This is a genomic window from Mechercharimyces mesophilus, from assembly GCF_059818345.1.
This window is the reverse complement of the sequence record NZ_JCBAPH010000001.1, coordinates 286,634-344,304: the sequence shown is the minus strand read 5'-3', so window position 1 is coordinate 344,304 and position 57,671 is coordinate 286,634. Positions and strand designations below refer to the sequence as shown.

The following is a 57,671-nucleotide window of genomic DNA, read 5'->3' as shown; positions in this document are numbered from 1 at the left end:
CAGAGACCACTACTTTTTCCGATGGGACAGAGAAGGACCTCTCCTGGTAGAGAACCTCTTCTGTTTGTAATTGAAAGCGAAGTCGGTCACCATCCACTGTAGGAGCATGATGGATCTTGCCGATAAGCACTGCTTGAAGGGGTCCTTCTTGTTGAAATACTTGTGACAGATAGGAACGGTTATCATCATCTACCACAGTAAAATAAGCGCCACCTAAACCCACAGCAAAGAGTAAGCAGGGAAGAAAGAACAAACGATGCCAGCGATAGAAGAGAAGACTACCTAGAGCGATCCCTCCACCCATAAGGATCAACCATAAGATAAGAGAGAGTGTATTAGCTAAGCTGATCCCCATAATCATACCAACAGCGAGTACAAACAAGGGTCGACGCATAAAACGTGCCTCCATCTATGCTTCATCTTGTAAAGATAAGGATATATGTAGAAAACATTTCGATGGATGGTGACCATTTCCCTATAATACAGAAACAAATATCGAAAAAATCTTACACAACGGAAAACAAATAAAAGATGCTCCCGCTATGTTCTGCGCCACAACGCTAGATCATCTCGGGTGCATCTTTTACAAAAAGGAAAATTCTTACTCGTTCACGAAACTTCTCTTTCACGCGGTCGTCGCAAATTTGAGCCCCATGACACCGATCACCACCATGGACAAAAATAAGATCCGCCACCCATCGCGCGACTCGTGAAAGAAGAGCATTCCCACGATAATACTGCCAGCGGCGCCGATCCCCGTCCAAATCGCGTAAGCCGTTCCGAGAGGCAAAGATTGCAGAGACCAAGAAAGCAGGAAAAAGCTGAGCGCCATTGCTATCATAAAAAGCAAAACGAAGCCTTTGCGTTTCAACCCATCGGAAAGCTTCAGCATCGTCACGGACGCCACTTCCATCAAACCGGCTACAAATAAGATAGCCCACACCATAACACTCCCTCCTCCATATTCAACGTACCCACTTCACTCCATTGTTTTACGCTTCATATCTCTCCTGCATCGGCTCTTCCTCGGTCTCATCACTAGACGACCATTTGAGTCCGACCACCCCAATAATGAGTATGAAAGCGAAGAAAATCCGTGTCCAAGTTGCTGGCTCTCCTAAAAATAAGATGCCCACGAACACCATAAAAAAAGAACCCAATCCGGTAAAGACGGCATAAACGGTACCAATCGGCAGTACCTTGATGGCGCTGGAAACAAAATAAAAGCTAAGCCCGATCAATGCCGCCGTTATTCCCCAAAAGAGCCAATGATCCGCATATTTGAGCCCCATGGCCCATCCCACTTCCAATACACCACCGAAAAAAACATAAAGCCAAGCTTTTTTCATCATGATGGTTTCCTCCTCCCGATGAACTAACGATCGTTCGTTTGTTAAATAGCAAAAATAATTTTCATCATCCATTAGGATACTTTTACCCCTGCCCAGAAAATTTTCCAAATCGAATCCATCCGCTTCTGAATCTGCGGTTCATCAAGGTACTGAATCTCAATCAAGAGACCATCCAATACGCAGCAGTAGGCGAGGGTCATCTCTTCCACATCCCCTTCTTTCATTTCCCCTGCATCAATCCCCTCTTGAAAGAGGTGATGAACAATATTAATGAATTTCTGATCGTACGTAGCAATTCGCTCTTGGATCTTCTCTTTCAGTGACGGACACGGAAAGAATACCGCACGCATCCAAAAGGACTGCTCCGTCTCATCACGGTACTGCTGACTAATCTCTTTGATCAGCTGATAGAGCCGTTTCTCGGATGATTCCTGCTTGGTTTTCTTCACAAACTCATTTAGCGAGAAAAGATCCTGATTGACTACATCTTCTAGCACCGCTAAAAAAAGTGCTTCTTTGTTTTCAAAGTGCGCATAGATGGAAGATTTCTTAATTCCCACCCCTTGTGCAATCTTCGCTAGCGAAGTTCCTTCGTATCCATGCCGAGCAAAGAGTGATTTTGAAACCTCTTTGATTGCATTGGCTGTCATGATCCTTCCTCCTGACTACCTACCGTTCGTTAGTTATATTATAAACTGCTGTTAAGAAGGCGTCAACCATGCTTTCCTCTCGAAGCTCCGACTGTAAATTATCCATACTGAGATGAATAATCAAGTATGACCTACCCGTTGCTCTCTATCGGGATATCACTACCTTAGTAAAAATGGTTCTTAATAAATTTTCTATCGCTGTAAATTGATGAGGTTCGCAGACATCCTATCGTGTGCCACTTCTCTAACCTATTCCATGTTAAACAGCCCGCTCAAGGTATATCACCTAAGCAGGCTGTTTCCAATCGTTTTGCCACCCCTAGCCATCCGCTTACTTCCTCAACTCCGCTCGCTTGCGCTTTGCTTCATCATAGTCCCCCTCATAGCGGGTACAGGCATGATTCTCCAACCAGTAGATGCGCTGAAACAACTTGTTGATGAAATAGCGATCGTGCGATATAGCAAAGATGGTTCCTGTGAAGTCTTGCAGTGCCTCTTCCAGCACCTCACGTGAATCAATATCCAAGTGATTGGTGGGTTCGTCCAAAACAAGCGTGTTCACTTCCTGATGCATCAACTGAGCCAGACGAAGCCGCATTCGCTCTCCACCGCTCAAATCCTTCACCTGACGGAAGACAGCATAACCATGGAAAAGGAAGCGCGCGAGCAATTGCCTTGCTTTCCCTTCATCCACCGGAACCTGATCGCGAAAAGCAGAGAGTACCGTCTCCTGATCGTATCCTTCCAATCCCATTTGAGAGAGGTAACCGATCTTCACTCCACTTCCCACATGAACCTTTCCCCTGTCTGGTTCTGCTTCGCCTAACATCATCTTTAACAAGGTCGACTTCCCTGCGCCATTCTCTCCCACCATCGCAATGCGCTCTTGAAATCGCACCTGTAAATTTACTTGTTGAAAAAGGGTACGTCCACCCATGCACTTCTCCACTTCTTCGAAGAGAAAGACGTCCTTTCCACTTCGTTCTTCCTTGCCAAAGGATAACCCCATCTTTTTCTTCTCCAAGACAGGCCGCTTTACTTTTTCCATGCGATTCAATGCTTTCTCCATGCTTTTGGCACGCCGATGCAAAGCATCATTGGGTGGATTGGCTTGGTTGGCCCACTCTCGTAAGCGCTTGATAGCCTCTTTCATCTTCTTGATTCTTTTCTGTTGCTCCTCATAGTTAGCAAATTGACGAAGCAACGCTTCTTCCTTCGCTTCCACAAAGGTGGAGTAATGGCCCTTGTAGGTCGTTAGCTCCCCTTCTTCCATATCCCATATTTGCGTAACGGTTCGGTCGAGGAAATAGCGATCATGCGAAACAATCACCACTGCCCCTGTAAATTGCTCGATAAACCCTTCAAGCCATTCGATCGCATGTAAATCCAAATGGTTGGTGGGTTCATCCAAGAGAAGTAACTTGGGTTGAGATAATAACACCGTCCCCAGACCCACCTTCGTCTTCTCTCCTCCACTCAGTTGGTGAAACGGCTGATCCAGTAAAGGTGTTAATCCCAAACCGTTGGCCACATTAGCGATCTCCGCCTCCATCTGGTAGCCGCCTTCTTCTTCAAATTGGTGCTGTAAGCGATCATATCGTGCAAGGAGCTTCTCCAGACGATCGGGGTTGCTGCTTCCCACTTCACTCATTTCTGCAGTTACCTGTTCAATCTGCTGTTCCACTTGTAATAAAGAATGGAAGGGAGCTCGTAATACCTGATGAACAGTTGCTTCCTTTTCCCCAATAGGTATTTGGGCAAGGTAGCCAACTACTGCCTCTTTCTGAAGAAAAACATCTCCTTCATCAGGGCGCTCCACACCAGACAAACATTTGAGTAAGGTGGTCTTCCCGCTTCCATTGGCACCTACGAGTCCAATACGCTCGCCCTCTTTAATTTCTGCGCTCAGTCCTTTGAGCACCCAGCTACCACCGTACATTTTTCCTAATTGATTCATCGCACAAACGATCATGTTTGCTTCTCCTTCCACATAAAAAAGCCGCGGACAAGGTCTTGAGATACAAGTACCTTGTCCGCGGCTTTGGGACGTATTCAAATTCACCCCACAAGAAGTCTTTTGCTTTTTTTAAAATAACCAAAAGCTCTTCTTTAGAAACAGACGATGGCTGGATCAGGATTCATGAGTGAGAGGCTTCTTTTGTCAACGGAAGAATCGAGCGACATAGCGTAAGAACGCCATCATATCGTTCATCCTATGCTAGAAGCTTCCCGTAAGCAAAGAGAATCCCTTCTCTCATTCATCTTCGTCCTTGATTCAAGGATAGCAAAGATTCCTGTTACCAACGTCCTACTTGCCGAGTGGTGAAAGGGTACTTGTATATCGGTTTGAACAGCGAAAAATGGGCAGACGTGTCCCGTTATTAGCAAATTCATGCGTTATGGTAACGATTTCCACCGTCCATGTCAGGTACTGTCCATTCATACCAATATACAATCCCTTTCACCTCCTTTATATAGATAATCTTATCGTAACTGAATAGGATGAACAAAGCAAGAGGGAAAAGAATCAATTCATGAAAAGAGAAGAGAACAGAAAGAGTCGACAGTGCTAACTTTTTTTCAGTTTTCTATTGACACCTCCTCGATTAGTACTATATAGTACTACTATGAACACGAAAAAATTAACCAATCGCGAACATGTTATTCAGGTCGCCGCCTTGCTCTTTTTCCAAAGAGGATACCACCTCACCAGCATGGATGAAGTAGTCAAAGCGAGCAATGTATCCAAGTCCAACATCTACTATCACTTTAAGACCAAAGAAGATTTAGCGATCGGTGTGCTTCAATGGAGAATCGCACAGTTTACAACTGGTTTAGAGACCATTCTAACTGATACGAATACATCGGCCGTCGCTAAACTGGCTCACTTGCACACTTTGATCACACAGGAGGAATGCCAAGAGGATGAGGATAATCCATATGGATGCCCTTTTATCTCCCTCTATCTCCAAGCGTCACAGCAATCAACTACCATACAGAAAGTAGTGAGTCAGTTTTTTACGGACCTCCTTCCCTTTCTGCAACAGTTGATTCGCACAGGAAGCGAGAAGAAAGAGTTCACCCACGAGATACACGAAGAGAAAACAGCCCGCTTCATACTCGCTTCTTTGGAAGGAGCCTTGATGATGGCTGAAATCACGGGTGATGCTCGCTATATTGAGGACTACACCCTCATGATTCCTTCCTTGTTTCATTAATTTTTTTTACCCTCAACTAGTACTACATAGTACTAAAAATAACTGGATAAAGGTGAGATGATGATGTCCACGATTTTATTAACCGGCTCAACTGGATTTATTGGTAAAGAAGTTCTCAAACACCTCCTGAAAAGTCAGCATACCGTGCTCCTTCTACTGCGCTCCAAAGAAAAATTCCTCCACCTACAAGAGGAACTCTCTCTAAAAGATAAGGACGTACACCCCATCTTCGGCGACCTCACTCAGAAGGAACTCGGATTAAATGCCGAAGGAAGAAAGCAAGTTCTAATGAGTGATACCATCATTCATGCCGGAGGACCCATGGATATTACTCTCGATCCACAGAGCGCCCAGAAGGTTTTTCTCGACTCCGCTCAAGAGTTAATGGAACTATGCAAAAAAATAAAACAAACCAATCCTTCTTTCAACCATTTCATCCATGTGGTTGGGTATCAAAGTCCCTATAATGAACAAAACGTGGACCTTACCCTTGATCCATACCATATTCCCTCCCTCTATCCTGAATTAGGAGCATATGAACAGATGAAATTTGCCGCTGACTTGCTTATTCGTCAGCAAACAAGAGAGATCAACCTTCCTTTATCTGTCGTTAATCCCTCCACAGTCATTGGGGATATCCACACAGGGGAGAATGAACAACTAAGTGCGCTTGGTCTCTTTGTCGACCTTATTCGCAGAGATCAAGTAAAAGCCTTGCCGAAAGAAGAAGATCATTGGTTACCACTCGTCAGCAAAAGTGATGTCGCCCGCCTCATTCATCGGCTAGTCGATCAGCCTGAACCCACAAGCGATACCTACTATATGCTGTCTGAAAAAAAGGATGCGCCTGATATTGAAGGCCTCTTTTATCATCTCTTTCATGAGTTGCGAGTGAACCTTCCACAAAAACATCATTCGATCACTCGTCTACGTGAAGAATGGTCCCTACTTGGTGAAGAGATGGGCTTTCCTAAAGAAACACTCCATTTTATTATTCACGACGACCGGCCAGGTGAGAGTGTACAGAAAGTGCTCCAAAAGCCACTCACCGTATCTTCTATCTTGCCACATGTGATCGCAGATGTAGATTATCGCTTATCCCATTACAATCAGTCCACACCACCTCTCATTCGAAATCGCCGTGGAAACCTTGCGACACTTGAGACGAAAGGCTCGGGTACACCTATCATTTTACTCCATGGTTTATGGGGAGCAGCAGACTCGCTCGTTCCATTGATCCAAGAGTGGGAACAAAAAAAGATCGGCCCCGTGATTGCTCCCGATCTCCCTGGATTTGGACGTTCTCCCTATCATCATGATTCCGATCCCCTTCGAGGAAGCATAAGAGCTGTAACCGAAATGGTCAACAGCTTTGACCAGCCTGTTGTTCTGGTCGGTCACTCTATCGGAGGATGGATTGCCGCACTTGCTAGCGAACAATTGCAAGATGCTGTACAACAATTGATTCTTCTTCACCCACAAAACAACCTGGATCATCTCTATCAGATGATCTCATCTTGGAGCGATACACAACACTTAAAGACATTCCTGATCGAAAGCGGATTTTTCACTCAGGAAGAGGGTATTCCAGCTCCTTTCCTGAACCACCTAGAAAATGATCTTCGATCCCCTCGTATCCAGAAAACGACAACCGACTTTCTCACCATACTCTATCAGGAAAGAAACGAGTCCTTTCTTTTAAATGATGATATGGAAGCAACAATAATTTTAGGAGAACGGACACCATCAAAGATGGATGAACTTGGTGCTGATAAACACCTTCTTCCGTATGCGTCCTCCTTCCCCATCACTCATCCAAGAGAGACAGCTGATCTTTTGGCAGGTATCTTACACAAAAGTCTTATAAAATAAGCTTGCTTATCGCCCCACTAACTAAACTCGACATCACTTTCTCGAAATCTCCTTTTATTCGACTGTTCTAAGGGTTGCCTCATTATACCTTTAGAACAGTCGCCTTCATGAAAGTCTTCATTTGCTAAAACGATGTTTTGCTAGATCGTTTGTTAATATAGAAGGTATCTTTCTCGTAGTAGAAGGGTGAAAGCTCTTCCTCTTCATGATGAAGGAGAGCGAATGAGTCTATTCGATCAAAAGTGCCAAGATCTCATTCATAGCTACTATCTGTCCAAATAACCCTTATAGAATTAACTCGAGTAAGCAAAGAAAAAGGACATCCCTATCTGGAAGGGCGAATGTCCCATTAACAACAGCTTCTCTATCACAAATGTGATTATTCCGTCATATTTCTTCAAATTGACTTAACTTTCACTCGGGACAGATGGCTCTGGACTAATCTCTTTAGGTACAGGAGCACCATGATGCGAAGCCGAACTTAGAACAATTAGTAAAACGGCTAAAATAATTGACGACTTAAATGATCTCATCAATTACTTCATCCTCCTTAATTTCTTTCTTTATCTCAAACATATTCACCAATTGCTCCCTAAATTCATGTTGGTCCGTTTGCTGTAGACATAAGGTCAGACGATAAAGAATGGCATGCTTTTTGCGATTCAAATCAATGCGATCTGAAATATTTAAGGCGTGACGATAGAAGACAATGGCATCTTCAAATTGCTTTTGATCCTTCTTCAGATCACCCATTACTACATAGGCATCGATAAGGTAGATATCCGCTTTCAATTCTTGACCTAGAGCGATTGCTTCCCCTAGTTTGGCCTCCGCTACTTCCCACATCCCTTTTCTCATGTACAAAATGCCGTATTTAGTCAGTGTAGAGACAAAGAAATAGTATTTTTCAACAATGGATTGTAGCGTTAATGCGTAATCAAGACAAACCTCAGCATTGTCTAAGTCATTCAACCGCAAATAGACACAACCGAGGGCATCCCACAAGTCGACCCTACGAGAGTATTCACTAGAAAGCTTCGCTCTCTCTACTCCTTCAATCCCCACTTGTATCGCTTCCTGATAGTGATCCGTTTTCCGCAACAAGTTTACTTTTAGATGATACAGATGCAGGAGGAGCTCCGGTCTTTTTATTTTTTCCTTATTGTCCCACAAATCATTTAAAAGGGAGAAGGATTCACCTAAGCGATTGAGCTTTTCAAGATATGCCAGCTTGTTCACCCTGAGCATATCGAATATATGAGCGTTCTTTCCTTCGGAATTAAAAGAAGATAAGCCTTTATCCGTATATGAGATCGCTTCATCCAAGTCATTCTGATAAAAAGATAATACCCCTAACATATTATACGCACTCGCCTCTAGATTCTCGAAGGGATTATTCTTAGCTAGCCGAACCGCATTTAAATACTCTTTCTTCGCCTTTCCCCACTGCCCCTTATTTCGATAACATCGACCCCTTAGGTGAAATACATAGGGAGCAATCGGGTGTTCCGTACTAATCGACTCATACTTTTGCAACTTCTCAAATGCCTGATCTCCTTGTCCAACATCAAACAAGGACTCAATCGCTGTCATTTCCAGTCGTAGCGATGCCAACTCCTCATTCACACCTACCCGCAGACTCTTCACTTCCGACTCTGTGGTTTCCAAGCGCTCCATCAAATATTTTATTTTTCCCGGTAGAACATGTGGCACCCCACGTTCAATGTTGGACACCGTGGCAGGGGATATATTCTCATCTGCTACATCCTCTAGTCGGAGTCCTTTTTCCTTCCTGATACGACGGAAAATCTCACCAACCTCACGTGTATGTAGCCCTTCCATTTTCAATCCTCCTTAGAATTACCTAGTACTTTTCTCTTATTATATATTAATTCAGAACAATGGCAATATAGTACTCACTACATACCTTTGCTTTTTGTCGTGATCGTTTTCCCTCCTCCGTTCATTTTTGATTCATCACCCCCATGATTCCTAATATCCACTATCCGCATTTCCAACATTTATAGAAGCACGCTAACAAACATCCAATCCAATGAGAGAGGTTGACAATATACTGATCCTGTACAACTTACCTTATAGAAAATGGTGATAAATCATGCGGATCGGTTACAAATGGAGGTATGAGAAAGCATTCCGTAAGGATGAGCAAATTAAAAAAAGGTTACCCGAAACCCACCTTTATTCCTATAATCAGCTACAATCTATGTTGAATCGCTATCCAGCTGTTGTGCTCAAACCTTCTGGGGGAACTGGGGGACAAGGGGTTCTGAAAATCGCAAAGAAGAATAGTCGATACTATGTGCACCACCATTCTAAAAGGTTGGACCTCAACGAGCACAAACTTAAAAATTATCTCCAATACATCGGTCAATCCTCGCGTTCTATGTACATGATCCAAAGATGGATTCCCCTCCTCACGGTGGGAGGCCAACCTTGTGATGTACGTGTGATTGTGCAAAGAAAGAATGTCCGCTCTCCGTGGACCGCCACCGCTACACTAGCCAAGGTAGCAGGGAAGAACTTCTTCATCACCAACTCTAGAAGTCGCGGGACGGTTTATCAATTAAAAGAGGCTTTGACACTTGCTGGACTAAACGCAAATCAACAAAAGTTGGCAGCAAGTAGGCTATACGATACGTGTCTTAAAGCAGGGATTGTCCTAGGGAATGCTGAACCCAGCATGAAAATATCTGGATTGGATGTAGGAATCGATAAAAATCTTAATGTTTGGATTATTGAAGCCAATCCTCAGCCTAACTTTAAGCGGTTTAAGAAAATGAAAGATCAGAGTCATTATCGGAGAATTGTCAGTTATTTATAAGAACCCTCGAAAACAAGCCTCCTTGTTGGTTCCATTCATAGAGGCTTGTTTTCAAAAGGTTTTCGTTTGAATAGCAGGATCATTAGAAGCTGTGTGTCGGCGATACGACAGGCGAGCCAAGCTTTCTACACCTTGGGTAACGTTATCCCTCTCTGCTCCTGGTATTTTCCTTTCTTTTCTTTATAAGAAACTTCGCAGACTTCGTCACTCTCTAAGAATAGAACTTGACACAAGCCTTCTTCCGCATAAATTTTTGCTGGTAGTGGAGTCGTGTTGGAGATCTCTAAGGTGACATGCCCTTCCCAGCCTGGCTCAAAGGGAGTCACATTGGTAATGATTCCACAGCGCGCGTACGTAGATTTACCAACACAGATGGCTAGCACGTTCTCAGGAATCCGAAAGTATTCCACCGAGCGGGCGAGCGCAAATGAATTAGGTGGAATAATGCAAACATCCCCCGTGAAATCTAGGAAGGAATCCGAATTGATTTCCTTGGGATCGATAACAGGCGTAAGGGCATTATGAAAAATTTTAAATTCGTTGGAAACCCGAAGGTCGTAACCATAACTACTTAGTCCGAAGCTAACCGCTTCGCCCTTGCCCACATTGCGATCGATGAAAGGTTCGATCATTCCTTGCTCCTCTGCCATCTTGCGAATCCATTTATCTGATTTAATCGTCATTTCGTCGTTACTCCTTTTCTCTTTCTTTCTCCCTATTGTACAAGAAAACAGGGACAAACGGAAAGCACCTGCAAAAGAGAGCTATGACAGATCCATACTTAAATTCACTCTCACCATGCCCTTTCCACAACATACTCTATCATAGAGAGAACCATCCGATTTCCGGCCAAACAAACGAGAGAAGTGGTCATCAAGGCAATTTTAGCCCCCAAAGGCTTCTCTAATGAAACTCCTGATGATACACTTATCGAGTGAAACCCTTCGTTTTCGCATAAACTAATGATAAAGATAAAGGAGGCGTAATGCGTCATGTCTCATAACCAAGCCATCATTGAGCGCACAGATCGCCACGGCGCACAAAACTATCATCCACTTCCTATCGTTATTGCCAAAGGAGAGGGGGTTTGGGTAGAAGATGCAGACGGCAAACGGTATATGGATATGCTAAGTGCTTACTCTGCTCTCAACCATGGACATCGTCATCCTCGTCTCATCGCAGCTTTAAAGGAACAAGCCGATCGGGTTACGCTTACTTCCCGCGCCTTTCATAACGACCAACTGGGTCCCTTTTATGAAAAAGTAGCAGCGCTAACGGGAAAAGATCTCGTGCTTCCGATGAATACGGGTGCAGAAGCCGTCGAAACAGCGATTAAAGCGGTTCGTCGCTGGGCGTATGATCGCAAAGGGGTTGCTGAAAACCAAGCAGAAATCATTGTGTTCGATCAAAATTTCCACGGACGGACCACAACCATCGTTTCCTTCTCCGCAGATGAAGGAGCTAGGCGTGGCTTTGGCCCTTATACCCCTGGGTTTGTCAAAGTACCTTACGGAGATATCCAAGCACTACAGCAAGCCATTACCCCCAACACTGCCGCTGTCCTCATGGAACCCATTCAAGGAGAAGCCGGTGTTATTCTTCCTCCTGAAGGGTTTATCAAAGAAACAGCCGCATTGTGTAAAAAAGAGAATGTCCTATTCGTAGCCGACGAAATACAAACCGGATTTGGCCGTACCGGAAAACGCTTCGCTTGCGATTGGGAAGGAGTCACCCCTGATATGTATATTATGGGGAAAGCCCTCGGAGGTGGTGTGCTTCCTATCTCCGGTGTAGCAGCAGATGAAGAGGTTCTAGGAGTTTTCGATCCAGGATCACACGGCTCCACCTTTGGTGGCAACCCATTGGCTTGCGCCGTTGCCGTCGCTGCATTAGAGGTACTGGAAGAAGAACAATTGCCTCAGCGTTCACAAGAACTGGGCTCGTATTTCAAAGAGGAATTAAAGAAAATTAATAACCCTGCCATAAAGGAGATCCGTGGAAAAGGGCTGTTTATCGGGGTTGAGTTAACGGTTCCTGCTCGCTCCTACTGCGAACAATTGATGGCAGCAGGGCTCTTATGTAAAGAAACGCACGAGAACACGATTCGCTTTGCGCCCCCATTAGTCATTTCCAAAGAGGAATTGGATTGGGCTTTAGAACACATCCGCAAAGTATTGTCGGTATAGATCGAGCAAAGCAGGTAATTCCTCATCCCATAGGGATTTCTATTTCATAAATGTTGGAGGCAGAAACAAGCGATCGTTTCCTGCCTCCTTTCTTTATTCGCTCACCATTTTAAGAGGATTTTCACCCTTCAATATCGAATCGAAAAGAAGATCTACTCATATAATGAGGTGACCATGATTGATCATCTCTAATCCAGGGGGCATCCCATGCGCACAGCAAGGCGCGATTTACAGTCAAAGACTCCACCTATACAAGACGACCCTTTTTCTTCCGATAATTATTTTCATCCTCCTTCTGCCGAAGATCTTGTCATCTTTACATGGAAAGGAATTCAAAAAGTTTTGACCCCTCTTGTTTACCAATGGGAGGCGGAAGATGCGATCCAAATTGGCTTATGTGTTGCTATCTATAATAAGTTATGGTCCGTCTTTTCCTCCCAGGATGGCCCCTATCCCCATGATCAGGAGGGCATGTGGCAATGGTTGTGGGCGCAGAACGAACAAGTCTCTCCTTTTCGTCCGGCACATGAAAATCAATATTGGGAAAAAACTTTGACGGAAATCAAACCCTTTTTGTTCAAACAAGATGCTCTTCCTTCTATTTAAAGTGAGAGAGATCATTACCGGGGTCTTGGACCCTTTTTCTTTTTGCCTTCCTCCTAGGTATTCTTTTTTTCACTCTACTACTACTTCTTCTCGAAAGAGGTCAACCGTTTTCTCTCCAATTCCAGAGACTTCAGCTAGTTCGTCAACCGAAGAGAAAGGCCCATTCTCTTCTCGGTATCGTACTATCGCAGAAGCTTTCGCCGGACCAATTCCCGTAATTGTCTCTAGCTGACTCGCATCGGCTTGATTCACATTTACCTTTCCTGCCACACTGTCTTGCACGTCCGAGTTCGCCCCCGTGCTGGAAGGGATGGTCGTAGGAATCTCTTCACCCGCTTCAGGAATGTAGACGACCATTCCATCACGAAGAAGCTGCGCTCGGTTAACCCGACTCATATCGGCCCCATCCGTCACTCCACCTGCTTGTTCAATGGCATCGGTTACCCGTGAGTTTTCGTTTAAAGTTACGACACCAGCGTGCTTTACCGCCCCTTTCACATCCACCATCATCCTACTATCGGAGGCCACTTTCTCCTTCTTCTCTGCTTCCTCTTCCTTTTGTTCCGATTGGATAGCAGGTTCATACAGAGGAAGCTCTGTTCGATCTATCTCTGCCTTCTCTTGCGCTTGCACCCAACCATAGCCGATTGCTACCAGCAAAAGCCCTCCCAAGACCCCAATAATCCATCCCATTCGTCTCTCTCGTAAGCTCCATTCGTCCCCCAGCATTCTTTTCTCTCCTCTCCTTCGACAAGTCATGATCATATTCAATGTCCATCGTGCGTAAGAATTACCAGACAGGAGCGTTTATCCATTAACGCTTGTAGTGAATTCGTCATAAGGAGGTTTTCTCCCATGTTAATAGGGTTTATTGGTACTGGTAGCATGGGCCGTACCCTAATCGAAGCTTTTATTGAGGCGGAAGCCCTCAGCCCCGAAGAAATCATGATCTACAACCGTACTCCAGACAAGGCCGAAGAATTGGCTGATGCTTTTCCGGGTATTCAGGTAGCCCAAAGCAACCGTGAGCTTGCACAGCAATGTGCCTGTATCTTCCTCTGTATTAAGCCCAAAGAATATCGATCTGTACTGGAGGAAATCCGTTCAATTATTCAGCCGGCACAGATGATTGTATCCATCACGAGTCCCGTTTTAATCGAAGATTTAGAACATTATTTGACTGCCAAAATCGCGAAGGTGATACCCAGCATCACCCATGCTGGCCTCAGTGGCGCATCGCTTTATATTCCTGGAACACGTCTTTCAGAAGCGGATCAGGTATTTTTGCGTAACTTGATGTCCAAAATCAGTATCCCTCTGCCGATCGAAGAGAATTATACTCGCATCGCCTCGGATTTGGCTTCATGCGCTCCCGCTTTCATCTCTAATATCTTAGAGCAATTAATTGATGCCGCTGTTGAAGAAACCGGACTCCCACGGGAAACAGCGACCCCGCTCGTCATTCACATGGCATCAGGAGTCGGTACGTTGCTCGCAAAAGGAAAGTTCTCTTTAAAGAGCTTACAAGAGCGTGTAGCTGTCCCTGGAGGCATTACGCGTGAAGGACTAAAGCGATTGGAATCGCAATTCGTCCCCGTTTTCCGTGACCTTTTTCACATTACTCACAAAAAATATGGTCAAGACATCACCGAAGTAAAAGCGATGTTTGACAAAATGAGCGTAGAACATCAGTAGACGTGGGTAGAAGGGGATTTTTAGAAGTTAGAAGCAAGTGGAGATTCCACCTGCTTCTTCTTTGTTTCTTCCTTCCTAATTCCTTCTAAACCTTTCTATATCCAAAGTTCGACACCTCTCCCGCTCCTCCTTTTTTAAGTTGCCGGTCGATTGGGCCCTTCTTGCTTCTTCTCTCGGTTTGCCTCTACGGCCTCACCCAGTGGATTCGCATGGTTAGCAAAGGCATCGTCCCTTTCCTTTGTCGCTCCCACGGGAGGCATCGGCTGTCCCTTTTGCCTCTTTTCGCTTTTCTTCATCTGTTCCGGCTCCTTTTTCTTTCTTTTTCTTATTAGACTGGTCTCTCTTGTACACCGTTATGTACGTTATGTATGAAAAAAGGGAAGCACCATTATACGACAGCTTAACCAACCCACCCTACCTGGGTATATAGCACCAATGAACTCTATACAGATACAAATATGGACTCTCCCTCTAGAGACCCTCTTACGGTTATACATATATCGAGACCCTGCCCTATACCTAAAAAAGGAGCGGACCTGTGTGTCCGCTCCTTCCTCGTTTTCAGCCTCTATTTCGCCACAATATTAACCAGCTTCCCTGGGATAACAATCACCTTCCGAACGGTCTTTCCATCCACTTGTGCTTGTACTCGTTCGTCCGCTAGGGCCAGCTTTTCAATCTCTTCTTGCGAGGCATCCTTATCCACGATCACTTTGCCACGCACCTTGCCGTTCACTTGTACCGCTAGCTCTACTTCGCTCTGTACCAATGCTGCTGGATTAAAAGTGGGCCAATCCTGTGCATGAATGCTCGTCTCATGTCCCAACTGACTCCACAATTCTTCCGTCACGTGCGGAACAAAAGGTGCTAACAGAAGCAATACATTTTCAATCGCATCTGCTAAGGTGCCACGATCGGCCTCAGACGGATAAGTGTAAATCGCATTCACCAATTCCATGATCGCGCTGACAGCGGTGTTAAATTGGTCACGCTCTTCAATATCCTCTGTTACACGCTTGATGGAATGGTGCATCAGGCGATGCAACTCTTTCGCCTCTCCAGCAGCCGGCTGTGCGGTAGGACGATCCGCAAACAAGGCTTGGTACTGCTCTACCATGCGCCAAACACGATTGATGAAGCGATAGCTTCCTTCCACACCGGAGTCGCTCCACTCCATATCCCGTTCCGGTGGAGCTGCAAAGAGGATAAAGAGGCGCGCGGTATCCGCTCCATAGCGCTCGATAATCTCCATCGGACTGACCACATTCCCTTTGGACTTGGACATCTTTGCCCCATCTTTATTTACCATCCCCTGCGGAAGCAGGCTATTAAATGGCTCATCATGAGCCACCAATTTGGCATCATAAAGCACCTTCATAAAGAATCGAGAGTAGAGCAAATGGAGCACCGCATGTTCGATCCCGCCAATATATTGATCCACACCCATCCAGCGATTCGCTTTGGCTGGGTCAAAGGGCATTTCCTCATTATGTGAGTCGGTGTAGCGCAGGAAATACCACGAGGAATCCATAAAGGTATCCATCGTATCAGTCTCACGCCGTGCCTTTCCTCCACAGGAAGGGCATGAGGTTTCCACAAACGAAGGGGAAGTAGTCAATGGATTGCTCTTGCCGTCAAAAACCACATCTTGTGGCAATTCGACTGGCAACTGCTCCTTCGGAACAGGAACGGTTCCGCAATCGTCACAGTAGACAAACGGAATGGGGCATCCCCAGTAGCGTTGACGAGAAACAAGCCAGTCACGTAACCGATAATCGGTATGCATTCCTCCCTGTTCATTTTCCGCTAAATGCTTGCCGATCGCCGTAATAGCGTCCTGGTTCTTCATACCGTTGAAAGATCCAGAGTTCATCATAATTCCTTCCTCTGTATACGCTGAGGAAAGGGGAGCACTTGCATCTTCTGCTTCCTCATTTGCTGGACGGATCACTTGCCGGATCGGAAGTTCGTACGCCTGCGCAAACTGGAAGTCCCTCTCATCATGAGCGGGAACACCCATAACCGCTCCAGTGCCATAGTCACCCAACACGTAGTTGGCTACCCACACCGGAATTTCTTCTCCTGTCAAAGGATGAACCGCAACCGCACCGGTATCATAACCCACTTTCTCACTGTCGCCAGAAGTGCGCTCGATATCGGAAGCACGTTTCATCTCATTCACAAAGGTGCGGATCTCTTCTTCATTGGGTTTACCGGCGATCAGCTTCTCCAAATTAGGATGCTCAGGAGCCAACACGACATAGGTTACTCCATATAAGGTGTCCGGACGTGTGCTAAAGACAGAAAGCGATTGACCTAACTCCGGGAGTTGAAAGGAAACCATCGCACCTTCGCTCTTCCCAATCCAGTTGCGCTGCATCGTCTTTACGCGCTCAGGCCATTTAGGAAGACGGTCTAACCCTTCCAAGAGACGTTCAGCATAGTCCGTAATTTTGAGGAACCACTGTTCCAACTCTTTCTTTGTCACCTCGCTATCACAGCGCCAGCACAAACCATTTTCCACCTGCTCATTCGCCAGCACCGTACTACAAGTGGGACACCAGTTAACCGCCGCTTTCTTCCGATAGGCCAGCCCCTGCTCATAAAAGAGGAGGAACAACCATTGCGTAAAGCGGTAATAGTCCGGTTCACAAGTCCCTACATAGCGGTCCCAGTCATAGGAAACACCCAGCATTTTTTGTTCTTTTTTGATCTTTTCCATGTTCGCCCGTGTCCACTCACCGGGATCGACACCCCGCGAGATGGCCGCATTCTCTGCCGGTAAGCCAAACGCATCCGCTCCCATTGGATGGAGCACATGATACCCCTTCATGCTTTTGAAACGGGCTACCACATCTCCGATGGAATAGACGCGCACGTGCCCCATATGTAATCCTTCGCCCGAAGGATAAGGGAACTGTTCCAAAGCATAATACTTTGGTTTGCTTCCATCTTCTTCTTTCGTCTGATAACGATTTTGTTCTTCCCAAATTTCTTGCCACTTGGGTTCTATTGTTTGTCCCTGATATTTCTGCATCGATATTCACCTCTAAAAATTAATAAAAACCTCCCGCCCCCAGCTCTATAGCTAGGGACGAGAGGTTGACTCACAACTCCCGCGGTACCACCCTGGTTACACCTATCCATATAGGTGTCCCTTAAGCATCGATAACGTAGATGAGACGCCGAAGGGTACTTCGCTTTCCCCTTCAGAGCGATGAGGCGAGTTCATGAAGACGGTCCGATCGGCTTGCACCTGTCGCCGACTCTCTAAGCGGACAATCCCTTCATTACTACTCCTCATCTTAGCTGTAAAACATAATGATTTTAATCAGTATTATATGAGATATGTCAGGAGAATGTCAACGTTTTTTTAAAACTTTTTGTTTCACTGCACCTGCACTTGATCAGCGTCGCCCCACAACCGTTCCAGATCATAGAAATCCCGCTCATCTCTGTGGAAAACATGTACAACGACATCACCGAGGTCGATCAGCACCCAACGCGCTTGGTCATATCCTTCTATTCCTTTAAATAAGATATTCTCTTCTTGTGCACATTTCTTAATTGCTGTCGCAATTGCTTGCACTTGAGTCTCCGAATTGCCATGACACACCACGAAATAATCAGCTATCACCGACAATCCACGAATATCCATAATAGCAATACGCTGAGCTTTCTTCTCCTCGGCAGCCGCGGCCACCTTCTTGGCTATTTCCACTAGATTCAATGAGATTCCTCCTTACGAATTTTTCGCTTGCGTCTGTTCATCCAATTGATCATAAAGGTCATTGTATGCCAGTAGAGTTAAGGGGTACACCTTCTGCCCCTGACTCAGTAGAAATTGAAGGGTGTTCTTTAATGCCTGTTTCATAGCTCGATCCAAACTATGCGTAGCCAATGAGCGTACCTCTTCTACCCCCGGAAAGCGGCGACCTGGCTCAATATAGTCTGCTAAAAAAATCACTTTTTCTAGTTTTGACATTCCCGCGCGTCCTGATGTATGGTAGCGAATGGCATGAAGCACATCCACATCCATTACGCCAAAGCGCTCGCGTGCTACTTCGGCACCTACAGGACCGTGCCACAATTCTTTGTGAAATTGACCCAATTCTTCTGGTAAGTGGTATCGCTTCATCCAATCCATCAGCTCATCCGAAGACCAAAACTTACAGTAGTCATGGAGAATTGCTGCCTGCTTCGCCTTATCCTCATCAACTCCTACCTGCTTCGCCAATGAGCATGCGGTTTCCTTTACACGCAAGGTGTGCTTCCACCGCTGTTCGGGCAATTCAGCCTGTACCGCTTGCAGCAATTCTTCATGTCTCATATAGTTTATGCTCCTTCATATACGATCTGACTCCGTCAGGAATCAAGTATCGTAGAGATCTTTTTTGTTTGATTTGAGAACGTACAAAAGTAGAAGAGAGCTGAATGGAAATGTCCATCGGCACATACGTCAGTTTTTCCTTAATCATCTCTGGCATGGTTCCCCAAGCAATTTCCACTCCTGGCCGACCAATTCCCAAAAGATGAACAGTGGTTACGATTTCTTTTATTTTATACCATCGCGGTAAATCATTCACCATGTCCGCCCCTACCATGAAAAAAAAATCATGTTCCGGATAGCGGGAGCCTAGCATTTGGACTGTCTTCACTGTATAAGATGGCCCCTCTTGCTCCATTTCCAACGGACAGACGACAAAATGATCATGATCCTCTATTGCCACCTCCACCATCTTCAGTCGATGGCGTGCTGGTGTCACCTGGCGTTCCTGTTTATGTGGAGGATCACCCGCTGGAATGAACCATACTTGATCCAGCTGCATCTGTTCACGCGTTTGTTCCGCTATCATCAGATGTCCGACATGAACCGGATCAAATGTTCCACCAAAAAGCCCAATCCGCAATCGATCCCCTCCCTTTTGGTCAATAAACATGGACAAACTCTCTCCGAGACCGGTTCAGCGTTGTACCGCTTGTTTCATGGTCGCAATGGGAGCCTCTTGGCCCGTCCACAGACGATAAGCAATCGCCGCCTGATGAACGAGCATCCCGATTCCGTGATGGAGAGTGGCTCCCCTCTTCGCCCCCTCCCGGAGGAGTGTCGTCGTATGGGGTTGGTATACCAAGTCACTAACAACAAGCTGACTATGTAGCAAGGCGGGGTCTAATGGACACGTGTCGATGTGAGGGTGCATCCCGACAGAAGTGGTTTGCACCAGCAGCGTTTGTGAGCGCATCAGGGTCGCATCAAGCTCAGATAATGCGCGCACTTGAACGGAAACATCATGTGCGTGGTAAAGCTGTTCCGCTAGTCTTTCTGCCTTGGCCAGTGTCCGATTAACGATGGTAAGCGATGCGACTCCATGCTCAATCAAAGCGTGTGCTACCGCGCGCGCCGCTCCACCTGCACCGATCAGAAGAACATGCTGTCCGGGAAGCGAGATCCCCGTCTCTTCGATCAGAGAACGAACATAGCCTTCTCCATCCGTGTTGTAACCGATCCACTTCCCTTCACTTCTTACGACCGTATTAACCGCACCCATCGCCTTCGCGGTGGGATCCAAATCATCTAGCCATTTCGCCATCTCCACTTTGTGTGGAATCGTCACATTCCAGCCACGTACGGACAAACTTTTCAACCCTGCAACCGCTCGTTCCAAGTGAGAGGGGTGAACATCAAAGGCAAGATAGCGAAAATTTAGCCCGTCCCTGTGAAAAGCTGCATTTAACATCTGGGGAGAACGTGAATGGCGGACTGGATGGCCCAAGAGAGCAATCAGTTCTGTGCTCCCATCTATCCCTTGCTTAAGTCCTCCCTTACTTTCATCCACCTTCTTCTCCTCCTTTTCTTTTCTATTTACTAAGGAGACTAAATCATAGCTGACCGCGTCAATGCAGGGATTCCTTCCGGTAACCACACATGAATCTCCGCCCGTTCTTTCCCGACAGCGATCCATCCGAGTCCCGGGATAACGATGTCTTCCTTCTCACGCCCATTGACGGTTAGTACATGCCGTTTTAGTGGGGGGAGAGAGTCGGGATCTTGTGGCGGTATAAGAAGCTGACCACGTTGTGTTTTCCATAATTCCTCGGCCTTTTCCAGCTTGGTACGATGAATATACAAATCATTGGAGACATAACAAGCAAAAGGTTGCTTTTCTCCTTTAACATAATCAACGCGCGCCAATCCACCTAGGAACAGCGTCTGTTGCGACTGGAGCTGAAATACACGAGGACGCACTTCTCCTCCGGGCGAAGTTACTTGCAAATCTGCGGGTGCTATCCACTCACTCAGGCGATCCGGGCGTACAATCCCGGGCGTATCCACCAATTCTGCGTCATCATCCAGCGGAATATGGATCGTGTCCAGGGTCGTACCCGGATAAGGTGAAGTGGTAATCACTTCATCGGTCTCATCGCTAAAGTGATTGATTAAACGGTTAATAAAAGTGGATTTACCCGTATTGGTTGTACCAACGACATAGAGGTTACGCCCCTGTCGATAATGATTCATGGCCTCCACGGCACGTTCGATGCCAACCCCTTTATCCGCACTGATGAGGATAACATCGATGGCTTGCACTCCCCACTCCTTCGCTGCCTGCTGTATCCATTCTTTTAAGCGGCCATACTTAACAGACTTAGGGAAGAGGTCCACTTTATTGGCCAGCAAAAGCAACGGATTGTTCCCTATGTGCCGATGGATACCAGGGATAAAGCTTCCCGCAAAATCAAACAGATCCACGACTTGGACTACCAGACTGTCTGTCTCGCGGATTTTTCCTAGAATGCGTAAATAGTCATCCGGATTTTGTTGAACCGGTGCCACTTCATTATAATGACGAATGCGAAAACACCGTTTGCACACCGGGTGCTCTCGCTTCAGAGCGGCTTCCGGTGCGTATCCCTTCGCATCAGGGTCGCTGGTCTGTAGAGGCGCTCCACACCCCTCACAGCGAATTACTTCTTGATTCATCTACTATTCCTCCCACCTCGTCAAACCTCGTCGGTGCATCCAACGAAAAACAGCCCTTTCCATCCGCCGGTTAAAGCGTGTAAAGAAAGCGTCCGTCTCCGAAATTGGCGCAACCAAAATGGTATATAAGTGCAGGCGATTCCCACCGAGAACATCGGTGAAAAGCTGATCCCCCACTACAGCTGTCTCTTCAGGAAGAGTCCCTAAGCCACGCATCGCTTTTCGAAAAGCGGGGGCTAATGGTTTGCGAGCCTGATGTATATAGGGGATACCTAAAGGAATCGCAAATTGGGAAACACGCGTCCGATTATTGTTGGACACAATGGCTACTTGAAAGCCCATCTCCTGAAGATGCTGAAGCCAGTCCATTAATTCCGGGGTTGCATCGGGGCGAGTCGTTTCTACCAATGTATTATCAAGATCAAAGATCAAGCCTTTGACCCCTTTTTGCCATAAGGCCCCGTAGTCAATACGATAAATGGACGGGGCGAATAAATCTGGAATGACCCATTTCACAACTATCTCCCTCATTCGCCTTAATCTCGGGCTTTACTATACCACATGATGGCAGGATGAATCCAGTCGCTATTCGTCTATAAAAAACGACTAGCCCCCTATCGCTGCTTTTGGAGGAACCCGTCGTTCATAAAAAAATAGAAATATTGCGATCAATTTCAATTCGTCTAAAAAACTCATCATGGTATCTTAATAAACAAACATAAGCCGATTAATACCAAACCAAAAAGGATCTGCTTCCTACCATAAATAATATATATTATGAATATTATATAAATAATGTCCATCTTCAGAGGCAGGATGCTGAAAATCGCTCTCAGCATCTCATCTTCAGCCTCTACAAGTGGAACGATCGCTGTTTACTTCAGACCTTTTGAGCCGCGTTTTCACGATGTTTCGTGAGGGGACACTTCTTAGATCATTTGCTGTTGGACATTCCGGCCAGCGAGCATGCTTTGAACGATTTCACGTTCTTTTTTTAGGTTGGTTTCATTTACGAGTCCATGAAGCAGGAACAGATCGACAAAGGTCCAGACTACTACAATTAATAAAGGAATCAAACCCAAACCGAATATCCATACGGTTAAAATCCCAACGATGGTAAGAATCAACTGGGCTGTTGCTGTGCCCAATTCCCCCACGTAAAATCGATGAATACCAAACCATCCACCCACAAAAATCAACAGCAAATAGGCAACTGTCATCGATTTTTTGTGATGCTCCAGTTCACTCTGCACCATCTGTAACTCCCGTGCATCCAACTGATTTTTCAGATCCATGTTGGTCATTCGCTATTCCCTCACAATCTTACACAAAATAATTTCCAATGAAATCAATCATATGAATCAATGCAATTATATAGGTATTCTCTTTCCTTGACAAGCTATTCTCACAAATAAGACCCGTATCGCAACCTTTTCGTTCGATACGGGTCAGTAGCTTGCTCCCTGCTCATTCGCTGCATCAACCGATGATAATCCGCTCTTTTGGATAACGGAACGGCGGACGTGCCGATTTGCCTTGTACCAGTAAGAGAATCGTCCCAAAGCCCACTCTTCCCGTCAACATCAGGAGAATAAGTATCCCTTTACCAGTAGAGCTAAACTGGTCAACAATTCCCACAGAGAGACCACAAGTCCCAAAAGCAGAAGCCGCTTCAAATATAAGCAGTCTCAACTCAAAGGGTTCGGTTATCGAAAGAGTGATCACTGCCATTGTCACCAACGCAACCCCAAAGACCGAAACAACAAATGCCTTCCGTACATCATAAAAGTCCAGCATCCGTCCAAAAGCATTCACATCTTGCGTTCCTTTGGCATAACTTTTTACCGCTAAAAAGACCGTACCAAAGGTTGTTGTACGAATTCCCCCACCACTGCTAGAGGGGGAGGCCCCAATAAACATGAGCAAAGAAAATATGAGCATAGTAGGCAATTGTAACGTACTGATGTCCAATGTCGAAAGCCCTCCACTTCGGGTGGTGAGAGATTGAAACATCGCTACCATCACCTTTTGGTACCAGGCGTCCGTTGCCAAACTCTTGTCATATTCCAGCACAAGAAAAAAGAAAAATCCCACACCCCACAGTAAGATATAAATCCAAAGTGAGAACTTACTATGCAAGGAGAGCGTACGGCGTGTCCGATAGGAAAAGAGTTCGATAATCACCGGAAACCCGATACCGCCAAAGAAGAGCAGCACCATGACAATGATATTCACTACGACATCATAACGAAATTGCATCAAGCTCGTGCCAAAAAGGTCAAAACCCGCATGCGTAAAGCTGGTAATAGAATGAAATATTCCTAAGTGATAAGCCGTCTCCCATGAATAAAAACGTAAAAAATAAGTGCCTAATAAGATCGCTCCAATACCTTCAAATAATAATGCGATCAAGATAATCTTTCGAATGAGAGCGACCAATCCCGATAGCGTAATCTGGTTCTGGTCCCACTGAATCAACATGCGATCTCTTAATCCAATTTTCTTCCCCAAAATGAGCCAGATCAAAGCGCCCAAGGTCATCATCCCAATCCCGCCCAATTGGATCGTGAACAGGAGCACAATTTCACCAACGAGATTAAATGTCTCGGATACATTTACCACCGTCAGACCCGTAACGCTCACCGCACTGGCTGCTACGAATAAGGCATCTAAAAAAGAAAGGGTTTGCCCAGGTTCATGGGCAAACGGTAACGAAAGAAGGGTAGCAGAAATAAGGGAAAGGAGAAAATACCCTAAAGCAATAAATTGAATAGGTTTAAGACGGTAGCGCAAGTTCAAATTCCTTCACCTCATTTCTCGACATCTGCCGTTTCTTTCCTTCAGGCATCACCTGTGTTCCTAATTTGAAACTAGGAGAAGTTTACAAATCATGTTCCGTCCGCATCGCTTCAAGCGAGGCAAGGGCTCGTTCTGCATACTTCTTGTTCCGCTCTTGTTTTGGTTTTACTTTGCGATCCAATGGAGGGAGGAGGCCAAAGTTCGCATTCATTGGTTGAAAGTTGTCTGGATTGGCCGTCGTAATATAATGCGCCAGACTTCCCAGCGTCGTGTCTTGCGGAAAGACGAGTGGTTCTTTCTCTTGAAAGCGACGTGCGGCATTGATCCCAGCAATCAAACCAGCAGCAGCTGATTCCACATAGCCCTCTACCCCTGTCATCTGTCCAGCAAAGAAGAGGGTATCCCGCTCTTTTAGTTGATAGGTTGGGTGTAAAAGCCGAGGGGAGTTGATAAACGTATTACGATGCATAACACCGTAGCGTACGATTTCCGCATTTTCTAATCCAGGAATCATACGGATCACCTTCTTTTGTTCTCCCCACTTCAGATGGGTTTGAAAACCTACAATATTATAGAGAGTACCCGATTGATTATCTTGTCGTAGCTGTACAACAGCATGAGGTTGTTTGCCTGTGCGAGGATCGACCAATCCCACTGGCTTCATCGGACCATACAGAATGGTTTGTGGTCCTCGCTTCGCCATCACTTCGATGGGCATACAGCCTTCGAAGTAAATTTCTTTTTCAAACTCCTTCAGAGGTGTCACTTCAGCAGAGATCAGCGCCTCGTAAAACCGAGCAAACTCTTCTTCCGTCATCGGACAGTTGATATAAGCTGCTTCGCCTTTATCATAACGAGAAGCCACAAACACTTTTTCTTGATCAATGCTATCTGTTTCTAAAATCGGAGCCGCTGCGTCGTAAAAATAAAGGTGTTCGCCTCCTGCAATCGACTGGATCTTCGCAGACAACGTTTCCGATGTCAACGGTCCCGTAGCAATCACAGCAATCCCTTCCGGAATGGATTCCATTTCTTTCGTCACAACATCAATCCGTTCATGCTGATGTAACTCTTCCGTTACCTGCTTAGCAAAGGCTTCGCGATCCACTGCAAGTGCCCCACCTGCTGGAACCGCATGCTTATCTGCGCATCGCAAAATGAGCGAATCCAGTTGCCGCATCTCTTCCTTAAGAACACCGACCGCATTGGACAATGTATTGCTACGCAACGAGTTACTACAAACCAACTCGGCAAAATCGGATGACCGATGCGCAGGTGTCCCTTTCTGTGGACGCATTTCAATCAAGCGGACCGGCACTCCTTGCTGCGCAATTTGCCAAGCCGCTTCACTACCAGCCAAGCCTGCACCAACTACTGTTACAAATTCGTTTAACATCTCTTTCCCTCCTTTTGGTTCTCCCCTTAAAGGGATGAACTTACCGCTCTATATGAATGGTAAGAATAGACGATACTCTACAGAAACACTATAAGGCTTGCATTCCATTGGTGCAACCCGCAAATTTTCTTTTATGTATAACCTTCGTCTCTCACGAGATTAAAAAAGAGGGGCACGCCATCCGCGCCCCCCTTGTAGATGCTTTGGTCTTGCTATCAGTTGCTATTTATCCTTACTCATTGTTGTCTAAGTAGCCATAACCTGCGCAGTTGGTTGCTGCACCATCTTCACAGCTAAGTGAAATATAGAAGTGACCGTCCATTTCTTTTTCAATGGAGACCGATTCGCCAGGTGTCAATGTTTTTTCATATTCCTTCGGATCTGCTCCCCAGATATCTTCCAAAACCGTCACGGTCATTTCTCCCTCACCAAAGTTGGCTGCTTCAATCGTTGCGCTTTCCGTGACATAAACATTGTCGCCCGAAACACTGGTTTCCCCATAAGAAAGAGTTGCAAAGCTGTAAGAAGCAGCCGCTGACCCTTCTCCAGCAAATCCTACCATCAATGCCATAACAGTGACTAATGCAATTACTACTTTTTTCATGTTCTCTCCACTCCCATTTAATAAGATTTGCACCCTCATCCATGGTTTGTTTTTTTCTATCTATCTATTGTGTAGGGTGCATAGAGGAATTTGATTCCTCTAGCATCATTATAACCCACGGTGATATTTTCCTTCAATAGATTAACCAAAACTCGACATTAATATAATCAATTCTACATAAATGTATAATTATTCATTTTTATTTGGCATAATTTTCACCTCTATCTTCTTATTCCCTCACCTACCTTCTGTCCAAACGATCCTCTCTACAAAAAATGAGTATAGACACCTTGCAATTAAACTATATAAATAGATTTAATAATGGGAATAATACTTCTTTTTTTATCTTGTATTTGCTCGCTTCTGATTCTCATTTTTTAACTCCATTTATTTCTCAAAGGAAATTGACTAACTAGTCATTGACAATGACCAACCGGTCATGATACCTTAGAAATACTTCGTGATACGAAAGGAGTACCCCTGATCCGTGAATGAAAAAAAACGGCAGATTCTTGAATCAGCAGTAGAATTGTTTGCAAATCAAGGATTCCATTCTACTTCTGTTCAAAAGATCGCCGATCAACTGGGAGTAGCCAAAGGAAGCTTATATCTTCACTTCAAATCGAAACAAGACCTTCTTTTGTCTATCTTCTCCTATCATCAACAAAAACTCTTGGATCGCCTGTCTTTGGTTGCAGATAATCCTACCCTCACTCCTCGAGAAAAGTTAGTTGAGCAGATTAATGTTCATTTTACTGCCTTTCAAAACAACCACAACTTCATGAAAATGTTTATGAAAGAGCAACTGAACCATGAGAGTGAGGTAGTAGGCGAGTACCTACTACAAATGAAAGCGCGCATTTTGCGCTGGTATAAAAACGCATTAATTGATGTATATGGAGATAAAATCACTCCCTTCATCTGGGATGTGGTTGTTTTTTATCATTCCGTCGTCAAAGGCTATGGCATGTTATTGGTCTTTGAAAAACGCACCATAGACATTCACCATTTGTCTCATTTTATTGTCGATCGTATGGAGGACATGATTGAGTCCATGTTAAGTAAACAACCTCAACCCGTACTCACTTCCGGGTTGATGTCCGATCTAGAAGAACAATATGCAACTGTACCCACAGCGGAAGAAGTACTGGATCAATCGATGGATCAGATGGTTGCCATCATCTCAAGCCTCACCTTGCCTCCACCAGAAAAAAAAGAGTACCATAGCGCTCTGCAATGTTTGCATCAAGAACTACGGGCACAGGAGCCACGGCTTTTTCTCATCAAAGCGATGATTTCTTTATTGTCCGCAGTAAAGGAGCTTCAACCGTTTTTGAAACCCTTACAGACCGCTCACATGAAGAAATAACACGGCTAATCGAGTAAGAATCCCTTCAAGCCAATGGGGATACGATACAAATAGATAGAAGAAGCCCTTTGAAGTAAAGAGCGTACAACCAATATCACAAAAAACCCTGATGGGTATAAGGAGGGATCCATGCGTGGAGCACTTAGAACAACGACAAAAGATCACCATTATGATTGCCATCATGGCAACTGTCTTTTTCTCTTCCATTAATATGACGATTGTTGGAACCTCATTGCCGAAAATTATCGCCCACATTGGCGGGATGGAGTATTTCGACTGGGTCTTTACCGCTTATATGCTCGCCGCTACCGTTACCGCCATGTTGGTAGGAAAGTTATCGGATATTTATGGGCGAAAAGTGTTTATCCTCGTCGGCATCGTGGTCTTTATGATCGGTGCTTTTTTGTGTGGAACATCAAACAACATTTATCAGTTGATTCTTTATCGCGGACTGCAAGGATTTGGCGGAGGGATGATTATGTCCTCTGCTTTCACCACAGTAGGTGATTTATTTTCTCCACGAGAAAGGGGACGCTGGCAAGGATTACTGGGGGCCATGTTTGGTCTCTCTAGTGTGTTTGGACCTACGTTAGGAGGATACATCGTCGATCACTTTGATTGGCACTGGGTATTTTGGATTTTCCTCCCGATTGGCTTCGTCGCTTTCACTCTGATTCTGCGCCTTTACCCTTCACCAGAAAAAGCGAAGAAAGAATCTATTGACTACCTTGGGTCCATTACCTTGACGACTTTTATTGTCTCACTCTTACTTGGCTTCACTTGGGCTGACAGCAAGTATGCATGGGATTCATTTCCGATCATCGGTCTTTTTTCACTGGCGGTCCTATCCCTTGTCATCTTTATCTTTATTGAAAAAAGAGCGAAAAATCCCGTCCTACCGTTGTTCCTATTTAACAATAGAACCTTTACCTTATCCAATATCGCTGGCTTCCTTGTCGGCATGGGCATGTTTACCGTGATCATGTATACTCCCTTCTTTGTACAAGGGGTTTTAGGTCGCTCTGCCACGGTTTCTGGATTGGTGGAACTCGTGATCACGCTCACCATGGTGATCTCTAGTATCACGACTGGTCAATTAATCACTAAGTTTGGCAGATACAAGATGATTGCTGTATTGGGAACGGGAGTAATGTCTGTCGGGTTATTTTTAAATTTCTACCTTACAGCAACCTCACCACTCAGCCAAATCACCATGAACCTTGTCATTGTAGGCTTTGGTTTGGGCATCACTATGCCCGTATTTACCATCTCCATCCAAAATGCCGTCAAGCATCGGTACTTGGGTGTGGCTACGTCCGCCATGCAAGTTTTTCGTCAGATTGGCGGAACCATCGGTGTTGCTTTGATGGGTATGGTGATGGGCAATCGTATGGAAGATAAACTACAGGAGACGGCTCCCACGGACAATGCATTAGCGGAGATTGGAGGAGGAACGGAGCTTAACAATCCCCAAATCCTGATGGATCCGGATCAGCTTGAGCAAATCCGCTCCAGTCTTCCTGCCGCTATGGAGCCGGCATTTGATTCATTTGTGACTCTCCTCAGGGAAGCCCTCAGTTACTCTTTAACGGGTGTTTTCCTTCTAGGAGCAAGTATTGTCGCATTATCCATGGTGGTCACTTTATTCATACGGGAAATTCCCTTACGTACTTCCAACCAAGAAGACGACACAGAAGAGATGACTGTCCAGATAGCCGAACAAAAATCCTAAAAAGACTTTAATCATAACAGAGCAAAGGAAATGAGCTCCTACCGTTTCTTCCCACAGAGACGGTAGGAGCTTTCATTTTAAGAAGGTTTATATTTTCATTCCCCTCACAGAGAGCAAAAAAAGCCGATTCTCTCTTCCTTTTCCTTATGAACCCTTCATACATACCATGAAGGTATTTGTTGGTTTATCGAACGGGTATGTTTCTACCCGTACAACAGAAAAAGCAAGATATCACTCCATTCAAAGAAAGTCATAGGAGCATATGATAATGAACAGGTAGATTTTGCTTTTATGCCTTCAAAATTAAAGGGTGAATAAAATGAATATTCCTATAAATCCCTTGATATGTCGACTATTTGGAGATATCTTAGGGGCCGACTCCAACCTGATTGATGATAGAAGTGCGTGTGTAGCCACTTTCCTGCGTGATCTCCCTGTTAGAGTTCTAGGAAGACCATCCACGATCTTAAATCTAGTCTCTGTATGCTTCGAATCGCTGGGTCGCGATGGGAGAGCTCTGAATGTGGGCACTATCCCTCTTTTGACCAATGAAGTCAACCCAGTAATCCGTTCTCTCAATCGCGAAGGTATCATGGTTTCCAGAACAGCTGTACGAGCTCAATTTGAAGTGCCTACTTTGACTAATATCTACTTTCAATCCGTAGAAAATCCCATTCTTTTCGCATTAAAAGTAGCGAGGGTGTTACGAGAAAATAAGATTACAAGGGGTTCAGTGGGGACTCATTCCTCCCCAGCTTTTCAGAGGTTATGTCAGCGTTTTGTTAATATTTTGGGTGGATTTGCTAATACGACGTTTCCAGGGGTTTGTATCTCCTTCCAATCAAGAGATATCTCGGTTCAAATTTCTGGGAAGCAAGTAGTAGACAACATTGTAAAACCGGTTGTCGCAGGATTTGAATCCCTTTCACCAGATGGAAGGGCACTCTGCTTGGCTGATGTGACATTGTTAACGGATGAGGTCGAGCCTTTTATCAGTAGGGTTCGTAGACAACAAGGAATCATGGTAGCTTCGGTAACGGACCGTTTTCTCTCGATAGAGCCCACATTATCCTACGTATTTTTACAGGCGATTGCTAACCCCATTGTGTTTGCCAATCAATTGGCACCTATTCTGCCTACACAAAATGCCCTAGTCCCAGCATCATTTTAATCGCTAGACGTTCAGTAAGGAGTCCAAATCAGGGAAGAAAGCTTTCCTCATAACCATAAATGATCGAGAATCGGTATTCATTTGGAGACGCAAAAAAGGAGAAGAAGATTGCTTCCTCTCCTTCGTGTGTGGAGAAACTCCGTATCTTTTTCTCCACACTCTTTTTTGTTTCGTCTATCCATCCTTCATTAATCCCGTTTCTTCACTCGTTCCATTAACTTGTTCACTGGCCTCCACTTTACATCTTTCCACTCCCAGAAAACGCCTTCCTGACCCAGGGTACCCGTGCGCTTTAAGTCTTGCTTGATCATCAGATATGTTTTTAACTCGTTAACAATGTGGTGTAATTCTGCCCGTGTTTCAAATTCCTCTCGATCTTGTGGCAGAGGTGATTCTTTAAAGCAAATCCTCAGCTGTTCAAGTTCTTCTAAATGCTGCTCAGCCGTGTTTTGTGGACCAATCGAATCAACTACATTCTCCAAGAAGTTCGCGATCTCATGCGCTTGTGGATAAAAGGTATTAATAAAAGACAATGAAGCCATTATTCGCTCCAGCACTTCAAATTGCTTTTCGCGCATCTCAAAGTAGCGATAATAATTGTATTCATCGTCATATGGATGGTTCTCCAAGTCTTTTAGTGCCAGTTCTTTTGCTTTCGTTAAACGTTCGTACGTACTTACTAATTCCTTCCCATCCCAGCTCGCATCGTTCGTTTTTAGGTAGTGGGCAAAGTGAAGGAGAATGGAGCGAAAATCCCGTTCAATTTCCGAACGGTATTGACGTAAATCCCGCTCTACACTCGGCATATACAAATTAAAAAACAGGGCTACCCCGATACCAATGAGAATCAGAGCCATCTCATTGAAAAACAACCCCAAGCTCACTTCTTGAACGATGTATAAATGCAAAACAATGACTAAGCTTGTCACTACACCTTCCAACGCATTCAAATGAATTGCCAGCGGGATGATAATAACGAGGAATGCGGTTACTGACCACGGATTGTACCCAATGGTTTCATAAAAACCAGTGGCTAAGAAAAGCGCAATCACACAGATGAACACACGTTGCCATGCACTCTCATAAGATCGTTTCTTTGTGGTCTTCACTGATAACATCGCCAATATACCCGCTGATGTGTAAAATTGAAGCCCAAACCATTGAGCGAGTGCAATAGCCAAACCGGTAGCAATCGCTGTTTTGATCGTTCGATAACCAAATCCCAAACTCATTTCTCTAACTCCTATCCTGCAAAGACAACAAACGTTTTCCCTTTTCATGTAATCGTTTCAACCAGGGTGCTTTGGCCTTGACCTTGGCAAATGCACTTTGATGACGCAATCTTCTCTGCCGTTTTAAATCCTGTTGAATCATTAAGTACGCAGTCAGTTCCTTTAATAGGTGATGCAATTCAGAGCGAGTCTCAAACTCCATCTCATTTTGCAGATGAAAGGAATGATTTAATTCTCTACGGAGGTCTCCTACTTCCTCTAATAATGATTCATCCATCTTCTCTGGGCTAACAGCTTCCTTTACTTTTTCTAGAAAGTGAGAAACGCTATCCATTTGCGGGTAATATGTAGGATCGATTGCTGACAGTGAGGTAATCATCCGTTCTAATATCTCGAATTGCTTCTCCCGCATCTCAAAATAACGATAGTAATTCATCTCTTCATCGTAGTCATGATTCTCCAAGTCCAGAAGGGCCATTGCTTTCGCTTTGGCGATGGTCTCTGTTATTTCCACCAGCTCTCTCCCATCCCATCCCGTGGACTTCGACTGTAAATAACCAATCAGATGCCTGAAAATAGTAGCAAAGTGGTCCTCGATTTGCCTACGATTGTGGGACAAATGCTTTTCCACACTTGGCATATGAAGGTTCAGGACAAGTGCTATCCCTACCCCAATAAGAACAAGCAGTATCTCATTGACAATAAAATCCCAAGTGATGGACTTGGTAGCAAAGAAATGCAAGTTGATTACCGTGCTAGTCACAATCCCTTCTACCGCCTTGAAGTGAACGGATAACGGGATCATTAAAAGAAGAAAAAGCGATATAACCCAACCATGATAGCCGATCAGCTCAAATAACCCTGCTGATAAGAGAATCGCTATCCCTGACGTTAGTAACCTTTCCCATGCTCCAAAATAGGAGCGTTTTTTAGTCGTTTTGATCGACATCAACGAAATGATACCTGCAGAAGTGTAAAATTGGAGTCCGAATCCATACGCAATCGAAACAGCTAATCCCACTCCGATTGCTGTCTTGATCGTGCGATATCCCAATCCTAACTTCATTCTTCTCCTCTTCCCCTCCGCCAATGCATTTTCTCTCTATCTCCCTATCTATAGTATATCGCTTTAAGCAAGTGTAAGAAGATCTTTTCTCTATCACAAAGACAATTCCTAAACGAAAGGCTCCCTCTAGTATGGGAATGCCCTACCGAGATTGTCCTTCTAACATTAGATGGTAAGTACGACGGAGATTACGGTCCTTATCTTTCGGGTATAGGTTAAAGAAGGTGATCATTTCCCTTATCAATAGATCTATTTTATAATTGAGGGGCAGAATAAGCACCAATCAAAGGAGCTGACACACAAATGGACACATTTACATTTTATAATCCCACCAAATTGATTTTTGGTAAAGATACACTGGAATCCTTACAAACAGAAGTGCCTCCATACGGCCAGAAAGTCTTGCTCGTTTATGGCGGAGGAAGTATTAAGCGCAACGGACTATACGACCGCACGCTTCAACATCTCAAAAAAATCGGAGCAGAAGTCACTGAACTTGCAGGAGTAGAGCCGAATCCTAGACTCTCTACCGTACATAAAGGGATTCAAATCTGTAAAGAAGAAGGAATTCAGTTTATCCTAGCCGTCGGCGGTGGAAGTGTCATTGATGCCACGAAAGCGATCGCTACAGGCGCTCATTACGATGGTGATATATGGGAAATAATCACCAAAAAGGAGACAGCAACCAGTGCTCTTCCATTCGGAACCGTATTAACATTAGCCGCCACCGGCTCCGAGATGAATGCTGGATCGGTTATTACCAATTGGGAAACAAATGAAAAGATCGGCTGGGGTGCACCTTGTGTCTTTCCACGCTTCTCCATCTTAGATCCTACTCATACCATGAGCGTTCCGCAAAACCAAACGATCTACGGCTTGGTGGACATGATGTCTCACGCATTGGAGCATTACTTTAGCGATTCCCCTAATACTCTCTACAATGAGCGCATGGTGGAATCACTTCTGACAACCGTAATCGAGATCGGACCTGCGCTCGTGGAAGACTTGGAGAACTACGAACTTCGCGAAACGGCTTTATTCTGCGGGACAATGGCTCTGAACGGGGTTATCAACCAAGGGATGAACGGGGACTGGTCCACCCATGGAATTGAACATGCCGTTTCTGCCGTCTATGATATCCCTCATGGTGGGGGATTGGCAATTATTTTCCCAAACTGGATTCGCTATAACTTAGACGTCTTGACACCTAAAATGAAGCAACTGGCCATTCGTGTCTTCGGAGTCGATCCAAATGGCAAAGATGATCGTCAAATTGCCGAGGAAGGCATTGATCAACTTCGTGCGTTCTGGAACAATATCGGTGCTCCCAATCGCTTAGCTGACTATGACATTGATGATTCTCAATTGGACACCATGGCTGCTAAATCTACCCCACGTGAAACCATCGGGCGATTTGCTCCATGCACAAAGAAAGATATCCGAGAAATCTTAAGCATGAGTTTGTAAACTAGGAAGATGAGCTTGAAAGCCAATCACAAAGTAGGTGCACCCACATCCAATGTGGGTGCATTTTAATATATAGTGAGTATTTAACCATAAATATATTTTTAATGTTCCGTCTAATGATAATAGCACTTACACAACTGAAGGTTCAGCATATTAATATTATGGAACAATAGAAGGAGGTTATTGTATGAGCGGATACAAAGGTTACGGAGGGCTTGGTTGTATAGGAATATTGGGTTTCTTGCTACTCATCTTCCTGATCATCATTTTTATCTGTTGCTTCTGTGTAGGTGGTTTCCCAGCGTTCGGATGCTGGTAGTCCCTCGTTGTAAAAGAATAGATGCGGTCGGTTACTCCGATTAGCTAATTGGACATTCCTCCATGTACGGTACAGCGGGTCACTTCTACTCCACCTAGAGGTGACCTTCTCCTTGAAGAGAGGTGTTTAACATCTTCTGATGAAAGAGAGTGGTCGCCATAAGGTGGCTTCTTTGGCTGATAACAGTCTTCTACTATACTCTTACGCTAGGTGCTCTTATCTCCTTGATAAGTCTACTGCCTTCAAATCAGTAAGAAGCATCCCTCTCGTGACCACAAGCGGGATGCTGATAAGTAGCAATCGCCATCATTTCAACGACGGAGGTCGAAAACCTGTGACGGGGGTTGACCACACCGCTTCTCTAAAATAATGCTTTTAGTCGTATCAATACCAGAATTTCTTTTATTAATAAAAAAGAGAGTAAAGAGTATTAGCCCTAACCTCTCTTCTCCATTCAGTAACATATAAAATTAGGTCCTCGCAAAACTATAAAGAATTCGATTAAATCGGTCTGGTATTTCAGCAAATATAGTGTGCCCTATTTCTCTGAAAAGGATCAGTGCCGAGTTAGGTGCTATTCGGTTTAGCCTAACAGATGATTGGAAATTGACTACTCGATCCGCTACACTATCTAAAATGAGGATAGGTGTCTGTACATTCGAAAATACCTCTTTGGCACTAAGGGGCTCATGGAGAAGTAAATTGCCTCTAATCTGCGATGGTACCAACGCTACATAAGAGAGAATTTCCTCTAAGTTATTTCTAGGAATCTCACAATTAAACAGTAAAGATATGAACCGACGAAGTCCAACCGAAGTGACTTGGAGGCATGGATTTGTTAACAATGGTATGTCATTTAAAAACTCTGGTCCAAGAAGTGAACTCGCAATCGGGGTATTGATATCAATTGGGGCTGCCACAAACATTATCCCCTTTATTCGTGCTGTACCGAACTTTCTAATATAGTCTGCAAACCATGTTCCCCCTATTGAATGAGCAACTACAATCGCATTGTTTATATTTAGCCTTTTCAATACATTGTTAATGTCTTCAGCATACAAAGATCCACTTATATAATCTTTGGCGTCTAGAGATTTAGGTTGAGACGCCCCTTGTCCTCTCATATCAATGGCGATCAGTCTAAAATTTTTTAATAGTAACGAGCTACTTAATTGGAAATTCCATATAAGCCAAGATTCACTATATCCATGAATAAATACAATCGGTCTTCCTTTTGGATTTCCAGTAACCTTTACTGATATTTTGAAGTTATTTGTACTGGGAACAGTTACTTTATCAATTTTATCTAAGTTTAAGATCGGTGATCGAGGACATGCTCTACATATATTAGGCATAGTATCTTCCCTTCTTTAAATATGTCTTAATATACTATGCTAGTAGCCTCCTCGGGGACTGTACTCATATTATTTTGGATTTATACCTCTGTTCCTCGCTAAACCTATGCTTATTACCCAATTCCTAATCCATAAAATTTACTTATCTGTAATTATAAGTACAGGCACATGCCAATAACACCCTACATATAGTAAGTAATACCTGACGTGTGGACGGAGTTGGAGGTGGTGGCGTGTCAGGTCTAATTTCAGCGATTGCCTTGATGCTGAAAGAATTCGTCGTCTTTGTCTCCTATATTAAGAATAATGCCTTTCCCCAACCTTTGAGCGAAAATGAAGAAAATCGTTATTTAAACGAAATGGCAACGGGTAATTCCGAAGCACGTAATGTGTTGATTGAGCACAACCTACGTTTAGTCGCTCATATTTGCAAAAAATTCGAAAATACCTCAGAAGAGACAGAGGACTTAATCTCCATAGGAACCATTGGGCTGATCAAAGCCATTGAATCCTACAGGCCCAATAAAGGAACTAAGTTAGCAACTTATGCAGCACGCTGTATCGAGAATGAAATCTTAATGCACCTTCGTTCACTTAAGAAGGCGCGCAAAGATGTCTCTCTACACGATCCCATCGGAAAAGACAAGGAAGGGAATGAGTTAACACTAACTCTTTGTCTGTGTAAGTAAGATGAGGAGTTGAGTACGTATGAAGATGCCGTCCACCATTTTCATCATCATAGCTGTTGTTTTTGTAGTATAAGGTTCTGGTTCAATTGGTGGGGTATACCGTGTGAAATCGGTGTTAGGCTAGATTCAGATAGTGTTCCAGCACACTTCAATCATTCCATACTACTTTTTTAAACGCTGTCCTTCACAAATTATGTAGCAATCCGCACCGATTTCTTTACAGAGTATTTCAACGGGGGACTTGCTAATATTGGTATCATTACACTCTCAGGCGACTCTACGAACCACAAATATATTCCACCGTATTTCTCCCGATTCATTCCGCGTGTGATAGCTGCGACGGTTCAACTCAATTTATGGATGGCCTATTTTCGATACTCTTTTATTTCCCCTCACTTTTCTCCTTTTATGAGACAACATATGTGCTCCGGTCCCTCCTATTTATTCTTACTTTACAATCTCCATAATTTCTAACTGTAAAGTCACGTTTATTTTTCGAAACAATGATATTACCACTTACACAAAATCTTTTTCTACATATTGTATTAATATGATACCAATATATCAAATCGTATTAAAAGAGGATGAGTATAATGGCAATTAGTCCTTCTATATGTAATGTTTTAGGTGAGATATTAGGAGCAGGTAGTTCGATACAGAATGGAGTTTGCGTCGCATTTAATCGCCGAACTTTCCGAGCAACCACCTTAAATAAACGAATTCATGGCCCCCTAGTAAATATATTCACTTTCGAGTCGACACCCGCCCCTGGAATTACATTAAATTTAGGTACAGTCACCCTGTTGGACCATGAAATCACTCCCTTTGTTAAACAGCTACAACGAGCTGGTAGAGTAAAAGTAAGCTCGATTTCTAACATAAGTATAGCAACTACCCCTTCATTAACTAACGTTTATTTCCAATCAGTAGGGAATCCCTTTTTATTCGCCCAAAGTGTCAGAGGGGCGCTTAATGTCTTAAACAATGTTGGGACCCTCCCCACTCCTAAACCTACACGAGCTTTTGAAAGTGTATGTGACCTCTTCTCGAAAATTGTAGGTGGAAGCCCCGTTGTCTCTTTTAGTGATACTTGCTTAGCTCTCAGCGGTCGCTCCATTCCCACGACCATTCAAGGCCATTTAGCCACCTCTTTTCTCGCTCTTCCACTCAATTTTCGTTTTGAATCCATCCAGCCAAATGCCAAAGCCATTTGTAACGGTACCGTTGGCTTATTAGAAAATGAAGTGAATCCTTTTATCGAAGCGATTAATCAGCAAACCCATCTTTTAGATTCGTCTTTATACTACCGTTGGCTTAATCAGAGCCCTCAAATCCGTATTTTTGAATATGTCGCTTGTGTGAACCCCATCTTATTTGCCCTGAAATCTGCGGCGGCATTACAGGTGTTAAACCGCTAATTGAGAGTATCCTAGTCACTAGACATCCAGGTCCAGTCAGATGCTCAACAATGTAAAATGGGCATCTTCTCGATCACCCATAAGAAAATTCGACTCTATTCGATGAAGACATCCATCCAAGTGCGCAAGAACCTCTTAAAGAGGGATTTCACCACAACGGGAATGAACCAGAAGTGGTTAACAAATCTGACCTATGTCCACACCTCTCAAGGTGGTCGTGCTATTTAGACTCAGTGATGGATCTCCACTTGAAGAATATTGTTGGCCACTCTTTTTCCCGTCGAATGACCACCGAGGTGATTAGGAGAGCCATTAAAAGTGCTTGTCTAGCGCAATCATCTGCTCCAGGACTCATCTTACATTCGGACTTAGGTTCCTTCCAAAAAAGGGCATAAGTACTCTCATTTTATATTAGATTCACTTGGTTTCGATTTGAATAATAGGATTAGATCCCTTTAGATATTATACTTATACTCACTTTTCGATATTGGAGGATAAGGAACTTGAAGAATATATCGAATAACTGGATTGATGGTTTTTGGGACTTTATAACTTATCCTCTACTACTCCTTACCGTCCCAATTACATGGATATATTTACGAAAAAGATATTTCAAAATATTTATACATATTCAATATAATATTCTTACTATTAACATTTCACTTGATCCATTGGACAGCATATGTAGGTGGATTTGACGATGGACTTAAAGCAGTGTCTTCTTTCTTAGGTAAAGGAAGCATCATTGCTTTAGACAACAGTATCCTCGAAGAATATTGATCAGCTCTTTCTTGAACCATCAAACTTCCCGGAGCCATCATCCTTTCCTAAACCAACTTCTTTTCCTGAACTATAACCTATTTATTCTTCCTCTCCACTCTCTGAGCAGTCTTACTCCAAATTTTATCGAATAAGACTGCTCCATTTCCTTCTTCCTATCCACTCTAATGTTGATCCTGTTTGCTACTCTCTACTACAATCCGCTCTCTCCTCCACTCATTCCACGCGGTCCCCTCGGTCCTCTCGGTCCGCGTCTTCCTTGTGGCCCTCGTGGACCCTGTGCTCCTGTTGCTCCTGTCGGACCAGTTATCCCTGGGGAGGTTAGCCCCACCTTCACAACATAAGCATCCGTATTCCCTCTATATTGAGTCTGAAAAGCATTAAATGTAACCGGAAAGTCAGATGAATTAGTCAGTCCAGTAAAGTAACCACTTCCTTGCGCGTCAACAGCCACCGCTCTTCCAAAATCTCCAGTCTGAATATTCCCACTCCCTCCTAAATAAGAAGAGAACGAAAGTCCTTGTCCAGAGTAGCTGAGTTGAGTAACGTAAGAATTACTAGAATTGTTTGAAATTCTCCTTTGAAAAGCATCTGAGGTAACGGGAAAGTTCGTAGAGGGCGTTCGGCCTGTCACCCAAGCCGCTCCAAAACCATCCACCGCAATTCCATTTCCTTCTACAGTCGCAGATGGCGTTATCCCTCCTAAATAAGTGGAATAGACGGGCATACTTCCTCCGATATTCAACTTGGTGACAAATGAAGATTGTATCGGAGGAAAAATTGTTTGAAAGGCATTGTTGGTCACCGGAAAATTGGTAGAGGTTGTTCTTCCGGTTACATAAGCATTTCTTCCGCCATCCAAATCAATAGCTCCACCAGAATCATCACCGTTCCCACCCAATAATGTGGAGTATGTAAGTGCCGAACCCGAGACATTCAATTTTGTCACATATGCCATGCTCGATCCCCTAAATATCGTTTGGAAAGCTCCTGGTGTCGTTGGAAAGTTAGTTGAAAGTGTTTGCCCTGTAACATAAGCTTGATTGTTTACATCAACGACAATCCCTGAACCTATTTCGCGATTTGTCCCCCCTAACAAGGTGGAGTAGACCAAAGCTGTGCCGGTTGGATTCAATTTGATTACAAACGCATCACTTATCCCACGAAGAATGGTTTGAAAGGCACCCGCTGTGGTGGGAAAATCGCTCGATTCCGTATTACCGACCGCATACGCATTATTCATTCCATCAACAGCAATGCCGTTTCCAAAGTCTTGTCCTCCTCTCCCACCCAGATACGTGGAATACAGAAGCGACGTCCCTGTAGCATTTAGTTTGGTAACAAACGCATCTAGGTTTCCTGAGTAAATTGTTTGGAAAGCCCCCGATGTCACGGGATAATTGGTTGATTGCGTATTCCCTACCACATAAGCGTGCGGAGTAGTATCTAAAGCAATGCCATTCCCACTATCAGCCGCAGTTCCTCCAATTAACGTGGAATAGACGAGCGCAGAACCATCTGGAGTTAATTTACTTACAAAAACATCGTTACTCCCCGCATTCATCGTCTGGAATGCACCCGATGTAGTAGGGAAATCGATGGAACTGGTTACCCCTGTTACGTATGCATTGCGGGAGGTATCAACGGCGATCCCATTACCATTATCTGTTCCTTCCCCTCCTAAGAAGGTAGAATAGAAAACCACCACCGGATCAATGACCAGCATCTGTTCAGGATGGTAGGCATCCTTCTCAACGACAAATCTGATAGAACCATCTGCCTTGCGTTGAAAATCGGTAGGAACGAACTTTTTTCCTTGCGATGTCTCTTGATAGCTTATGGGCTTTTCTTCACGGAGAATACCTGCGGATGTATACACCAATAAATCCCCTTGCTCATTTAAGCAGATGTTGTCTGCACCTTCGTATCTCAAACAAATGTGCTCGATACATGCCCCGGGATGAACAAACAGATCGTACTTTAACTCCCCCTCACCCCATGAAAACACCACATCAATTCCCTGCCACAAACCTTCATAGATGACCCGCTGGTATCCCTCTTCTTGTTGCACTACTTCCTTAGGGACCACTTCATCATATGCACCTACAAATCGCAACATTAAATCCGAAGAACGGCCCAGTGTAAACCGTACTCCCCCTGACAGAAACGTCCATTGAATACCTTGTTCCTTCGCTACCATGGCACCTCCTTCATTCTCCTTATTGAACAAAAAGGAGAATGTCCTAGCTTCAACATACTTCATGCCAATCACTCCCTCGAATCATGTTACGCTCATTACACCTCCTTAAAATATACGGCACATACCTTTGTACACATTACTAGTTATTTATAGATAACTGTGACTCACTCTAATTATACGATCATCTGTTTGCTTTTATTTGTGATCTATCGCTTTTTTCGATCATATTTTCTATAAAATCTCAAATAATAGCGTCCACTTGCCTTCCTAACGAAAACTCCGCTTACACGCTGAGGAACCTAAAGGCGGTTAAATAGACCAAATCAACTACATAGGTATTCCTTTCATCCCTCTACACGGGGATGTTTTTGTTTGCACTCAAAAACACCGCGCTGACAGCTCGGTGCTTGTTTTTAACCCTTATAGGTACATCACTATACTCCGAATCCCGTTGGCTGATCGCGAGGGGCCCTCAGCGGATTACTTCTTTTTTTCGACGCTATACACATAATAGCCGACAATAACAATCAGCATAAAAAGCATCATTGTTTTTCCAACTGTTATAGCGTCACCGACTTTCGAGGATTGGTCGCCACCTCAGACCTTAATCAATAGTACAAATTGAATTATAGCATAATTCCAAACTTAATAGAGAAATTTATGGTACAATGGAAATACGGTTAGTAGATTCGCCCGAGCGGATGGCGGTGAATCTCCTTGAAGGGAGGTGTTTGACATCTCCTGATGAAAGGGGGTGATCGCCATAGAATGGCTTCTTTGGCTGATGAAAGTCTTCTACTATGCGTTAGGAGCCCTTATCTCCTTGATAAGGATCTTACGTGATCGGAAGACAGCAAACAGTAAGAAGCATCCCGCTCGTGGCACCGAGCGGGATGCTAGCAAGTAGTAACCCGTAACACCGCCATGTAATCGGCGGGAATCGAAAACCGTGTGACGGGTGTTACAGCACCCGTCTCTTTTAATATAATGCTCTTGGCATCATCATATACCAATATACCCACGATTGCAATGAGCTAATCCTGAATTTTCTGTTCTATATTATTGAGCCATAGCCTCCATATCACTCGCTGAACTTCATCCATTCTCTCTCATCTTTCCTCTTCCGCGATATTCGATCTTATAATATTCATGTAGTTCCACCTACCTGGAATGTCATATCCTCACGCATAGCTTGTTACACTACTTCACTTCCGAATGATTGACCCGATGGATCGAGCTCAGCAAGTACCTCGTTGAACCCTCGCTTGTATTCCCCATCTCATCTTCCCTCTAGAGACTTAACCTTTTTGCGACACTTACTTCACACATCTCTAGAGCACAAATGAATCGAATACGAAAAAACCACAACCGAACCTATACCACTCTGCCCATGAAACCCTTTCATCAAACTACTATATCCTTATCTATTTATTTGTTTTTTATGCTGTAGTTATGTAGCTAAATCTACTAACTTGCATATATTAGTATTAGCTAGATTACTATTTAATCTAGTATGTGAGGTGAAAATATCATGGGGAAAATTAGCTCCTATTTTCTAGGTGCGATGATTGCATTAGCGGGAGTTGCAGTGGGGTTAGGTCTGAGTGCAAGCGGTTTAACCATTGCGGTCGCAAGCAACCCACTTTTGACAAATCAACTAATGAATCTGACTTTTTTTATCGGTATCCTTCCAAGTATTTTGATCTCAGTTATTGCTCTTGTCATTTTGTTCATTAAAGATTGATCAAGGGAAATTACTTTTTCAATTTCTTCTGAAAGAAGTAATCCGCTGAGGGCCACAAACCTTCTAGCGGATTACTCCTACCTCCTAAACTGAGTTTAATCGTTTGTCTAGACGACTAGCTATCCGATTGTCCCATATACCAAGACGATTTTTCGTGCATCCATCATATACTCTTGTCATCATCCTATACAAATAAGCCAACCATTCCCATGTACTAATCCTGGATTTTTTTCTCTATATCAAGCCATAGCCTCCATATCACTCGCTGGACTTCATTCAATCGCTCTTCCCTCTCCTCTTCCGTGATCTTCGGTGCTATAATATTAATAGTAGTTCCACCTACCTGTAACGTCATATCCTCACGCATGGGAACCACCTCAGTATATCCTATGTGGCACATATCGAAGGACTAGCCAATAAATTCAAGAGGTGTTTATGATGGAAAGGGTCTGTATCTACCTTCGGAAAAGTCGAGCAGACTTAGAAGCAGAAGCACGAGGTGAAGGGGAAACACTTGCCAAACATAGAAAAGCACTCATGCAGGTCGCTAAACAGAAAAAACTGAATATCATAAAAATTCGTGAAGAGATTACCTCCGGTGAAAGCCTCATTCATCGCCCTGAAATGATGGTGCTACTAAAAGAAGTAGAGGCAGGTATGTATGATGCTGTTCTTGTTATGGATATGGACCGTCTTGGTCGCGGTAAGATGCAAGAACAGGGAGCGATCCTGGAGACCTTTAGAGAGTCGAACACGAAGATCATTACCCCACGCAAAACCTATAACTTATCGGATGAATTTGATGAGGAATATAGTGAGTTTGAAGCGTTCATGGCACGGAAAGAACTGAAAATCATTACTCGTCGTCTCCAAGGAGGGCGTGTTCGATCCGTAGAAGAGGGCAACTATATCGGCACCCGTCCACCCTATGGTTACAACATCCAAAAAGATGAACGTGGTCGCTACCTTGTTCCACACCCTGAACAAGCACCCATCGTCAAGATGATTTTTGAGTGGTACATCCACGAAGACCCCAATCTACGAATGGGGACCAATAAGATCGCTAATGAGTTAAACCTCCTCGGCTATACCAACTATAGCGGAAACAAGTGGAACAACTCCTCTGTCCTCAATATCATCAAAAACGCCGTCTACGCTGGACGCATTCAATGGAAGAAAAAAGAGAGTAAATCCGCCAAAGAAGCGGATAAACGTCGTGTTGTTCGTACCCGCTCAACAGATGAATGGATTGACGTAGAAGGAAAGCACGAACCCCTCATCTCCATGGATACATACCAAAAAGCACAAGACATCTTGAGGAGTAAGTCCCATGTCCCCTACCATCTCAATGGAATGACGAACCCCCTCGCGGGTTTGATTCGCTGTGACATGTGTGGGCATTCTTTGTCCTATCGCCCCTATCCCAATCAGCTCCCACATTGCATCTGTGCCAATCGTTTGTGTAAGAACCGTAGTAGTAAGTTCCACTATGTTGAGGAGCGGGTCCTCTACTCCCTACAAACGTGGCTGACGGAGTACAAGTTGGAATGGAAGGAAATGAACCGCCCACAAGAGTCCAACCAGTCCATTGAGTTCAAAGCAGTAGCCATGGAGAATCTGCAAGCCGAGCTGAAGAACCTCCAATCGCAAAAAGGACGGCTTCATAACTTCCTGGAGCGAGGCATATATGATGAAGAAACCTACTTGGAACGTTCCAAGAGCCTTGCCCAGCGAATCAAGGACATCACTGAAGGATTAAAAGTAGCCGCTGCGGAACTAGAGAAAGAAAAGGAACGGAAAAAAGCACAGGTCAACATTATCCCCAAGGTGGAACAGGTCTTGGAGATCTATTGGCAGTTAGATGATGCCAAGCAGAAGAATGCACTCCTCAAGAACGTATTAGAGAAAGCCGTGTATCGAAAAGAAAAGTGGCAAAGGGAAGACCAATTCACCTTGTCCATCTATCCGAAAATGTAGAAGAACGATATCTGTCACAGATAAAAAGTAAGTGTAAACGAGATCACGCTCATTGATGTATTAGGTACCGAACGCGATGAAGTCGTCGATCTAGTGCAGATGAAAATCGAAAAGAAAAAAATCTACAACAACTTGCATATTTTAGACCAAAGAGAACAAGAAGTTATCCGCAAGAGATTTGGTTTGCAAGGAGGTTCAGAAAAAACGCAACGCGAAATCGCTAAGGAATTGGGCATCTCACGCTCTTACGTATCACGCATTGAAAAACGAGCGCTGATTAAGCTCTTCCATGAGTTTTATCGCATTAACTCTTCTAAGAAGAAATAACCCCATCTCCTGAGTTACATTTCGTCATTCAATCGTAGGGGAGCATCAATGGAGAATCAGTTCCTTGAGGAACTTCAGAGAATTGGTTCCAAAGTGGAAAATAATGTGTTAACAAACGGATGTTTGAGCTAGATCGAGAGGTAGAACGGACGAAGAGAAGATTTCCTTATGGACGCTCATCCATTCGTTCTAGACACTTTCTCACTTCCTTCTCCTTACATACTTCTCCTTCATTCCGACTTATGGATAGAAACAATGGCAGGAGAAAATAAAAAGTTTATAACCTAATAGTACATCGGGGAGATGCTTACTCACATAATATGAGTGGGCATCTCTCATTTGATTATCCCACTACCCTCATCAAGCGTGATAAAATATCTTGAGGAAAGAAGAGCGACCCACAAGCCGTATCATCTGAAGGAGTATCATGAGAAAATCGATAACAGCCAAGTTATTTATACTTATTCTGCTTAGCTTCTTAGCATTGATTACCATTCAACTGGTCCTACAACAAACGTTTCTTAAAGGTTATTATATCGATGCTAAGGTAGAGCTATTGGAGCAGGAACTTTATATTGCCTCACTCGAATTACCCAATCTTTTCTCAGAAGAAAACAATGGTGAAATCGATCTCATTCTTGAGGAGTTAGCAGGGATCGCAGATGCTCCTACCTTGCTCTACCAAGAGGGGGATTTCCGTGATCATCGTACTGAACTCATCAGTCGAAGCCAATTTGTATTTCAAGCAGAAGATGGTGTGCAATATGCTCTTTTTCCTACAGAAGCTATTTTTGAAGACGCCTTTGCTGAACTACAACCCGGAGATCAGGCCCTCATTGAAGGAAACATCATTAATGATGAACTCATCTATATGAACCATTACAATTTAGATACTGAGGATTCCTCACAAGAACTGGATGAACCCCTTCTGCAGGAGGACCGAACTCTCACCGTTCAGTTGAAAGGAACCATCCTCGAAAAGCAGGACAAGCAGGATCATTTAAATGAGTTGAACTATATCCTCTTGCATAAGGCACTTACCTACCTAACGGATAAAGAGGAGATTTGGGATGTTGATGAACTTCCTTTTACCTATCAAGGGGAAGAATTCGTCATGGTGATCCACCCGATAGAATCAGAAGACGAGAGCTACCTTTTCAGTTTAATCCCGCAACAGCAGATCGAAAATACCCTTACAATATTACGTCAGTTTACGCTCTATCTGCTGGTAGCCGTTATTTTATTATCTGTACTTATTGCTTTATTCTTTTCACGCAAAGTAGCCAAGCCTATTATCAAAATGAATCAAACAGCCTCCTATATGGCGAAAATGAACTTCGATCAACAAATTGAGGTACGTTCCGAGGATGAGCTCGGACAATTAGCAACCAATCTCAACACCTTAGCAGTTACACTCAATCAGACACTGGAGCAACTGCATCAAGCCAATGCCCATCTAAAGGAGGAGATGGAGCTTGAACGACGTAGTGAGCGCCTACGAAAAGAATATATGCTCCACTTCTCTCATGAAATGAAAACACCTCTTGCCATACTTCGTGGGATGTTAGAAGGACAGTTGGACGGAATATATGATCGGGAGAATCCGGTCTACATCCAACGTCTTTTGGCAGAGTTGGATGACATGGAAAACAAAGTTACGCAAATCCTTCAGGTTTCCAAAATGGACGAAATGATTGATGATCAGGATCGAGATGATTTTGAACTAGACCAGCTCATCATAGAAACCACTGATAGCATGCGAACCTTAGCACAGAATCATGGGATAGAAACAACCTTTCACCTCTACCCATTTAAGCTCCATGCGAATAAAGAAAGCATTCATGAAGTCCTACGAAATTTATATCAGAACGCCATTCAACATTCGCCACCTGGAGCATCTGTCGATATTGAGATGAAGCCATTGACCGAAGGCTGTTATTTCTCTATACAAAACTCGGGTACACACTTATCTGAGGATGAGCGCACACGTATCTGGAACTTGTTTTATCGCACGGATGAATCACGAGCGAAAGTACCAACAGGTACTGGAATTGGACTTTATGTAGTCAAACAGATTCTCGAACGTCACCATTATCCATACGGAGTGCAAAATACCGATCAGGGAGTCTTATTCTATATTCTCTTCCGTTCACAAAGTGCGGATTAATCTTATGTATCTTTACTGGATCAGTCTAGATCTCCACCTGATTCCCCGATATTTCAATTTGTGCTGAAACGAGTTTGATGCTCTTATCTTTTAACTTGTAGAATCCCGAGGAGAAAGAACATGAATAAAGCCATCTTAGTGATTGAGGATAATCAAAAGTTAAGAACCATTATCAAGGATTACTTTCGTCACGCTCAGTTCGACGTTTTTGAGGCAATCGATGGAGTCGCCGCGTTTAACATGTTGGAAAACCATTCGATCGACCTCATCATCTTAGATATCATGCTCCCAGGAATGGATGGGTGGAGCATACTCGAGAAAATTCGTCGCATTTCTGAGATTCCAGTCATCATGCTAACTGCTCTATCGGCTGATGAAGATCACCTCAAAGGATATCAATTAAAGGCGGATGATTACATGACCAAGCCTTTTCGTCCTTCTATCCTCGTCGCCAAAGCGAAAGTATTAATAGAGCGGGCATCTGGTAGCCTCCTCCACCCACCCAATACCCTTATATCAGGAAATATTCGTATCAATACCCTTACCCATGAAGTATGGGTAAGGGAACAACTTTTATTGTTAACAAAAAAAGAGTATGAACTCTTGCTCTATCTCATGAGTAACCCCGGACGTGTACTTACTAGAGAAAACATCTTAAATTCTGTCTGGGGGATTGATTATATCGGAAATGAACGGGTAGTAGATACTCATATTAAGAAACTTCGTCATCATCTTGTTGACCAGGCCGTCCATATCAAAACCATCATAGGGTATGGTTATCAATTCGAGAAAAATCCATAGACCATGTCAAAAAACCTCCTGATCCAATTGGATCAGGAGGCAGGGTAAGATTACCTACGAATGATGATGAAGCGAAGTGGATTCCACCGGTTGGGGTGAAGTCACTTGCTTGGGTTGAGAGAGTGGGCGGACCCAACGTTGTACCATTTTATCTAGTGGCTTTTCCACCCAATAATGAACTCCGATGCTAATTGCCATGATCACCACAATACTAATCGTAAAAGCAACGGATGGAGAGAGGTACTCATCTAACACAAGTAGGTCATAGAAACTGAAAAACATCAGAAGTAGCGGGTAATGAACCAAATAAAGTGCATAAGAAGATTGTTCTAATACCTGAATCACTCTCGGTATACGAATTTCTTTTCCTTGATCTAGACCTGCTCCTCCCAAAATCAAGAGACAACCCGATATACCAAATAGCACTTCCAACGGGACCCCTTCCATTGTCCCATCGATCATATAATACCATGTAAACCCATATCCACCTATGCCCGCAAACAGGAGCGCATAACTTCCTTTCACGTTCACTCTTAGTACGATAGCAGCCACCAAACATCCTAGCAGAAACTCCAGATTATATAAGTTTAGTACAAGCCCCAACCACGGTCCTTCTAATCCTTCTTGAAAAAGAAATACATAACCACTTAGTAGAGCAACGATCACCAATGGCATTTTCATAATCGGTCTCCAGATAACAAGAGCGATCATAACATAGAAAAACAGAATATGAGAGATTGACCAGGTGGTATCCAAAATGTGCTCCGTATCAGGAAGTACGAACACGGAACTCCATAACACATCCCATGGATAGGCTTCCCACTCATCAACTGTGCTCAGCAATATCCACGATAGGATGAAAAAAAAGATCGTCAACACCCAGATTAATGGGAATATACGTGTAGCACGCTTCATTAGAAATTTCTTGGCCTCTCCCGGCACACCCATTTTCCTCTGATAGATATAATAGAGGAGAAAACCACTCATAACAAAAAATAAGTCAACGCCCCCGGTTTTTTCAATCATCATCATGTACATAAAGTTTACTTCGAAGATATGGGCAGCATGAAGGAACAAAATCAGGACGGGTGCAATCGCCCGAAAAGATTGTAGCAACGTTAATTTCTTCATTTGAACATCTCCCTTCAAGGTTACTCCCCTCACTTTAGCGAGCGGATGTGTATTCCTTGTGTTTTTCTAGGGATGGATGTTCAACTTTTTTATACTGTATTTAATTGATCTTTTTCCTATCGCCTGCTATAGTACCGTGTGAAGGAGTGTACAGAGAAAACTCTTATCAGAGGACGGACGGTCCATCCTCACAGAGACGGAGGATTCATCATTCACCTAGGCAATATCGCACTTCATATCGATAGAGGAGGTTCGTCCAGTGCGCTCTTTATGGAACTTTACTTATCATCAGGCACTCGCCTGTCTTTTTCCTGTTGCCATCTTTCTCATCTTGGCCTTGTCCAAAACCATCTCGATTCCCGGTCTCTATCGCTATGATTTTATCTTGCTCCTCTGTCTACTCATGCAAGTTGCCATGGTGGTTGGTAGACTAGAAACAATCGATGAGCTGAAGGTGATTCTTCTCTTCCACCTCATCGGCCTTGCGCTGGAATTGTATAAAGTACAGATGGGATCGTGGTCCTATCCAGAACCTGCTTGGAGCAAAATCGGTGGTGTCCCTTTATACAGTGGCTTTATGTATGCGAGTGTCGCTAGCTATATGTGTCAAGCGTGGCGACGACTTCACCTAGACCTTCAACAATGGCCGTTTCATCTTAGCACCTGGATGCTAGGCATGGCAATCTACCTAAATTTTTTTACTCATCATTTCATTTACGACTTACGATGGGTGTTGATTATTCTATTAATGTGGCACTTCCGCCATACCTGGGTTTCCTTTCGTTTAGATAAGAAGCAGTTTCGCATGCCTCTGCTCGTTTCCTTCCTTTTCATGGGTTTTTTTGTATGGATAGCGGAGAATATCGCTACCTTCTTTGGAGCGTGGCAATACCCCAACCAACATCAGACGTGGGAGGTTGTAGACTTCGGTAAAATATCCTCTTGGTCCTTATTGGTCATCGTTAGCTTTCTGATCGTTACTCAGTTAAAGTTTGTCAAGCAGAAACAACAATCCAGCCTTTCTCGTCACATCGATGATGCCACACTGTAAACAATTTTGTTTGTGTCTTAAATAAGTGAAGCGGACAGTCGATCGAAGAGACACCTGCCGTTTCACTTTCCAACCAGCTATCATTCCCTAGTCAACCATTCCCAAGACATAAAATCTCTCACCAACTAAGATAAGCAATCACAAAATGGCATATAGTTCCTCTAAATGGTTGATCTGATAGGTAGGAACAAGCATGGTCTCATTGGGATTCTTCTCTGGATTGTACCAACATGTATCAATTCCTGATTGGTGTCCTCCCTTGATATCTGAACTTAAAGAATCCCCAATAATCAAGCTATCTTCATGCGAAAATTGAGGGATGCGTGAAAAGACATAGTCAAAAAATGCGCGCATCGGTTTTTGAGAACCTGTATCTTCAGATACGAATATCCCTTTAAAGAATGGATACAATCCGGAATCCTGCAAACGCCTGAATTGCGTCTTAGATACGCCATTTGTCACAATATACAAGTCGTATTGGCTAGACAAGTCCTTTATCAAAGCGTAAGACCCGCTAATTAACTGATGCCCTCTTTCTAGGTAAAGGCGAAATTCTTTTTCTAGCATGACGCCATCGACATCATATCCATACTCCGCGAAAAACAAAGAAAAGCGTGTATGAATCACCTCATCACGTTCCATCTTTCCCTCTTCAAACGATCTCCACAAACCTTGGTTGATTTTTTTATAACAATCCTTTACTTCAGGAGTTAGTGTGACATTGTGACCCCCGCACAATAAGCGTAAGGCTTGCTCTTCTGTCGCACGAAAGTCCATTAACGTATCGTCTAGATCAAACAATAAAGTTTGGTATGGTTTCATCCTGCTTTACCTCCACTTCTTTATCCCTATTACGCATTCTATTATTTAGTCAGTGTCACTCGTTCAATTCATAGAACAAGGAGAGTTTCAATTGCCTTAGACGGCAGTCGTTCGGCCATCATGTAGTAGCAGAACCTCTTTTATCCCCCAACTTAAACACGAGAATCCCACCCACAATAACGAGCACTCCCAGTATCTGCTGAAACGTAAAAGGAACCTCCTCCAGTCCAAACCAGCCTAACGAATCCCATAGGAGAGCAAATCCAAGTTGGGAGGACATCACAATGGCAATCGCAAGTGTAGGGCCCAATTGCTTCACTCCATTTACTAAACACATCACCACACCAATCCCAATGAATCCACTAAACCAATACCAACCTTCCATCGATTGCAATGTGAAAAGGGATGTTCCTGCCTGCATCAAGCCCATGATAAAAGATGCCAGAAAACCGAATCCAAGTACAAGTGTTGTCGTTGACCAAGAACCTATATGCTCATTCACCTTGCTATTAAAGACATTTTGTAGTCCAACGAATGATCCCGCTACGATCGCTAATAGTAGACCAAATATCATCTTATCCCCCCTTCCCCTTCCTAATTAGAAGTGAACGGATATCTATTTTTGATAGAGCTTATTCGTAAATATTATTCTTCGCCATTTCTCTGAGCCTCTCTCGATCTTTCACCTGTATATATCCATCACTACGCTGAATCAACCCGTTTGCACAAAACTGCTGAATCACACGGTTGAGATGCCGATAACTGGTTCCAATTAAATGAGATACTTCCCGCATATGGTGAGCACTTATTTTACGCTCAAATAAGGGAGCGTCTTCATCGGAGGAAACAGATAACAAATAGCTAGCCAACCTTACTTCCACTGGATACATCAGATTAAAGCTAAGAGCATTCGATTTAACAAGAAATTTTTTCGAGATGATTTCCAGCAAAAATTCCAAGAACGGGGCATGACCTTCGCAGTATTTGCGTAACCAACGATAGTGAATTCCTATCATACTAACGGGCGATACGGCCTCCACTGTATTAATCATATTGACTCCCTGTAGGTATTCAATATCGCCAAGCACTTCTAGCGGTTTCTTAAATGAGAGAATTAAGGTCTTTCCTTCCGTTGATGTTGTGAAGATTTTCACTTTCCCTTTAACCAGCACATAGAGATAGTGAGCCGGCTCTCCTTGAGAGAAAATCATTTCGCCTTGTTCAAACTGACACAGCAACAAGTGAGGGACGATGGAGGGGGGGAAAATAGATTCGATTTGATTAGAATGCAAATAATGGTTAATCTTCTCGCGCTCTTCGCTTTGCTTCATCTAACAGCTTCCTCTCCTCGTTTACCTACCATTATCGTGCTAATATCTTAGAATGACTACCCCAATCACCATCATCGCAATCCCGATCATTTTTGAAAGACCTACTTTCTGCTTTATTAACCCAAACCATCCCGCACTATCGATGAAGAAGGTAAATAACAGCTGCGCAATCAATAATGTAGATACTGTCAAAGTCATCCCCGTATGATGAATAGCTGTAACCACGCTGTAGATGACGATGGCTGCAAACGTCCCTCCAGTTAAATAAAGTGGCTTGATCTGCTTAAACCCTTGCCATCTGAAATCACGAACAAACAACAAGATCATGAGCGATCCCACAAAACCAGTAAATTGTGTAAGAGTGGCCATTTGCCACGTTCCAATGTCTTGACTGATTAAGGAATTAGCTGCCGCTTGTAAAGTAAGACAGACACCACCAAGTAAGGCATATAGGATTCCACGCATATTCCCTCTCCTCTCTCCTCTCTCCTCTATCACTATTAAATAACAAATCCAGATCATGGGGAAAGGACATATGTCCCTACCACGTATCCATCAGAATCGAGGAAGAGGGAAAGCGCGAAACAAAGAAAACAGGTGCCAAAAGCACCTGCTCAAACGGAATATATTTACTTGTTATGCCGCTCACGAATCGAGAAGCAGCCGACATTTTAATGTTCGAGAGGATTAAATCCTTCAAAGATTTTTGCTAAGAACTTATCCGCTTTTCTATTATCTTTCTTGAACTTTTTCGGATAGCGACTCCCCCGATATTCGATCACCTTATCAAACATCTTTCTTGTTGGTAACATGCGAAACCCACCAATAGAAGGCTGAACATCCGGCTGCGGGTTGGTTTCAATAATCCATACTTTTCCGTTATGGTCTACGCCTAAATCTACTCCAATTTCCTTACAATAGCGTGATCTTCCCGTATGTTTGGCAATGAGAATACTTAACCTTTTCATATTTCGCAGGACTTCTTTGGCGGATTTTTTCACTGTAGATTGAGTCAGTGCAGTTTCGACGGAGAGTACCTTCGCTTTACTGCGTTTCACATTGGTAATTACTTTCTCAGTCTTCCCTGCTTTTCGTGAGTGGTAACCCGTAATGACCCAAGGACTTCTCACTTTTAGTCTCTGAAGCATGATTCGATGATCGATAGGGCAACCATGAATCGTTGCTAGAGGAATGTATTGTTGTATGATATATGCTGAACCTCCCCAATCGACCAGGGCGCATACTAATTGATTAATCTTTCGCCTTTGACGGGATACATAACATTTTCCTGCGAACCTCAGCTCAATTTTATCGTTCTTCAAATAGGTTAATCGAATGACTGCATAGCCACCCGTCCCTGCAGACGGTTTCAAGATGACCGATTTGTGTCTACGTAACATTTGCCACATCACAGGGATTGTCCATAGTCTAGTTTCAGGCAATGCAGAAGAGAGCCTCTTATGACTTGATATCTGCTTGTAAACTCTCCACTTGTATCCTATTTTCACCGTCACTATACTCTCCTTCTTCCCATCCATTAGCTCATTCTCGATACCATCATATGTTATCTCCTCTCCAAATGAGTGGATCTTTACCCTTAGGTATCCACTCATTATGCGTATTTCTCACTTGGGCTCAACCTGTTCATTCCACTTACATTACAAAATATTGATTATACAAAAAAAGAACACCATTGCATAGCATACACAGTCCCCTCTTTTACGAAAAAGTCCGGCTCTGGTATACTAAAATCTATATCTCAAGGATGCAAATCATCAGCGTATGCCCTCTATTGTAAGGAGAATAGGAGACATTCTAAGCACAAGCGGTTTTATCGCACATCCACTTCTCACATGAAAAGAAACACTTCATTTTTGACAACAAAGGAGCAGATCCTCGTGATCCTAAAAAAGAGCGCACTCATTGTAGGAGCTACCGGCCTTATCGGACAAGAGTTGGTAAAATGCCTTTTGGAACACCCTGACTATCAACAAATCCATGTTCTCGTCAGACGCTCCCTATCCATTGATCATCCTAAACTAAAAGAAACCCAACTCAATTTTGATCATTTAGAAAAACATGTAGAGGCTTTTCAGGTCGATGAGGTTTATTGTTGCCTCGGCACGACAATGAAAAAAGCAAAAAGCAAGGAAGCCTTCCGTCGGGTGGACTATGATTATCCTGTGAAAATAGCCCAACTGTCACAAAAAGCAGGGGTTAAACAATTCTTGGTGATTTCATCCATGGGTGCAGACCCTACGTCACGATTCTTTTATAGTCGAGTAAAAGGAGAAATGGAGCAAGCGTTGCAACACCTCTCCCTGCCTGCACTACATATATTTCGCCCATCATTATTACTCGGAGAACGAAATGAGTTTCGTCTAGGTGAACAGATAGGCGCATGGCTTTCCAAGCCCCTCGCTTTCATGCTGGTAGGATCTTTAGCGAAGTACCGCCCCATTCAAGGAAAGAAAGTGGCGAACGCGATGGTCCAAGTGGCGAAATCCCAAATAAAAGGGAGCCATCATTACTTGAGCGACCGCATCGCTCAAATAGGCGAATAAAAGCTACTCTCTCCTTTCCACTGCGCGAGAGGCTCGTTCTTCATTCAGAGGATAACGTTTCCCTTCACTCCCTTTCAGAGAATACCGTCGTATGATCTCGAGAGGCAAGGTGTTGGGGACCAGCCACCACTGGCCCTCGTATGAAGGGAGCACTCGCGTTCTTAAAAGAAACAAGCCAAACAATGGCCTCTACTAGAGGAACAGTGTCTTACTCCTCTCCCTCCTCTTCCTTCCTCATTTTTTCCTCTGCTTGGTTCGTCTCAACCTCCTGTTTCTCTTCTTGTACATCTTCACTTGTATTCCTTTCTTCTTCTATGCTTTTCTGTTCACTTGCTTGTTTTTTCTCTTGCTCTCCTTTCTCCGTTCCTTCACTTTCTGTCGATTCTTCCTCTTCCAGGCTTGCTATACCATCCATCACTGTTTGAAAAATACGGATATGACGGGGATCACTGCTCTCCTCCACTGATCGCAACAAGACCACTACCGCATAACGAGGAGAGGTTGTCGGACCGTATCCGATCATCCACTTATGGTAACGATCATTATCTGCTCCTATTTGCGCCGTCCCCGTCTTCCCTGCTAATGGCCACGAAGCCTCCTGTAAAGACTTCGCTGTTCCCTCCTGCACCACTTTCTGCATCATTTCTTGTACTTGCTTTAAGGCCGTTGGATTAATGGGTTCTTCGGTTTTTAACGCCTGACGTGCAAACTGAAATGCCACCTCTCCATCATCTGTACGTATCTCACGAACAACACGTGGTGTAAGGGTTTGCCCTTCATGAAAGAGAGATGTCACCATATTAACTGCTTGAATGGGCGTCATCTTGACATCTCGTTGTCCAATACCTGTTTGTGCTAGCACGCCCCTATCCTCTTTGTTCGTTTGCGAAGCAAAGACTAGACCCGTCTGCTCTGCTGGTAATTGCGTAAAATCACTCTCATGGTAAACCGATCCATGCCATAGAACTTGTTGTCCCAGGCCTAACTTTTCGGCATACTCTTCGATTTTCGCTGGCCCCAAATTCTCGGCGAGTTGGGCAAACACAAGATTACAAGAGTGTGCATATGCCTCCGCGAAAGTGATTGCACCGTGTCCGCCATCTGTTAATCCATAACGCCCCAAGTCCCCCGAACAATCAAATTGGTCCTCCAACTTCACGAGCCCTGTATCCAAAGCGGCGAGTGCTATCACCGTCTTAAAAATAGAACCCGGTGTCGCTTCCATGATCGCCCGATTATCCCAAGGGTTATTCTCATCTTCTACGAAAACACTTCCCACCGTGGGACGGCTGGCCATCGCAACAATATCTCCACTCTTAATCTCTTGCACCACAACAGCGCCATCCAACATCTGCTCTTCATCCATCGCCTGCTCCACCAACCCTTGAATCTTTTGATCCAGAGAAGTTTGAATGTGATGAGGACGATGCGGATCATCCGTTTGCCAGAAGACTTCCTTTGATTCCAACCCATTAATCGATTGTCCTCTACCGTCCACTTTATATTGTAGGGCTCGCTCGTTTCCCCCATGCAAAAGGGACTCAAACGCCGCTTCCAATCCTCTTACTCCCACCAAAGATTGCAGATGATAATGCCCGCTATCCCATTGTTCCTGGTATTTAGCTTGAATGAGAGAAGGACTCCGCACGACTTGCCCCAAAACGTGCCGCGCAATCCGATCACTACTTAAGCGATCATCTGCTTCCAAGGGATGCACTCCAGGGATCCCCAGATGACTAATCTCACTCTTCTTTTCCTCTGAAAGGGCCAAGGGAGTGTGTTCATCCGGAAGATAAACCGCCTGTGGCTGATCATTCTCTCGCACCCACTTCATCCATTTTTCCTCTGGGTAACCAATGATCTGGGCTACTTCACGTAGAGACTGATCATGATGATCCATCTGGTCATCAGTCATCGGAAAGACAACCAATCGCCAAGCAATCTCACCCGATAGCAAATAGCCGTTTCGATCCCATATATCCCCACGCCCACTATCAATGACATACTCTCGGTTTTGCTGGTCCTGCGCGCGCGATACCAAGTCGATATCTTGCTCCACCCAAGCAAACGATGGTGTAGAAATGAGCTGTAGCCAAAATAAACGAAATAAGATTACCATAAAGAATAAAACCAAGCCCGACGTCATCAAGTAACTCCGCCGTTTGCCCATCGGTGCCCCTCCTGTCTCATCACTACTCCCATCTTCGGCAAACGGATCAGGGGATATACCTAAAAAAAAGAGCCTCACAATCCCTTGTGAGGCTCCTTAACGTGTTATTCAGATACCTGCTCAAATACCTCTATCATCTGCTCGGGAATCTTAATGGCACGACGTTCTTTGGCATCGATAACGACAATCGTGAGGTCCGCATCACAACAAATCTGACCGGCTTCATTGGTTATCGTCTGATGCACCACCACACTTTTGCTCCCCATCTTCTTCGTCCAGGAGGTGATCAGAATCGATTCATCAAATAGAATCTCCTTGCGATAGTTAATATTGATGTTCACAAGAACCGGGAGAATTCCCCACTTCCGAAATGCTGGCATCGTGGCTCCGTACTGCTTCAGCCAATCGAAGCGAGCCCACTCCAGGTATTCTAAGTATTTGGCATTGTTCACATGTCCAAGCATATCCACATCTGTCGAATGAACCTTCACTGTATATTCATGTTTCATGTAAGTCCCCTCCAATCTAAATCAATGTCAGTATAACATAGGAATGAATGAGTATTCACTTATATATCCATTTCAAT

51 protein-coding genes, 2 pseudogenes and 1 other annotated feature (1 of these 54 cut by a window edge) are annotated in these 57,671 nt (G+C 44.0%); of the genes and pseudogenes, 20 read left to right on the top strand and 33 right to left on the bottom strand.

Annotated features, from left to right (window positions below; all coding sequences use genetic code 11):
- From AC6RGY_RS01835 to AC6RGY_RS01810, 6 genes are all read right to left on the bottom strand, one after another.
- Positions 1-394: the 5' end (the start) of a DNA internalization-related competence protein ComEC/Rec2 gene (locus AC6RGY_RS01835; protein ID WP_499859269.1), read on the bottom strand. It extends 2,039 nt beyond the left edge of the window; 394 of the gene's 2,433 nt are visible here — the first part of the coding sequence; it begins with the start codon at positions 392-394; the stop codon falls past the left edge of the window.
- Between the two features lie 231 nt (positions 395-625).
- Positions 626-946, bottom strand: coding sequence for a DMT family transporter (locus AC6RGY_RS01830; protein WP_499859268.1), 321 nt, complete (start codon positions 944-946; stop codon positions 626-628).
- A 46-nt stretch (positions 947-992) separates the two neighbouring features.
- Positions 993-1,352 (bottom strand): DMT family transporter, encoded by a 360-nt coding sequence (locus AC6RGY_RS01825; protein ID WP_499859267.1) that lies wholly within the window; start codon positions 1,350-1,352, stop codon positions 993-995.
- A 71-nt stretch (positions 1,353-1,423) separates the two neighbouring features.
- Positions 1,424-2,002 (bottom strand): TetR/AcrR family transcriptional regulator, encoded by a 579-nt coding sequence (locus AC6RGY_RS01820; RefSeq protein WP_499859265.1) that lies wholly within the window; start codon positions 2,000-2,002, stop codon positions 1,424-1,426.
- 331 nt (positions 2,003-2,333) lie between these two features.
- Positions 2,334-3,974 (bottom strand): ribosomal protection-like ABC-F family protein, encoded by a 1,641-nt coding sequence (gene abc-f / locus AC6RGY_RS01815; protein ID WP_499859262.1) that lies wholly within the window; start codon positions 3,972-3,974, stop codon positions 2,334-2,336.
- 336 nt (positions 3,975-4,310) lie between these two features.
- Positions 4,311-4,457: an RAxF-45 family protein gene (locus AC6RGY_RS01810; RefSeq protein ID WP_499859260.1), complete on the bottom strand. Its 147-nt coding sequence runs from the start codon at positions 4,455-4,457 to the stop codon at positions 4,311-4,313.
- A gap of 172 nt (positions 4,458-4,629) precedes the next feature.
- Between AC6RGY_RS01810 and AC6RGY_RS01805 the strand changes: the two genes are divergently transcribed.
- Entirely contained in the window at positions 4,630-5,220 is a 591-nt protein-coding gene (locus AC6RGY_RS01805) for a TetR/AcrR family transcriptional regulator (RefSeq protein WP_499859257.1), read from the top strand.
- A 63-nt stretch (positions 5,221-5,283) separates the two neighbouring features.
- The gene (locus AC6RGY_RS01800) at positions 5,284-7,092 is read left to right on the top strand and encodes an alpha/beta fold hydrolase (RefSeq protein WP_499859253.1); all 1,809 of its coding nucleotides are present in this window, start codon (positions 5,284-5,286) and stop codon (positions 7,090-7,092) included.
- 519 nt (positions 7,093-7,611) lie between these two features.
- On the opposite strand, the gene AC6RGY_RS01795 is transcribed toward AC6RGY_RS01800, so the two are convergent.
- Complete coding sequence (locus AC6RGY_RS01795; protein WP_499859251.1) at positions 7,612-8,934, bottom strand: helix-turn-helix domain-containing protein; 1,323 nt, start codon at positions 8,932-8,934, stop codon at positions 7,612-7,614.
- 274 nt (positions 8,935-9,208) lie between these two features.
- Here AC6RGY_RS01795 and AC6RGY_RS01790 point away from each other — a divergent pair, with 274 nt between their 5' ends.
- Entirely contained in the window at positions 9,209-9,934 is a 726-nt protein-coding gene (locus tag AC6RGY_RS01790) for a YheC/YheD family protein (RefSeq protein WP_499859250.1), read from the top strand.
- Positions 9,935-10,059: 125 nt separating this feature from the next.
- On the opposite strand, the gene dcd is transcribed toward AC6RGY_RS01790, so the two are convergent.
- On the bottom strand, positions 10,060-10,617 hold the full coding sequence (dcd, locus tag AC6RGY_RS01785; protein WP_499859248.1) for a dCTP deaminase: 558 nt from the start codon (positions 10,615-10,617) through the stop codon (positions 10,060-10,062).
- 309 nt (positions 10,618-10,926) lie between these two features.
- Here dcd and AC6RGY_RS01780 point away from each other — a divergent pair, with 309 nt between their 5' ends.
- Positions 10,927-12,120 (top strand): ornithine--oxo-acid transaminase, encoded by a 1,194-nt coding sequence (locus AC6RGY_RS01780; protein ID WP_499859247.1) that lies wholly within the window; start codon positions 10,927-10,929, stop codon positions 12,118-12,120.
- Positions 12,121-12,327: 207 nt separating this feature from the next.
- Entirely contained in the window at positions 12,328-12,726 is a 399-nt protein-coding gene (locus tag AC6RGY_RS01775) for a hypothetical protein (RefSeq protein ID WP_499859246.1), read from the top strand.
- 69 nt (positions 12,727-12,795) lie between these two features.
- Here AC6RGY_RS01775 and AC6RGY_RS01770 read toward each other — a convergent pair whose 3' ends face one another.
- Positions 12,796-13,455: a helix-hairpin-helix domain-containing protein gene (locus tag AC6RGY_RS01770; RefSeq protein WP_499859244.1), complete on the bottom strand. Its 660-nt coding sequence runs from the start codon at positions 13,453-13,455 to the stop codon at positions 12,796-12,798.
- Between the two features lie 126 nt (positions 13,456-13,581).
- On the opposite strand from AC6RGY_RS01770, the gene comER reads away from it, so the two are divergent.
- Entirely contained in the window at positions 13,582-14,421 is an 840-nt protein-coding gene (gene comER / locus AC6RGY_RS01765; protein ID WP_499859242.1) for a late competence protein ComER, read from the top strand.
- Positions 14,422-14,555: 134 nt separating this feature from the next.
- Here the strand turns inward: comER and AC6RGY_RS01760 are convergent, their stop codons facing one another.
- From AC6RGY_RS01760 to AC6RGY_RS01705, 12 genes are all read right to left on the bottom strand, one after another.
- Complete coding sequence (locus AC6RGY_RS01760; protein WP_499859240.1) at positions 14,556-14,717, bottom strand: hypothetical protein; 162 nt, start codon at positions 14,715-14,717, stop codon at positions 14,556-14,558.
- Positions 14,718-14,989: 272 nt separating this feature from the next.
- Complete coding sequence (leuS, locus tag AC6RGY_RS01755) at positions 14,990-17,458, bottom strand: leucine--tRNA ligase (RefSeq protein WP_499859239.1); 2,469 nt, start codon at positions 17,456-17,458, stop codon at positions 14,990-14,992.
- A 50-nt stretch (positions 17,459-17,508) separates the two neighbouring features.
- Positions 17,509-17,737: a binding site (T-box leader), on the bottom strand.
- Between the two features lie 72 nt (positions 17,738-17,809).
- Positions 17,810-18,157, bottom strand: coding sequence for a ribosome silencing factor (rsfS, locus tag AC6RGY_RS01750; protein WP_499861409.1), 348 nt, complete (start codon positions 18,155-18,157; stop codon positions 17,810-17,812).
- 6 nt (positions 18,158-18,163) lie between these two features.
- The gene (yqeK, locus tag AC6RGY_RS01745; RefSeq protein WP_499859236.1) at positions 18,164-18,751 is read right to left on the bottom strand and encodes a bis(5'-nucleosyl)-tetraphosphatase (symmetrical) YqeK; all 588 of its coding nucleotides are present in this window, start codon (positions 18,749-18,751) and stop codon (positions 18,164-18,166) included.
- The gene (locus AC6RGY_RS01740; protein WP_499859234.1) at positions 18,741-19,361 is read right to left on the bottom strand and encodes a nicotinate-nucleotide adenylyltransferase; all 621 of its coding nucleotides are present in this window, start codon (positions 19,359-19,361) and stop codon (positions 18,741-18,743) included. Before AC6RGY_RS01740 ends, yqeK begins: the two co-directional genes overlap by 11 nt.
- 24 nt (positions 19,362-19,385) lie before the next feature.
- Complete coding sequence (gene aroE / locus AC6RGY_RS01735; RefSeq protein ID WP_499859232.1) at positions 19,386-20,258, bottom strand: shikimate dehydrogenase; 873 nt, start codon at positions 20,256-20,258, stop codon at positions 19,386-19,388.
- A 38-nt stretch (positions 20,259-20,296) separates the two neighbouring features.
- Positions 20,297-21,403, bottom strand: a complete 1,107-nt coding sequence (gene yqeH / locus AC6RGY_RS01730; RefSeq protein ID WP_499859230.1) for a ribosome biogenesis GTPase YqeH — start codon at positions 21,401-21,403, stop codon at positions 20,297-20,299.
- Between the two features lie 3 nt (positions 21,404-21,406).
- Positions 21,407-21,919, bottom strand: coding sequence for a YqeG family HAD IIIA-type phosphatase (locus tag AC6RGY_RS01725; protein WP_499859228.1), 513 nt, complete (start codon positions 21,917-21,919; stop codon positions 21,407-21,409).
- A 413-nt stretch (positions 21,920-22,332) separates the two neighbouring features.
- A complete protein-coding gene (locus tag AC6RGY_RS01720) occupies positions 22,333-22,707 on the bottom strand; it encodes a TM2 domain-containing protein (protein WP_499859226.1) in 375 nt (124 codons plus the stop codon).
- Positions 22,708-22,882: 175 nt separating this feature from the next.
- Positions 22,883-24,202 (bottom strand): TrkH family potassium uptake protein, encoded by a 1,320-nt coding sequence (locus tag AC6RGY_RS01715; RefSeq protein WP_499859225.1) that lies wholly within the window; start codon positions 24,200-24,202, stop codon positions 22,883-22,885.
- Between the two features lie 82 nt (positions 24,203-24,284).
- On the bottom strand, positions 24,285-25,598 hold the full coding sequence (gene trmFO / locus AC6RGY_RS01710; RefSeq protein WP_499859224.1) for an FADH(2)-oxidizing methylenetetrahydrofolate--tRNA-(uracil(54)-C(5))-methyltransferase TrmFO: 1,314 nt from the start codon (positions 25,596-25,598) through the stop codon (positions 24,285-24,287).
- Between the two features lie 232 nt (positions 25,599-25,830).
- Positions 25,831-26,202: a hypothetical protein gene (locus AC6RGY_RS01705; RefSeq protein WP_499859221.1), complete on the bottom strand. Its 372-nt coding sequence runs from the start codon at positions 26,200-26,202 to the stop codon at positions 25,831-25,833.
- Between the two features lie 487 nt (positions 26,203-26,689).
- Here AC6RGY_RS01705 and AC6RGY_RS01700 point away from each other — a divergent pair, with 487 nt between their 5' ends.
- The 3 genes from AC6RGY_RS01700 (at position 26,690) to AC6RGY_RS01690 (ending at position 30,474) form a co-directional block, all read left to right on the top strand.
- Complete coding sequence (locus AC6RGY_RS01700; protein WP_499859220.1) at positions 26,690-27,571, top strand: TetR/AcrR family transcriptional regulator; 882 nt, start codon at positions 26,690-26,692, stop codon at positions 27,569-27,571.
- A 133-nt stretch (positions 27,572-27,704) separates the two neighbouring features.
- Entirely contained in the window at positions 27,705-29,303 is a 1,599-nt protein-coding gene (locus AC6RGY_RS01695) for an MDR family MFS transporter (RefSeq protein ID WP_499859218.1), read from the top strand.
- A gap of 319 nt (positions 29,304-29,622) precedes the next feature.
- On the top strand, positions 29,623-30,474 hold the full coding sequence (locus AC6RGY_RS01690; protein WP_499859216.1) for a DUF1259 domain-containing protein: 852 nt from the start codon (positions 29,623-29,625) through the stop codon (positions 30,472-30,474).
- Between the two features lie 188 nt (positions 30,475-30,662).
- On the opposite strand, the gene AC6RGY_RS01685 is transcribed toward AC6RGY_RS01690, so the two are convergent.
- Together AC6RGY_RS01685 and AC6RGY_RS01680 are read right to left on the bottom strand one after the other, a co-directional pair.
- Positions 30,663-31,706 carry an aromatic acid exporter family protein gene (locus AC6RGY_RS01685; RefSeq protein ID WP_499859214.1) on the bottom strand — a complete coding sequence of 348 codons (1,044 nt, stop codon included), beginning with the start codon at positions 31,704-31,706 and terminating at the stop codon, positions 30,663-30,665.
- A 4-nt stretch (positions 31,707-31,710) separates the two neighbouring features.
- Positions 31,711-32,772 carry an aromatic acid exporter family protein gene (locus AC6RGY_RS01680; RefSeq protein ID WP_499859213.1) on the bottom strand — a complete coding sequence of 354 codons (1,062 nt, stop codon included), beginning with the start codon at positions 32,770-32,772 and terminating at the stop codon, positions 31,711-31,713.
- Between the two features lie 303 nt (positions 32,773-33,075).
- Here AC6RGY_RS01680 and AC6RGY_RS01675 point away from each other — a divergent pair, with 303 nt between their 5' ends.
- Positions 33,076-34,239, top strand: coding sequence for an iron-containing alcohol dehydrogenase (locus AC6RGY_RS01675; protein ID WP_499859211.1), 1,164 nt, complete (start codon positions 33,076-33,078; stop codon positions 34,237-34,239).
- Positions 34,240-35,028: 789 nt separating this feature from the next.
- On the opposite strand, the gene AC6RGY_RS01670 is transcribed toward AC6RGY_RS01675, so the two are convergent.
- A complete protein-coding gene (locus tag AC6RGY_RS01670; protein ID WP_499859209.1) occupies positions 35,029-35,913 on the bottom strand; it encodes an alpha/beta fold hydrolase in 885 nt (294 codons plus the stop codon).
- Positions 35,914-36,146: 233 nt separating this feature from the next.
- Here AC6RGY_RS01670 and sigK point away from each other — a divergent pair.
- Together sigK and AC6RGY_RS01660 are read left to right on the top strand one after the other, a co-directional pair.
- Positions 36,147-36,581, top strand: a pseudogene (sigK, locus tag AC6RGY_RS01665) (RNA polymerase sporulation sigma factor SigK); the annotation flags it as partial.
- A gap of 614 nt (positions 36,582-37,195) precedes the next feature.
- Positions 37,196-38,020 carry a DUF1259 domain-containing protein gene (locus tag AC6RGY_RS01660; protein WP_499859206.1) on the top strand — a complete coding sequence of 275 codons (825 nt, stop codon included), beginning with the start codon at positions 37,196-37,198 and terminating at the stop codon, positions 38,018-38,020.
- Between the two features lie 973 nt (positions 38,021-38,993).
- Here AC6RGY_RS01660 and AC6RGY_RS01655 read toward each other — a convergent pair.
- Complete coding sequence (locus AC6RGY_RS01655; RefSeq protein WP_499859200.1) at positions 38,994-41,063, bottom strand: SBBP repeat-containing protein; 2,070 nt, start codon at positions 41,061-41,063, stop codon at positions 38,994-38,996.
- 691 nt (positions 41,064-41,754) lie between these two features.
- Here AC6RGY_RS01655 and AC6RGY_RS01650 point away from each other — a divergent pair.
- The 6 genes and pseudogenes from AC6RGY_RS01650 to AC6RGY_RS01625 all read left to right on the top strand — a co-directional run bounded on the left by AC6RGY_RS01650 (position 41,755) and on the right by AC6RGY_RS01625 (position 48,016).
- Positions 41,755-41,907 (top strand): hypothetical protein, encoded by a 153-nt coding sequence (locus tag AC6RGY_RS01650; RefSeq protein WP_499859197.1) that lies wholly within the window; start codon positions 41,755-41,757, stop codon positions 41,905-41,907.
- A gap of 624 nt (positions 41,908-42,531) precedes the next feature.
- Positions 42,532-42,744, top strand: a complete 213-nt coding sequence (locus tag AC6RGY_RS01645) for a hypothetical protein (protein WP_499859193.1) — start codon at positions 42,532-42,534, stop codon at positions 42,742-42,744.
- A 438-nt stretch (positions 42,745-43,182) separates the two neighbouring features.
- Complete coding sequence (locus AC6RGY_RS01640; RefSeq protein ID WP_499859192.1) at positions 43,183-44,721, top strand: recombinase family protein; 1,539 nt, start codon at positions 43,183-43,185, stop codon at positions 44,719-44,721.
- A gap of 36 nt (positions 44,722-44,757) precedes the next feature.
- A pseudogene (locus AC6RGY_RS01635) lies at positions 44,758-45,048 on the top strand (sigma-70 family RNA polymerase sigma factor); the annotation flags it as partial.
- A 427-nt stretch (positions 45,049-45,475) separates the two neighbouring features.
- A complete protein-coding gene (locus tag AC6RGY_RS01630; RefSeq protein ID WP_499859190.1) occupies positions 45,476-47,215 on the top strand; it encodes a sensor histidine kinase in 1,740 nt (579 codons plus the stop codon).
- Positions 47,216-47,335: 120 nt separating this feature from the next.
- Positions 47,336-48,016: a response regulator transcription factor gene (locus AC6RGY_RS01625; RefSeq protein WP_499859187.1), complete on the top strand. Its 681-nt coding sequence runs from the start codon at positions 47,336-47,338 to the stop codon at positions 48,014-48,016.
- 54 nt (positions 48,017-48,070) lie between these two features.
- Here AC6RGY_RS01625 and AC6RGY_RS01620 read toward each other — a convergent pair whose 3' ends face one another.
- Complete coding sequence (locus AC6RGY_RS01620; RefSeq protein ID WP_499859183.1) at positions 48,071-49,147, bottom strand: acyltransferase family protein; 1,077 nt, start codon at positions 49,145-49,147, stop codon at positions 48,071-48,073.
- Between the two features lie 259 nt (positions 49,148-49,406).
- Here AC6RGY_RS01620 and AC6RGY_RS01615 point away from each other — a divergent pair, with 259 nt between their 5' ends.
- Positions 49,407-50,198 (top strand): DUF817 domain-containing protein, encoded by a 792-nt coding sequence (locus AC6RGY_RS01615; protein ID WP_499859181.1) that lies wholly within the window; start codon positions 49,407-49,409, stop codon positions 50,196-50,198.
- A 138-nt stretch (positions 50,199-50,336) separates the two neighbouring features.
- Here the strand turns inward: AC6RGY_RS01615 and AC6RGY_RS01610 are convergent, their stop codons facing one another.
- The 5 genes from AC6RGY_RS01610 to AC6RGY_RS01590 form a co-directional block, all read right to left on the bottom strand.
- On the bottom strand, positions 50,337-51,020 hold the full coding sequence (locus AC6RGY_RS01610) for a YjjG family noncanonical pyrimidine nucleotidase (RefSeq protein ID WP_499859177.1): 684 nt from the start codon (positions 51,018-51,020) through the stop codon (positions 50,337-50,339).
- 118 nt (positions 51,021-51,138) lie between these two features.
- The gene (locus AC6RGY_RS01605) at positions 51,139-51,594 is read right to left on the bottom strand and encodes a DMT family transporter (RefSeq protein ID WP_499859175.1); all 456 of its coding nucleotides are present in this window, start codon (positions 51,592-51,594) and stop codon (positions 51,139-51,141) included.
- Between the two features lie 58 nt (positions 51,595-51,652).
- Positions 51,653-52,351, bottom strand: a complete 699-nt coding sequence (locus tag AC6RGY_RS01600; RefSeq protein WP_499859174.1) for a Crp/Fnr family transcriptional regulator — start codon at positions 52,349-52,351, stop codon at positions 51,653-51,655.
- A gap of 39 nt (positions 52,352-52,390) precedes the next feature.
- A complete protein-coding gene (locus tag AC6RGY_RS01595; RefSeq protein ID WP_499859173.1) occupies positions 52,391-52,816 on the bottom strand; it encodes a DMT family transporter in 426 nt (141 codons plus the stop codon).
- A 206-nt stretch (positions 52,817-53,022) separates the two neighbouring features.
- Positions 53,023-53,889 carry a YheC/YheD family protein gene (locus tag AC6RGY_RS01590; RefSeq protein ID WP_499859172.1) on the bottom strand — a complete coding sequence of 289 codons (867 nt, stop codon included), beginning with the start codon at positions 53,887-53,889 and terminating at the stop codon, positions 53,023-53,025.
- Between the two features lie 360 nt (positions 53,890-54,249).
- Here AC6RGY_RS01590 and AC6RGY_RS01585 point away from each other — a divergent pair, with 360 nt between their 5' ends.
- Entirely contained in the window at positions 54,250-54,915 is a 666-nt protein-coding gene (locus AC6RGY_RS01585; RefSeq protein WP_499859170.1) for an oxidoreductase, read from the top strand.
- 208 nt (positions 54,916-55,123) lie between these two features.
- Here the strand turns inward: AC6RGY_RS01585 and AC6RGY_RS01580 are convergent, their stop codons facing one another.
- On the bottom strand, positions 55,124-57,085 hold the full coding sequence (locus AC6RGY_RS01580; RefSeq protein WP_499859169.1) for a peptidoglycan D,D-transpeptidase FtsI family protein: 1,962 nt from the start codon (positions 57,083-57,085) through the stop codon (positions 55,124-55,126).
- A gap of 104 nt (positions 57,086-57,189) precedes the next feature.
- Positions 57,190-57,594, bottom strand: coding sequence for an acyl-CoA thioesterase (locus tag AC6RGY_RS01575; protein WP_499859168.1), 405 nt, complete (start codon positions 57,592-57,594; stop codon positions 57,190-57,192).
- Positions 57,595-57,671: the final 77 nt, after the last annotated feature.

Coding starts and splice junctions, on each gene's coding strand:
- AC6RGY_RS01830 (WP_499859268.1), bottom strand. CDS start 946: ATGGTGTGGGCTATCTTATTTGTAGCCGGTTTGATGGAAGTGGCGTCC.
- AC6RGY_RS01825 (WP_499859267.1), bottom strand. CDS start 1,352: ATGATGAAAAAAGCTTGGCTTTATGTTTTTTTCGGTGGTGTATTGGAA.
- AC6RGY_RS01820 (WP_499859265.1), bottom strand. CDS start 2,002: ATGACAGCCAATGCAATCAAAGAGGTTTCAAAATCACTCTTTGCTCGG.
- abc-f (WP_499859262.1), bottom strand. CDS start 3,974: ATGATCGTTTGTGCGATGAATCAATTAGGAAAAATGTACGGTGGTAGC.
- AC6RGY_RS01805 (WP_499859257.1), top strand. CDS start 4,630: ATGAACACGAAAAAATTAACCAATCGCGAACATGTTATTCAGGTCGCC.
- AC6RGY_RS01800 (WP_499859253.1), top strand. CDS start 5,284: ATGTCCACGATTTTATTAACCGGCTCAACTGGATTTATTGGTAAAGAA.
- AC6RGY_RS01795 (WP_499859251.1), bottom strand. CDS start 8,934: ATGGAAGGGCTACATACACGTGAGGTTGGTGAGATTTTCCGTCGTATC.
- AC6RGY_RS01790 (WP_499859250.1), top strand. CDS start 9,209: ATGCGGATCGGTTACAAATGGAGGTATGAGAAAGCATTCCGTAAGGAT.
- dcd (WP_499859248.1), bottom strand. CDS start 10,617: ATGACGATTAAATCAGATAAATGGATTCGCAAGATGGCAGAGGAGCAA.
- AC6RGY_RS01780 (WP_499859247.1), top strand. CDS start 10,927: ATGTCTCATAACCAAGCCATCATTGAGCGCACAGATCGCCACGGCGCA.
- AC6RGY_RS01775 (WP_499859246.1), top strand. CDS start 12,328: ATGCGCACAGCAAGGCGCGATTTACAGTCAAAGACTCCACCTATACAA.
- AC6RGY_RS01770 (WP_499859244.1), bottom strand. CDS start 13,455: ATGCTGGGGGACGAATGGAGCTTACGAGAGAGACGAATGGGATGGATT.
- comER (WP_499859242.1), top strand. CDS start 13,582: ATGTTAATAGGGTTTATTGGTACTGGTAGCATGGGCCGTACCCTAATC.
- AC6RGY_RS01760 (WP_499859240.1), bottom strand. CDS start 14,717: ATGAAGAAAAGCGAAAAGAGGCAAAAGGGACAGCCGATGCCTCCCGTG.
- leuS (WP_499859239.1), bottom strand. CDS start 17,458: ATGCAGAAATATCAGGGACAAACAATAGAACCCAAGTGGCAAGAAATT.
- yqeK (WP_499859236.1), bottom strand. CDS start 18,751: ATGAGACATGAAGAATTGCTGCAAGCGGTACAGGCTGAATTGCCCGAA.
- AC6RGY_RS01740 (WP_499859234.1), bottom strand. CDS start 19,361: ATGTTTATTGACCAAAAGGGAGGGGATCGATTGCGGATTGGGCTTTTT.
- yqeH (WP_499859230.1), bottom strand. CDS start 21,403: ATGAATCAAGAAGTAATTCGCTGTGAGGGGTGTGGAGCGCCTCTACAG.
- AC6RGY_RS01720 (WP_499859226.1), bottom strand. CDS start 22,707: ATGACCAACATGGATCTGAAAAATCAGTTGGATGCACGGGAGTTACAG.
- trmFO (WP_499859224.1), bottom strand. CDS start 25,598: ATGTTAAACGAATTTGTAACAGTAGTTGGTGCAGGCTTGGCTGGTAGT.
- AC6RGY_RS01705 (WP_499859221.1), bottom strand. CDS start 26,202: ATGAAAAAAGTAGTAATTGCATTAGTCACTGTTATGGCATTGATGGTA.
- AC6RGY_RS01690 (WP_499859216.1), top strand. CDS start 29,623: ATGAATATTCCTATAAATCCCTTGATATGTCGACTATTTGGAGATATC.
- AC6RGY_RS01685 (WP_499859214.1), bottom strand. CDS start 31,706: ATGAGTTTGGGATTTGGTTATCGAACGATCAAAACAGCGATTGCTACC.
- AC6RGY_RS01680 (WP_499859213.1), bottom strand. CDS start 32,772: ATGAAGTTAGGATTGGGATATCGCACGATCAAGACAGCAATCGGAGTG.
- AC6RGY_RS01675 (WP_499859211.1), top strand. CDS start 33,076: ATGGACACATTTACATTTTATAATCCCACCAAATTGATTTTTGGTAAA.
- AC6RGY_RS01670 (WP_499859209.1), bottom strand. CDS start 35,913: ATGCCTAATATATGTAGAGCATGTCCTCGATCACCGATCTTAAACTTA.
- AC6RGY_RS01660 (WP_499859206.1), top strand. CDS start 37,196: ATGGCAATTAGTCCTTCTATATGTAATGTTTTAGGTGAGATATTAGGA.
- AC6RGY_RS01655 (WP_499859200.1), bottom strand. CDS start 41,063: ATGAAGTATGTTGAAGCTAGGACATTCTCCTTTTTGTTCAATAAGGAG.
- AC6RGY_RS01645 (WP_499859193.1), top strand. CDS start 42,532: ATGGGGAAAATTAGCTCCTATTTTCTAGGTGCGATGATTGCATTAGCG.
- AC6RGY_RS01640 (WP_499859192.1), top strand. CDS start 43,183: ATGGAAAGGGTCTGTATCTACCTTCGGAAAAGTCGAGCAGACTTAGAA.
- AC6RGY_RS01630 (WP_499859190.1), top strand. CDS start 45,476: ATGAGAAAATCGATAACAGCCAAGTTATTTATACTTATTCTGCTTAGC.
- AC6RGY_RS01625 (WP_499859187.1), top strand. CDS start 47,336: ATGAATAAAGCCATCTTAGTGATTGAGGATAATCAAAAGTTAAGAACC.
- AC6RGY_RS01620 (WP_499859183.1), bottom strand. CDS start 49,147: ATGAAGAAATTAACGTTGCTACAATCTTTTCGGGCGATTGCACCCGTC.
- AC6RGY_RS01610 (WP_499859177.1), bottom strand. CDS start 51,020: ATGAAACCATACCAAACTTTATTGTTTGATCTAGACGATACGTTAATG.
- AC6RGY_RS01605 (WP_499859175.1), bottom strand. CDS start 51,594: ATGATATTTGGTCTACTATTAGCGATCGTAGCGGGATCATTCGTTGGA.
- AC6RGY_RS01600 (WP_499859174.1), bottom strand. CDS start 52,351: ATGAAGCAAAGCGAAGAGCGCGAGAAGATTAACCATTATTTGCATTCT.
- AC6RGY_RS01595 (WP_499859173.1), bottom strand. CDS start 52,816: ATGCGTGGAATCCTATATGCCTTACTTGGTGGTGTCTGTCTTACTTTA.
- AC6RGY_RS01590 (WP_499859172.1), bottom strand. CDS start 53,889: ATGGATGGGAAGAAGGAGAGTATAGTGACGGTGAAAATAGGATACAAG.
- AC6RGY_RS01580 (WP_499859169.1), bottom strand. CDS start 57,085: ATGGGCAAACGGCGGAGTTACTTGATGACGTCGGGCTTGGTTTTATTC.
- AC6RGY_RS01575 (WP_499859168.1), bottom strand. CDS start 57,594: ATGAAACATGAATATACAGTGAAGGTTCATTCGACAGATGTGGATATG.